The organism is Tabrizicola piscis (assembly GCF_003940805.1).
In the GTDB taxonomy this organism is placed as follows: domain Bacteria; phylum Pseudomonadota; class Alphaproteobacteria; order Rhodobacterales; family Rhodobacteraceae; genus Tabrizicola; species Tabrizicola piscis.
This window is the reverse complement of sequence record NZ_CP034328.1, coordinates 2,337,601-2,393,934: the sequence shown is the minus strand read 5'-3', so window position 1 is coordinate 2,393,934 and position 56,334 is coordinate 2,337,601. Positions and strand designations below refer to the sequence as shown.

The window sequence follows — 56,334 nt, the reverse complement described above, 5'->3', positions numbered from 1 at the left end:
CTGGACCGTCGTGACCACGCTGCGATCCGTGCGCGAATTGCGGGCCGAGGCTGCCCGCCTGCAAGCCACGGTCGAAGCGATGCGGTCCAGCTATGTGCAGGCGCAGGCGCAGGCCCCGCAAGGCGGCGGGATGACCCCTTCGGTCGAACGCAAGATCGACGAGATTGCCGCCGCAACCCGTCAGGCGGAATCGGTGCTGGCCACCTTCACCTCGCGCCGCGATTCCGCGCTTTCGGTGCCATCGGCTGATCGCAAGGTGGCCTTGGCGCAGCCCGTGGTTGATACCGCCGCCGAACAGCCCGCCCTTGCGCTTGGCACCCCGGCCGAGGATCTGCGGTCCCCGCTTACGGTGGCGGATTTCGTCCGCGCGCTGCAGTTTCCCGAAACACCCGACGACAAGGAGGGTTTTCGCGCCCTGCGGCTGGCGCTGGAGGACCGGACCGTCGCCAAGCTGATCCGCGCGGCGCAGGACGTGCTGACGCTGCTCAGTCAGGACGGCATCTACATGGATGATCTGAAACCCGACCTCTGCCAGCCCGATCTCTGGCGCCGCTTTTCGGCAGGCGAGCGTGGCCGATCGATTGCCGCCCTTGGGGGCATCCGCGACCGGACCTCGCTGGCGCTGACGGCGGCGCGGATGAAGGCAGACCCGGTCTTCCGCGATGCCGCACACCATTTCCTGCGGACCTTCGACAAAACCTTCGCCGCGTTCGAACCCAATGCGACAGACGCGGAACTGGCTGACTTGTCGGATACGCGCACCTCTCGGGCGTTCATGCTGTTCGGGCGGGTGACGGGGACTTTCGACTGAACCATCGCCCTCCCGGCATGGCGGTGTGGGGAAGAAACCCTTGCTATTTCCAACGCAGACAGGATTTCGTTCCTTTCTTCCGCCGGATTGATGCTTGGGGATGAAACATTGTCCCACATCCCATATGTTCACCCCAGAATAGTCCCGCCATAAGACAGAGGTCTTCCATGTCCGTTCGCATCAACGATGTCGCCCCCGATTTCACCGCTGACAGCACCGCCGGCACCATTCGGTTCCACGAATGGCTGGGTGACAGCTATGGCATCATCTTCAGCCACCCGCGTGACTTCACGCCGGTCTGCACGACCGAGTTCGCTGCCGTTGCTCAACTTGCGGCGGAATGGGCCAAGCGGAAAACCAAGGTGATCGGCGTGTCGGTCGACGGCACCGCCGACCACGAAAAGTGGAAGCGCGATATCGAAGCGTTTGGCGGCGCGGCTGCCGATTTCCCGATCATCGACGACAGCAGCCTGACTGTGGCCAAGGCCTATGACATGCTGCCCGCCGACTATTACCTGCCGACCGAAGGGCGCACCCCGGCCCATTCGGCCACGGTGCGGACGGTCTATATCATTGGGCCGGACAAGAAGGTCCGGCTGACCATGACCTACCCGATGAGCGTGGGCCGCAACTTCGCCGAAATCCTGCGCGCGCTGGACGCGGTGCAAAAGACCGACGGCGTGCCGCTGGCCACACCGGCCAACTGGGTTCCGGGTCAGGATGTGATCGTGGCGCTGGCCTTGAACAACGATCAGGCCAAGGAACGCTTTGGCGATCTGGACATTCGCCTGCCCTACCTGCGCTTCGCGAAGTCGCCCGCCTGACGCGCGGCACCATGGCCCCTGCGGCTTCGGCCGCAGGGTTTCCGTTCCGGCCAGATTGCCCGTCACCCTTGTCCGGCCCTGCAATCTTGACGCCACCGGAACCGTGCTGCAATACCCCCACGTGTGCGCAGACCAATCACACAGTGCAGGTCCGGGGATGATGCCAGAACTCAGTGTGATAATCCCAACGTATGAAGACTGGCACGTCTTGCCCAAATGCCTTGATTGCCTTGCCAATCAAAGCATAGCGCAAGACCGGTTTGAGGTTATCGTTGCCAACAACAACCCCTCGCCCGATCTTCCTGCCACGCTGAAGCTTGCTCCGAACGTCCGGGTCATCCACGTTCCGACACCGGGCAGCTACGCGGCCCGCAATGCCGCCCTGCGTGAGGCGCGGGGATATACGCTGTTCTTCACGGACAGCGATTGCCAGCCAGACCGCAGTTGGATCGAAAATGGCCTTGCCGCTTTGGCGCGTCTCCGCCCGATTGACCGCATCGCCGGCGAAATCGAGCTTTTCCCCAAGGGTGAGACCTGGACCACGGCCGAGCTTTGCGACCGTGTCCATGCCTTGAAGCAAGACACCTATGTCGAAGAAGGCTGGTGTGCCACCGCCAATCTTGTGACCACCCGCGCTGCGTTCGACCTTGTCGGTCCGTTCAGTGAATACGCCTTCTCTGGCGGCGACTCTGAATGGGGTCTCCGCGCGGCCGAGTTGGGCAGCCAGATTGTCCTGAGCGACGCGACCCTGATCCGCCACCCCGCCCGGGACAGCTTTGCCGCAATGGCCAAGAAGGCGCGGCGCCTTGTCGGCAACTTTCACCAGCATGAAGTGCTTGGCACTTTTGAAAAGCGGGCGCTCTTCAGCTACCTGATCCCGACCCGCAACGCCCTGCTGAGAACCGCAAATGATCCGAACTTGACGGAAGCGGAAAAGCTGAGGGTCTTTGTGTTCCAGTACCGGTTGGCTTTGGTCAAATTCGCTGAATGTGTGCGCCTGCGGTATCTGTCCAGAACGCCCAGCCGCAGCTGACGCAGCCGCCAATCCACCTCACCTGTGTTTTCCGCAGGCCTGGGATGGGTACCGGGCGCCCCAGACCTTGGCCGCCTCACGCGCAAGGGTTCTTGCTTCGGCAGCGGACAGCCGGTCCTGCGCCACCTTGGGGCAGCCCGTTTCACGCAGCGCGCGCCTCCATAGCCGGTGAACTGAGGCCGCGCTCCACGGTAGCGCGGCCCCGGCCAGCCACATCCGCAGATCGGGGGGAAGCCGATCATAGGCGGCCATGGGATCACCCCGCTGCCATCGGCTGCGGGGAGAGGTGAGGTTGCTCATGCCGCCTTGCGCCGCCAACCGGGAAACGGGTCAGGCAGATCGGCCCAGACCTCGGGGGTAAAGGCGCTGGCGGGGATCAGGGCCGCGTCCAGCTTGGCGCGCAGATCAGCCTCATCCATGCCGTGACCGATGAAGACCAGCTCCTGCCGCCGGTCGCCCCAGGGCTCCTGCCACTTGCGGGCTACTTCGGCCAGCGCGTCTGGGTGCGTGGGCCAGCGCTCCTTAGGCACGCTTGCCCACCAACCGCCCAAGGGCGCGACCGAGGACACGGCCCCAGCCAAGGAAAACTCGGCCACCCAGTTCGGGCGGCTGGCGATCCAGAAATGCCCCTTGGCGCGGATCACACCGGGCAGGTCCCCGTTCAGAACAGCGTGGATGCGGCCCGGGTGAAAGGGTTGGCGGGCGCGGTAGACGAATGAGGAGATGCCGTATTCTTCGGTTTCGGGCGTGTGGTGGGCAAAGCCGTAAAGCTCCTTGGCCCAAAGGGGGTGCTCTGCCGCGCGGTCAAAGTCGAACAGGCCGGTGTCAAAGATGGCATCCGGGGTGACCGCAGAATGGTCAGTCTCGATCAGCCGGGCGTCTGGGTTCAGCGCCTTGATGATCTTGCGGGCCGCATCGGCGCGTTCCGGCCCCGCGTCGCGGACCTTGTTCAGGATCACCACATTGGCAAATTCGATCTGGTCGGTCAGCAGGTTGACCAGCGTCCGTTCATCGTCTTCGCCCAAGGATTCCCCCCGGTCTGCCAGGAAATCATGGCTGGCAAAGTCGCGCAGCAGGTTGATCGCGTCCACGACCGTCACCATCGTATCCAGCCGCGCCACATCGGCCAGGCTTTCGCCCGCTTCATCCCGAAAGTCGAAGGTCGCGGCGACGGGCATCGGTTCGGCAATGCCGGTGCTTTCGATCATCAGATAGTCAAACCGCCCCTCAGCCGCCAACCGCCGCACCTCGACCAGCAGGTCATCGCGCAGGGTGCAGCAGATACAGCCGTTGGTCATCTCGACCAGCTTTTCCTCGGCCCGGGAAAGCTCTGTTCCTTCGCGGATCAGGTCGGCGTCGATGTTCACCTCGGACATGTCATTGACGATCACCGCGACACGGCGGCCATCGCGGTTGTTCAGGACATGGTTGAGGAGGGTGGTTTTCCCCGCGCCAAGAAAGCCGGAAAGAACTGTGACAGGCAGGCGGGTGTCTTGCAGGGTGGTCTCGGGCATGGATCGCTCGCTTGATATGTTATACTATAACATATCGGAGGCGTTTTCCTGCCGCAACCCCACAAAAGCAAAAGGCCCCGAGGTGTCCCCCGGGGCCTTGAACCTAGTGTTCGAAAAGACGTCAGCCTTCAGCCGATTCCTCTTTCTTTTCAACGATCTCAGCGCCGGTTTCCTGATCGACCATCTTCATGCCCAACCGAACCTTGCCGCGATCATCGAAGCCCAGCAGCTTGACCTTGACCTCTTGGCCTTCCTTCAGAAGTTCATTCGGATGGGTCAGGCGCTTGTTGGCGATCTGGGACACATGCACCAAGCCGTCACGCTTGCCGAAGAAGTTCACGAAGGCGCCGAAGTCGACCAGTTTCACGACCTTGCCGGTGTAGACCTTGCCCTCTTCGGGTTCGGCCACGATCGACCAGATCATGTCATAGGCGCGCTTGATGGCGGCGGCGTCGTTCGAGGCGATCTTGATCATGCCGTCGTCGTTGATGTCGACCTTAGCACCCGAAAGCTCCACGATCTCGCGGATGACCTTGCCGCCCGAACCGATGACTTCCCGGATCTTGTCGGTCGGGATGCTCATCGTTTCGATCTTCGGCGCATAGGCGCTGAACGCCTGGGCCGAAGTCAGCGACTTGGCCATTTCGCCCAGAATGTGCAGACGCCCATCCTTGGCCTGTGCCAGCGCCTGCTTCATGATCTCGGGCGTGATGCCGGCAATCTTGATGTCCATCTGCAGGCTGGTGATGCCTGCCGAGGTGCCCGCAACCTTGAAGTCCATGTCGCCAAGGTGATCTTCATCACCCAGGATGTCGGTCAGGACCGCCCATTTGCCGTCATCTTCCAGAATCAAACCCATCGCCACACCGGCAACCGGGGCTTTCAGCGGCACGCCCGCGTCCATCATGGACAAGGACCCACCGCAGACCGACGCCATCGAGGACGAACCGTTGCTCTCGGTGATCTCGGACACCACGCGGATGGTGTAGGGGAATTCGGTCGGCGCAGGCAGAACCGCCTGCAAAGCGCGCCATGCCAGTTTCCCGTGGCCGATCTCCCGACGCCCGGGCGAACCGACGCGGCCGACTTCACCCACCGAATAGGGGGGGAAGTTGTAGTGCAGCATGAAGTTCGACCGGTAGTTGCCATTCAGCGCGTCGATGATCTGCTCATCTTCGCCCGTCCCAAGCGTGGTGATCACCAGACCCTGGGTTTCCCCACGGGTGAACAGCGCCGAGCCATGCGTGCGCGGCAGGATGCCGGTTTCGCAGGTGATCGGACGGACGGTCTTGGTGTCGCGCCCGTCGATCCGGGTGCCGTTCTTCACGACGTCGCCGCGCAGAACCGCCGCTTCCAGCTTCTTGATCGCCGGGTAAAGGTTGGCGTCAGCCTGATCTTCCTCGCTCATCGCGGATTTGATCGCGTCAACCGCGGCTTCGATGGCGTTGGTCCGTTCCTGCTTGTCGCGGATCGCAAACGCAGCGCGCATCTGCTTTTCGCCGGCCTTCTTTACCTTGGCATAGAGGTCCGAATAATCCGGCGGGCTGAAATCGAACGGCTCATTCGCCGACTCTTCGGCAAAGTCCATGATCAGGTCGATCACCGGCTGCATCTGTTCGTGACCGAACACCACCGCGCCCAGCATTTCTTCTTCCGTCAGCTCATAGGCTTCCGATTCCACCATCATCACGGCGTCTTTGGTGCCAGCGATGACCAGATCAAGCCGCTGCTCGGGCTTCATGCGCAGTTGCGTCATGTCATCCATGGCCGGGTTCAGCACATACTGACCGTTGGAAAAGCCAACGCGGGCTGCGCCAATCGGGCCCATGAACGGCACGCCGGAAATCGTCAGCGCCGCCGAAACGGCGATCATGGCGACGATGTCGGGATCATTCTCAAGGTCGCAGGACAGAACGGTCGCCATGACCAGCACTTCGTTGCGGAAACCGTCAACGAACAGCGGGCGGATCGGCCGGTCGATCAGACGCGAGGTGAGCGTTTCCTTTTCGGAAGGCCGCGCCTCACGCTTGAAGAAGCCGCCGGGAACCTTGCCCGCGGCATAGTATTTTTCCTGATAGTGCACCGTCAGCGGGAAGAAGTCCTGGCCCGGCTTTGCGTTGCGCGCAAAGGTCACGTTGGCCATCACCTGGGTCTCACCCAGCGTCGCGATCACCGACCCATCGGCCTGACGCGCAACTTTCCCGGTTTCCAGCGAGAGCGTTTCCTTGCCCCACTGGATTGATTTTTTCGTCACATTGAACATGTATCATTTCCTCTGGAACACGCCGGCCCCTGCCGGTGTCCCTATATCCGGCGGCCCCATTGCCGCCCTTCCCCCAAATCCTTCGCACGGGCCCCGGGGGCGGGCCTCACGTCTCAGATGGCGGGCGCATACAGGAAAACGGCCACGATGGAAAGCAAAGATACGCCCGACCGCGGGGGCCGCGGCCGGGCGTTCTGGAAAACATCGCTGGCGCGCTCGTCGATGACTGCGTCACTCCTCGCTGGCCGTTCCGACGAGAAGACGCAGTCGTACGAGGAGGCTCCGGGTCAGATCGCCGACTTGATCCACGTCTCAAGCGCGGCCTTGGGGGCGGCGCCAACCTTGTTCGACACGACCTGACCGTCCTTGAACATGAACAGGGCCGGGATGCCGCGCACGCCCAGAACCGCCGGGCTTTCGGGGTTCTCGTCCACGTTGACCTTCACGATCTTGACCTTGCCCGCGTATTGCGTGGCAAGTTCTTCCAGTGCAGGGCCGATCTGGCGGCACGGGCCACACCATTCGGCCCAGAAATCCACCACAACCGGGATCGGCGAATTGCGGACCTCGGCGTCGAAAGTGGCGTCCGACACGGCGACGGTAGCAGCGCCCATGATCATCTCTCCTTGGGGAAATTGCAGGAGACAAAGCTATGGACGCGCGCTGGCAACGTCAAGGTATCGTGGCACGCGACAGCGCCAACCTCACGATCTCGGGATCAATCGGCATCAGGACCGGGCCACGGGTCCACAAGACCGCCACATCCACCCGCCGATCCGGGTAGATCTGGCCCAAAAGATGGGCATAGGCCCCCATCTGGCGCAGGATGCCTTCGGGCACTTCAGCCGGGGTCCGGGGGATGACTGCGTTCGACTTGTAGTCGATCACCAGCACCCGGTCGGGTGACACCACCAGCCGGTCGATCGTGCCCAGCAACTGCCGCCCGTTCCAGGGGCCGGCGACCGCAACTTCGGCAAGGGTATCAAGCGCGAAGATCGGGGCAAGGGACGCATCGGTAAGCACCGCCCGCGCCTCATCCAGAAGGGCCATGGCAAGGCCGGGTTCGGGGATCAGCGCGATTGCCTGACTCTCCCACCCGGTGGGGTCCGTCATCGGCAACCGCTCCAGCAGCAGGTGCAGCGCCGTGCCGCGCGCCTTGGCCTCGGCCTCGGGGAACAAGGGTTCGCCCGGCAGCGCCTTGGCCCCGCCAAGGTCGGATGGCGAAAGAACCTTAGCCGCACGCAAAGCCTCGGGGGCCGGGCGCATTGCCCAGTCCGGCAGCGCCACAGCCCGCGCGACCGGTTGGACCGCCGCAGCCGACAGCGGCCAATCCCCCCACCGATGCCGCAGCACACCCCCGTCCAGCCGTTCGGCCCCGGCGGCATCAACCCCGGCCCGGATCAGGTTGTACCAGCACTCCGCCTGCTTCACGTCGCCCTTGGCCACCACGATCAGCCAGCACCGCGCCCGCGTCATCGCGACGTACAACAGCCGCAACCGCTCCGCCGCCTCCCGCAGGGTGCGAGCCGTCCGTTCGGTCGAGATCAGCGCAGGGCTTTCCTCTTTCCTGACCTTCCAGACCGCCTCACCCCCCGGCAGGCGATAAAGCTCGTCCCGGTCCTGCTGGGGTCGGTCGCCGGTATCGGGCAGGATGACAATCTCCGCCTCCAGCCCCTTGGCACCGTGGACCGTCATCACTCGGATGCGCGACCCTTCGGCGTCAAGCTGGCGCTTCACCTCAACCTCATCCGTCCCCATCCAGACCAGAAACCCGGTCAGGCTGGGCACATCCGACGTCTCATAGGCCAGTGCCTGAGACAGAAGTTCGTCAATCCCGTCCTCCGCTTCGGCCCCCAGCCGCGCCAGCAGCTTGCGCCGCCCATCATGGCGGTGCAGGACGCGTTCGATCAGGTCATAGGGCCGCAGGAAATCGGCCTGCCCGCGCATGTCATCCAGAAACGCCCGCGTGTCGCTGTGGCCCGGATGATCGCGCAGCGCCTCCCACAAATAGCCTTTGCGCGGTTGGGCAAGCTGGAAAAGCTCACGCTCCGACCAGCCGCAGAGCGGCGACCGCAGCACCGCCGCAAGCGAAAGGTCATCCTCCGGCGTGTCCAGAAAGGCCAGTAGCGCCGTCAGATCCTTGACCGCCATCTCGCCGCCAAGGTTCAGCCGGTCAGCCCCGGCAATCGGCAGGCCCAGCGCCTTGCAGGCGCGGATGATCTCATGAAACAGCGGCGACCGGCGCTGCACGAGGATCAGGAAATCGCCATAATGCACCGGCCGCGCCGACGGGCCGCCGTTGCGCGGCACTTGCGGGATCTGTTCACCACCTTCGACCAGCGCCTTGATCTTCGCGGCAATGTCGTGGGCCAGCACCACCTCGGCATCCTCAGGGTGGGGCTGGTCCAGCGGGTCTTCCCATGGCCCCGGCTCAAGCTTGCTGGCCGAATCCACCACGGGCCAGACATCCACCCGCCCCGCCAGACCTTCGTTGAAGGCGATATGGCGTGCCTCACCGCCAATCGCCGCCTGCTGCGGGCCGGCGAAAGTGGCATCCACCACCGAAAGGATCGCGGGCGAGGATCGGAACGAATGGGTCAGCGACCGCAGCCGCAGCGCCTCACCCCCGGCGAGTTGATCCCGGAACAGGTCACGCTTGGCATCAAAGGCCACGACATCGGCGCCTTGGAACGAATAGATCGACTGTTTCTTGTCGCCCACGACAAACAGCGTCCGGGGGCGGTTGCTGGCCCCCAAACCCGCCGTCAGTTCCGCCGCAAGGCTTTCGATCAGCGCCCACTGGTCGGGGCTGGTGTCCTGCGCTTCATCCACCAGAATATGGTCGATCCCACCATCCAGCCGGAACAGAACCCATGCCGCCAGCGCCCGGTCGGTCAACAACGCCTGCGCCCGTGAGATCAGGTCGTCAAAGTCAAGCAGCCCCCGCGCGGCCTTGCGCGCCTGATACTCGGGCAGGAAAACCCCCGCGAACTGATGCAGGGCAAGGGTCTTCTCGGCGCTGGCAAGGGCAAGCCGCTGCAGGCGCGCAGCCTCAACCCGCCCCATCAGGTCATTCAGCGGATCGATCAGCGCACCCAGTTTGGCACGGGTGTCCTTGGTGGGAAAATCGCCGATCTTGGCGGCAAAGTGCTTTGCCGGGTCTTTCGAGCCATCCTTGTGCAACAGAACGCCTTCAAGGGCAGTCAGTGTCGCAAGGTCAGGCGCCACAAGATCAAGCGCGCCCAGCACCACCGCCGCCTTTGCATCCGTGGTGGTCCCAGCCGCAAGGATGCGAACCACGTCAGGCATCCATCCCGCCTCACCGCCCAGAAACACCCCGGCCAGCAGATCGCCCACACCGAACCCCACTGGCAGCCCGAACATCCGCCAGACCCGCTCTGCCCCCAAGGGCGGGGTGAACGACCCGCGGTGCCGGGCGATCTGTTCGATCAGCTTGCTGAAATCCTCGCCATTCTGGACTTCGGTCAACCGCTGCACAGTGGCGGGGGCCAAGGTGTCGGCCATCTCCTCCACGATCTCAGAGCGCATCAGGCGGGCGGCGCGGTCGTCCATCTCGGCAAAGCCGGGGGGCACGCCTGCCTCCAGCGGAAAGCGGCGCAGAAGGCTGCCGCAAAAGCTGTGGATCGTCTGGATGCGCAATCCGCCGGGGCTTTCGATGGCCCGGGCAAAAAGCTGCCGGGCGCGGGCAAGGCGGGGCGTGGCCATCTCCTCCTCGCCCAACTCCAGCAGGTCGCGCCGCAGGATGTCGTCGGGCTGCATCGCCCATGCCCCCAGCCGCTTGAACAGCCGGTTCTGCATCTCGGACGCGGCAGCCTTGGTATAGGTCAGGCACAGGATATGCTGCGGCTCCACCCCGTTCAGGAGCAGCCGCGCCACCCGGTCGGTCAGCACCCGGGTCTTGCCCGACCCGGCATTCGCCGAAAGCCAGGTGTTGCGGCCGGGATGGGCCGCCTCCATCTGCATCAGGCTGGCGGGGGTGATCGTCACGTCAGATCCTCGGCCACGGCATCCGCCGTCATGTCCCATTCGCCATAGCGCGACAGATGGTCATAGTCGGACACGTCCTTGACCGTCTTCATCGCCCGGCGCGCGGTATAGCCCTGCGTCGCCCTCGCATAGCGGGCCATCAGGGCCCCGAACTTTTCCCAGACCTCGTCCACCTCGCCCGGCTGCAGGGTGTTTTCCACCGTCTTGAACGCAGCCTTCACGCCGACAAAGGCGACCCGCGCCACCTCCGCCGGATCGAGCCCCGGGAACGCCCCCCGCTCTGCCATCGCGGCGGCCAGCAAAAGCTGCTTGTCAAAGTGCTTTTGTTCGTCGGTCGAGGGCGGGTCGCCCGTCTTGTAGTCGATCACCAGAAGCCGCCCATCCGCCAGCCGGTCAATCCGGTCGGGCTTGCCGGTCAGGGTGAAATCAAGCCCCTCCAGCGGTGCCGCGCCCCGTTCCTCCAGCAAGACAGGATCCCCGCCCGTGCCGGCTGAGAACGCCAGGAACGGTGCTGCGGCCTTTTCGATCCGCGCCCGCCAGATCGCCCGGGCCAGCGGCCAGGCAACCCGCTCTGCCAGCACCGCATCGGCGATCCGCAACAGGTCATCGCGCGACGTTGCCCCCGCCCGCACGAACCCCTCCAGCACCTCATGCAGGACCACCCCGCGCAGCCTTGGGTCAGGCTCGGGGCGCAAAGGGTCAAGCGGGCGCAGTTTCAGGACATGGCGCGCGTAGATCGCATAAGGGTCGCGGATCAGGGTCTTGATCTCGGTCACCGAAAGCCGCTTTGGCCGCACACCCACCGGTGGCCGGGGTGACGGGCGCAGCGCGGGCTTCGCCTCACCCTCCGGGGTATCGAACACCGCCGCCCGGTCCAGCCACAGCGCCCCGCGCGCCCGCATCGCGGCAAGCGCCTCTGGCCCCTGCCGCCCCGGCAATCCCGCCATCAGGTTCACCAACCGGTTCAGCCAGCGGGACGGCACAGTCTCCGCCTCAGCCCCGCGCACGGCGCGCGACAGCACCACCTCGGGCGCGGCGACCGCCTGTTGGTAGTCATGCGCCGAAAGCCCGATCTTGCGTTCAGGGAGCAGCAACCCCGCCTCCTTGCGCATCGCCCGGTTCAGCCATGGGTCAGGCGGCGGCTGCGCGGGCCATGTGCCATCGTTCAGGCCGCCAAGGATCACCAGATCCGCGCCCTGCACCCGTGCCTCCAGCGTGCCCCAGATCATGATGCCCGGATGCACGCTTTCCGTCTCACGCACTTCATGGCGGTTCAGGACACCGCGAAACAGGCTGGCATAATCGGCAGGCGTCAGGATGCCGGCGACCCCGGCCTCCTCCTGCAATTCGGTCACGGCTTTCAGCGCGGTCTCGCCCGCCTCCTTGTCCCACAGGCCGCCATCGCCCGCCTCGGCAAAGCCACGCGCCAACCGCCGGGTCAGGTCCAGATGCCGGGCCACGAACCCGGCCAGAGGCATCGGTCCAAGGGCTTCGTGCCCACACATCACCTCGCCCAGAACCGCGGCCCAAGCCTCCGCCCCCGCAAGACCCGAAGCGGCGGCCCACCCAGCCACGCTTTCCGCCGAAGGGAAGGCCGGGCCATGGCGGCGGGCGTGAAGCTCATACTCCCGCGTCAGGATCAGGTGCTGGCCACGCCCAAAGACCGCCCCCTGCCCGGAAAAACTCAGCGGATGCTTTAACAGCGCAAGCGCCATGTCCACCGTCAGCCGCTGGCCAAACAGCCCAGCGACCTGCCGCAGCAATCGCCCCGGTGCCGACAGCGCCAAGGGCCGCCCCGCGGAATCGTCGGGCCGGATGCCCCAACGGTCCAGCGCCGCCGTCACCCGCCGCGTCAGATTGCGGTCTGGCGTGACAAGCGCCGCCCGCTGCCCGGTTTCCGCCGCCTGCCGCAGGATGAGTGCGACGGCCAAAGCCTCGGCCCGCTCACCCGGCGCTTCGATCAGGGTCAGGCCTTCGGTTTCCGGCGGCAAGTCGGGCAAAAGCGGCCCCTCGGTCAGCCATTGATCCGTGATCGGCGCGGGCCGCAAGGAAAGTGAGATCAGCCGGTTCCGCCCCGGCGCGGGCGCCTTGGCATCGGTCCAGCGCTGCACGGCGGTGTGGTCGACCCCCAGCCCCTCCGTTACCCGGCGAAAGCGGTATTGCGGGTGATCCTCGGCGGTCAGGGCGTCATCCATGCTGGCCCAGACCGCGCCCGGCAGGTCAAAATCGAAACCCGGCAGCACAACCCCGCCCAGCGGCAGCCGCGCCACCGCCTGCATCAGCAGCGCTGTAGTCCCGCGCGACCCCGTGGACCCCGCGACAATGATCGGATCGGCAGGCTGGGCCATGGCCCAGCCATCGGCCAGCGCGATGACCGCCTGCCGCAGTCGTGCCTCCGACTCCGGGGCGTCATCCGCCATCGCTTGCGCCACGATCCCCAGAAAGGCCTGCGTCCGCGCCCAATGGGCCGAATGGTTGGCCACATCCAACCCGGCGATCCGGTCCGCTGGCACACCTTCGCCCTGCATCTCATCCATGAGTGTGGCAAGGCTGTCAGCCAGATCATAAAGCGCGGCACGCGGGAAATCCGTGGTTCCGGTCTGCAACAGACCATCCAGCAGCACCGAAAGCTCCAGCCGCCGCCGCAGGGCCGGGACCGGTGCCGCAAGTGGCACCGTGCCAAGCGCTGCCGCATCGGTGACCAGCAAAAGCCGCGGCAGAAAGCGCGCGCCATGGGCCTGAAAGCACTCGGTCACCCGCCGCCGCATCCGCTGGGTGTTCAGGATCAGCGTGACCCGCGCCATCGCCTCGGGCGGCTTGCCCGCCATGCGGTGCAGCAGCCCTGCCACCAGTTCAGCCGGGAAATCCACGCCGGGGGGCAGCGCGAACAGGTTCAAGGGTGTGTCAGTCATGCCGGGCAGAGTGCAGAAGCCGCTCAGCCTCGGCAATCCCTTCCGGGTGGCCGACATCGCACCAGCCGCCCTGATGACGGATGCCATAGGCCGTGCCTGCGGCAATCATCTGGTTCCAGACCGGGTTGAGCGAAAAGGCCGCCTCTGCCACCCCCGCCAGCCGCCCGGGCTGCAGGATCTGCGCACCGATATAGACGTGATCCTCGCCCCCCTCCCCGCGTGAGATGCGTCCATCCCGGTCCAGCCGGAAATCCCCCTTCGTGCCATGGCCACGGGTCTCGTCCACCGGCAGCAACAGCAGCAGCGCCTCCATCCGGTCTATGTCCCATGCACCGGCAAGTTCGGCCAGCGGGTTGGCCCCGGTCCAGATGCCATCGCTGTTCAAGACCGCAACCGGCCCCGGTCCCAAAAGCGGCAGCGCCGCGCGCAAGCCGCCGCCGGTTTCCAGAATCTGCGCCCGCTCATCGCTGATGGCGACACCAGATCCCGCCAGATGCGCCTCCATCTGATCGGCAAGGTAATGGACGTTCACCACGACACGGCCCGAGCCCGCGCCACGCGCCACATCCAGCGCATGGTCGATCAGCGCCCGCCCCGCCACCGGGATCAGCGGCTTTGGCCGATCCGCCGTCAGCGCGCCCATCCGGGTGCCGAACCCGGCAGCAAAGATCATCAGCGGGAAGGGGAACATTGGCTTGCGATCCGGCTTAGAAGGTCGGGGGTGGGTTCGGGAAGGACGTCATCGCAGACCAAGCGCAAATCGGCCAGCGCCGGATGCGAAAGATTGCGCTGCAACTGCGCCCAGACCCGGGGGATCAGCGGCAGATAGCCGGGCTTGCCCGCCACCAGACACAGCCGCGCGAAGATGCCAAGGATCCGCAGCGCACGCTGCGCGCCAAGGACGGCATATTGCGCGGCAAAGGCCTCGGCTACCGCCCCGGTTGCCGCGACAAAGCGGGCAATCATCGCGGCTTCGGTCGCCGGTGCCACATCCCGCCGCGCATCCTGCAAGAGCGAGACAAGATCATAGCCGGGCTGCCCCATCTGCCCCAGCTGAAAGTCCAGCAGACCGACCTGCGCCAGCCCGCCCCGCCCGGGCAACCACAGCAGGTTTTCCGCATGATAGTCGCGCAGGATCAGGACGCGCGGGCCATCGGCATGGGCGCGGATCGCAGCCTCCAGTGTGGTCAGGAATGCGTCGGCTGCGGGCTTTCGGCCAGTGGCAGCAAAGGCGTACCACTCCAGCGCAAAGCCCGCCGCCTGCGCCCATTCGGCCGCCGAAAGGTTGGGCAGACCATCCGGTGCAGGGGCCGACTGCAAGTGGCACAGCACATCGACAGCAGGGGCATATAGCGCAGCTTCCCTAAGGGGGTCGGCTTGCAGCAGGCGCGCATAAAGATCGTCGCCCAGATCCTCCAGCAGCAGGAACCCGGCTTCGGTATCGGCCACCCGCACCTCGGGGGCGGACAGGCCAAGGTGGCGCAAGTGCCGCGCCATGGCCACGAAGGCGGCAGGGTCATCCGCCCCACCGGGCGGGTTGTCCATCAGGACGGCGGTCGCAGCCCCCGCGCGCAGCCGCTCATACCGGCGGTCCGAGGCGTCGCCCGCCAGATGCTGTCGCGCAGCCGTGGCCCAGCCTGCCCGCGCAAGGAACAGCGCCGCTTCTGCCGCCCGGTCAGCCATCGCCCAGCGCCTTCCGCATACCGGCCCGCCCGCCCGACATCACCGCGCGCCGCCCGTCGCCCCAAGCCTCCAGCCGCAGGCGCAGCGCGCCCTCCGGCACATGCGCGCCCAGCCGGTCGGGCCATTCCACCAGACAGATCGCCGTCTGAAACGCATCCTCCAGACCCAGTTCCCACACCTCGTCCGGGTGGGTCAGGCGGTACAGATCGGCATGCCAGATCTCCACCCCGCCTGCATCATAGGTCTGCACCAAAGTGAACGTCGGCGACGGGACCTCCTCTTCCCGGCCCAGCCTTGCCCGGATGAAGGCCCGCGCGAGGCTGCTTTTCCCCGCACCGATCGGCCCCTCCAACAGGATGCAATCCCCGGGCCGGGCGATCCCCGCCAAGCGCACGCCCAGCGCGGCGGTGTCAGCCTCGGTCGGCAGGGTCAGGGTCAGGGGGGGCGGTTCGGCCGTGGCTTTGGTCATGCCGACGACCTTAGCCACGCCCGGCACAACCGCAAGGCCGCAGACCCTGCCCGATCAGGCCAGCCGCAAGGCACCAGCCACGGGTTCCAGCGCCGCACCATCCGCATCGGCCCCGCGCGCGCGAAAGGTGATCAGCGTTGCCCCCCCGGTCAGCGGGCGGAAACGGCACGTGACCAGCCGCCCGTCCAGCAGCCGCACATCACCGTCCCAAGGGGTGCGGTCGCCCAAGGTCGTCACGAAATCGGTCGCATCGTCCCACAGCAGGCTTGGCGCGGAATGGTCGCGCCACCAGCGGCACAACGTCCCGATCCCCGCATCCGACAAAAGCACGGCCGGATCGTGGTTCCACAGCTGCGCATAGGCGATGTTCGACATCACCAGCTGACCGCCTTGCGAAAACACCGCCACCCCCTCCTCCACCGCGTCGATCACCGATTGCCCCAGCTCCAGGTCCGCCCGATAGCGGCGGGTCTGGGTCATCTCGTGGCTGATGTCCTCGAACATGAAGGCCAGCGCCCCGTTCGGATGCGGCCGCCCGATCACCCGGTAGGTCTGGCCACCCGGCAAGCTCCACGTTTCCTCGAACAGACCCATCGAGGCCTCTTCCTCCACCTTGGTCAACTGCTTGCGCCAGCTGCGATAGTCCTTGGGTTCGGGGATCATCGCCTTGGCCCGCATCGCATCCAGGACCGCCGGCAGCGTGGGGCGCGCGATCAGGAAGGCGGGCGCAAGGGCCGTCAGGTCGGCCAGCGCCGGATTGAACAGCTGCAACACCCGCGACCGGTCAAAAATCGCCAGACCAATCGGCAGGTCGGCAAAGGTCTTGGTCAGCGTCTGCATGAAATCCCGCAGGGCCGTTTCCGCCTGCACCGCCAGGTTCGCAGCCAGCGCATAGCACAGCACCTCATCCCCTTGCGGGACGCGCACAAGGTCGAACCATTCGGCCCCGCCCTGCATCTGCAGCTTGACCCGCAGCGACCGGCGACCACCCGGCGCCGCCCCAGCATCGGCAAACAGCACCGGCAACGGCCAGGACAGGTCTTCGCCGGATGGCAGCAGTTCCGCCGCGCGGATCAGATAGGCGTGGTTGGCCCAGATGACCGTTCCCCCCATATCCTCCCGCCACATCAGGACGGGCGCGCCCGTCAGAACGGCCCTTTGCGCCGCCAGTTCGTGCTGCAGGGCGGCCATCGCGGCACTGTCGCCCGCGCCGTGGCGCTGTTCGGCGGCGCTGTCGATCATCGCAAGGCGGGTCAGCCCCGTCAGATATTCGCCCCGCAGCAGCACGGGCGGCACGACACCGGGGGCCGAAGCAAGGATGACCAGCCCCGTTTGCGGCAGGCTTGCCAAGGCCTGCGACAGCCCGGGAAACATCGGCCCAAGCCGCGACAGCATCCGGGGCCGGGCAACGGCATCCTCCCCCTCGGGCAGCAGGGACCGCGCGGCGGGGGTGGCATCCAGCAGCCGGTCCCCGTCGAACAGGAACGCCGTGGATGCCGGATCAGCGGCGAACAGACTGCCGTTGCGTGGCACAGCCCGCATCTGCCAGCCGGCCAGCAGGACCAGACAGGCCAGCGCCACGCATGTGGCACTCAGCACCAATCCCAAGGCCGCCATCGAGTCTGCAAGCATGACAGGGCACCACAAATTGCAATGCCTTGAACCTATCGAAAATGCATTAACGGCAGGTTAAGCAGGTTGAGCCTGCCGATAGAGGCATTTGGGCTGCCACCTCAGCCTTCGATCTTGCGATTCTCGCCCAGCGCCCCGCCGGGCGCGACGGCAAGGTCGGCCATGGCCCAGACGGCCTCGACCACCGCGCCAGAGCGTTCCGGGCGGTCTTCGGGCGGCAGAAAGGGATCGGTCGCGTTGGCAAAGGTCAGTTCGGCACCAGACCGTTCCAGCAGCGTCTTGGCGATGAACAGGCCCAGTCCCATGCCTTCATAGCCAGGGCGCTGTTCAGCCTGCGGGTCGGCCCGGCGAAAGCGCACGAAAGGGTCACCGATCCGGCCAATGACGTTCGGGGGGAATCCGTCGCCATCGTCGATGATCCGCACGGTGATGGTGCGATCCGTCCATTCGCCCTCGACCCAGACCGTGGTGCGGGCGAAATCCACCGCGTTCTGCACCAGATTGCGCAGCCCATGAATGATTTCCGGGCGCCGCAGGATGGTCGGCTGGCGGTCCGGGCTGCCATCCATCGGGCCAAAGCCGAATTCCACCCGCTTGCCACGATGCATATGTGGCTCCGCCGCCTCACGCAGGGCGGCGCTCAAGGGGGCCTGCCGCAAGTGCAGGTCATCCTTGCCCACCCGGCCCATGTCCCGCAGGATGTCGCGGCACCGGTCGGCCTGTTCGCGGATCAGCCGCGCGTCTTCCAGAAGGTCAGGCCGATCCGCCAGCTCCTCCATCAGCTCGGCGCTGACCAGCTTGATCGTGGCCAAAGGCGTGCCCAGCTCATGCGCCGCCGCCGCCACCACGCCGCCCAGATCGGTCAGCTTCTGTTCCCGCGCCAGCGCCATCTGCGTGGCCAGCAACGCCTGCGCCATTGACCGCATTTCGGTCGACACCCGGCGCGAATAAAGCCCAAGGAACATGATGCCGATGACAATCGACAGCCAGAAGCCGAACTCGAACAGCATCGGGATCACCAGCTCGCGCCCATCGGCAAAGCGCAACGGCATGTTCCAGAACGCCGAGATCGAGATCAGCACAATCGCGATCCCGCCCAAAAGCAGGGTCGACTGCAACCGAAGCGCGCTGGCCGATATGGTGACAGGTGCCAGCACCAGCAGCGCAAAAGGGTTGGTCAATCCACCCGTCAGGAACACCAGAAACGACAGTTGCGCCAGATCGAACAGCAGGGTGAAAAACGCCTCACCCTCGCTCAGCCGTTTGTTTTCCGGGAACAGGGTGATCGAAAACAGATTGGCCAGCACCGACGCCGCCACCGCCATGTAGCACAGCACCAGCGGCAGCTGCATGCCATAGACCTGATCCACCGCCACGATGGCCGCAAGCTGCCCGCCAATCGCCGTCCAGCGCAGATGAATCAGGGTGCGCAGGCGGATCCAGTTGCTGCTCGCCTCCTCGACCGGAAGCATGATGCCCGCCGTAACCATTCTGTGACCGGATCTTTCCTGCAAGGCGTTTGCCATTGTTAAGGCCGCCGGCTTCTGGGATCAATGCGGCGGGATCGACCAGCAGGGGGCTCTTATGACCAGACTTTACGCAAGCGTTGCCGCGGCTGCCGTTGCCGCCTTGTTGGGGGGCTCTGCCGTATATGTGCTCATGAGCCGCTCTGATGACGCCTTTGCCCAATGCCGTCAGGGCCAGATTGCCGGGGGCGATATTGGCGGGCCCTTCACCCTGGTCAACACCGCGGGCGAAACGGTGACCGACGCCGATGTCCTGACCAAGCCGTCTCTGGTCTATTTCGGCTACACCTTCTGCCCCGATGTCTGCCCCTTCGACATGGCCCGCAATGTCGAGACGGTGGACATCCTCGAAGACCGCGGCTTTGACGTGACTCCCGTCTTCATCTCCATCGACCCCGAGCGTGACACCCCCGAAGCCCTGGGCGACTACGCCGAAAACATGCACCCCAAGCTGATTGCCCTGACCGGGTCGCCGGAACAGGTCAAAACCGCCTCACAGGCCTACAAGACCTTTTACAAACGGCAAGAGTCGGATGACGAGTTTTACCTCGTCGACCATTCCACATTCACCTATTTGATGTTGCCCGGCGTCGGTTTTGTGGATTTCTTCCGCCGCGACGTTACTTCTGACCTCATGGCTGACGGGGTGGCCTGCTTTATCGAGGCCAGCGCCGCCGCCAGATAGGCAGGGCGGCATCCCCGGCGCCCGGAAGGAAGGAAAGACCGATGGCTGAAGAACTTGGCGCAGACCTTGGGGCGGACCGCTCGCTCTTGCTGGTCGATGATGACGAACCCTTTGTAAAACGCCTTGCCAAGGCAATGGAAAAGCGCGGCTTTCAGCCCGATACCGCCCAAAGCGTCGCCGAAGGCCGGGCCAAGGCCTTGGCCCATCCGCCAGCCTATGCCGTGGTCGACCTGCGGCTTGAAGACGGCAACGGCCTTGAGGTGATCGAAGCCCTGCGCGAAAAGCGCCCCGATTGCCGGATTGTTGTCCTGACCGGCTATGGCGCGATTGCAACCGCTGTGGCTGCGGTCAAGATCGGCGCGGTCGACTACCTGTCGAAACCGGCCGATGCGAATGACGTGACCAACGCCCTGCTGGCGCGGGGGGAATCCCTGCCTCTGCCGCCCGAAAACCCTATGTCGGCCGACCGCGTCCGTTGGGAACATATCCAGCGGGTTTACGAGATGTGCGACCGCAATGTTTCGGAAACGGCACGTCGGCTTTCCATGCATCGCCGAACGCTCCAGCGAATTCTTGCTAAGCGCAGTCCAAAGTGAATTGGGATTGTTGCAATACCCGTATTATGGGCCTAATAAACGGTCACAATAATACACAGGGGACAGCACTTTGAACATCGACCTGAATGCTCTTTCGTTGAAGGAGCTGAAAGACCTTCAATCGCAGGTGGCAAAAGCAATTGCGGGTTTTGAAGACCGCCGCAAACGTGAAGCCCTTGTAGAGCTTGAAGAAAAGGCCCGCGCCATGGGTTTTTCGCTGGCTGAACTGACCGGGGCTGCGCCCATGCGCAAGCGCACGCCGTCGACGGCGAAATACGCCAACCCGGCCAACAAGGCCGATACCTGGTCTGGCCGTGGTCGCAAGCCGCGCTGGTTCAGCGAGGCGCTTGCCAAGGGCAAAAAGCCGGACGACATGGCGATCTAAAGCCGGTCAGGCCTGCGACCGCAGCCATTTCAGAAAAGCCCGGGCGGCGGCACGCTGTGGCCCGGGCAAGGTCACCACAAAATAGGCAGGAAGCTTGTCCTCGCTTTCGTGCACCACGCGCAGACGGCCCTCGGTGACATCGGCCTCGATCAGCGCCATGCTTTCCACAACCAGACCCAATCCTTGCCGCGCACCGGCAATTGCCAATTCCTCACCCGGGAAATCGGTTGCGCTCAGATTGGCCGGATCAATCCCAAGATGTCGAAGATAATTGTCTTGCTCCGGCCAGTTGCGCGACAGGATCCAATCCATCTCGATCATCTCTTCCACGGAGAGCGTTTCCTTGCCGCCAATCAATGACGGCGCCCCCGCAATCACCAATCGGGCCGAGGCAAGGTAAGTCGCCTCCACTCCGGGCCAGTCGCCATCGCCATAGCGGATCGCCAGGTCCATCCGTTCACGATGCAGATCGACGACCCGGTTGTCAGGGTGCAGCGACAGACCGATGTCTGGGTACTTTTCCCAGAAGTCGCGCAGTCTGGGCATCAGCCATTGCGCGGCGAACCCGGCAGTCAGCGTCACCCGGACGGGTTGATCCACTTCCCCGGCGCGCAAGGCCTCCACCCCGCGCTGCAATGTCAGGAACCCCTCACCCAGCGCTTGCGCCAATTGTTCTCCATCCGCGGTCAGGCTGACCCCGCGCCCGTCGCGCTGCACCAGCGACTTGCCAAAGTGATCTTCCAGCCCCCGCACCTGTTGGGCCACCGCCGCATGGGTCACGCTCAGCGCGCGCGCCGCTTGGGAAAAGCTGCGCAGTTCCGCCGTCGCCGCAAAGGCGCGCAAGGCGGTAAGCGAAGGCAGGCTGCGCCAATCGATCGTCATATGATAGCTGGACTTACATGTTAGCAGGCTTTCTGAATCGCAGAATGCGCTTTTTCATGCGAAAAGACAGCATGTTCTTGGATGAATGGAGAAAGAAAATGTTGAACATCTTTGCAGACGCCCTCTTGCTTGCTACCCGCTTTGGCCAGATTTCGGGCGAAGAAAACCGCGCTCGGCCGCAGCGGCCCACCCAGAACGAGTTTCGGGAAAACGAAGGGCTCCGCCTGTCAGACCGGCTGCGGAACCTTGGGCGCTAAGGTGGGCTGTTCTACCGCTCAGCCGCAGTCAGCCAACAGCGCGTGCACACGCGCGACATAGTCCGCCCGCACCTCTGCGGGCGGACGAAGCCTGATTTCCAGCCCTTGCGCAACGCCGGGCGCAGGCTTGCCGAACAGCTTGTCGGCCTCCCCCTCCCGAAATCCTGCGATCCGCACCGCTTCCAGCCAGGCGCTGATCTTGTCCGCAGCCTTGATCGCCTTCTTGATCGGCGCTGGCAGCACCGCCGGCAGCCCGAACCGCAGGTGGATGGCCGCCGAAAGCCGTTCATCCAGCGCGCCGTAGCCGGGGCCGACCGCCGCCTTCACCGGGCTGATCATGTCACCGATCACATATTCCGGCGCGTCATGCAGCAGGGCCGCCAACCGCCAGCGCGCCGCGATGCCGGGGCTGGCGCGCGCAAAGATTTCTTCGACCAGCAGCGAATGTTCCGCCACCGAATAGGGCCAGTCGCCCCGGGTCTGCCCGTTCCACCGCGCGACAAAGGCAAGGCCATGGGCGATGTCCTCCACCTCGATGTCCATCGGGGTCGGGTCCAGCAGGTCCAGCCTGCGCCCCGAAAGCATCCTCTGCCACGCCCGTCCCGCCATTGCCCTGCCCTGTCCAGATGACCGCACTCTCCACACCCGCCGCCATTTGGCAAGCGCGCCGAACCAGCGCCCCTCTGTCGCGTTGTCAGGCCCGACTCTATTTGATATGGCCCCATCCAGACATGAAACCGGCTTGCGGCACTGCGCAGGCAGAACACTTAAAGCAGGACTGTATGGATTATATCGTCAAGGACATCGCTCTCGCCGAATTTGGCCGCAAGGAACTTACCATCGCCGAAACCGAAATGCCCGGCCTCATGGCCTGCCGCGAGGAATTCGGCGCGTCGCAGCCCCTGAAAGGCGCGCGCATCGTCGGCAGCCTCCACATGACGATCCAGACCGCCGTCCTGATCGAAACGCTGACCGCCCTTGGCGCTGATGTGCGCTGGGCGTCCTGCAACATCTTCTCGACCCAGGACCACGCCGCCGCCGCCATCGCCGCCGGTGGCACCCCGGTCTTCGCGATCAAGGGCCAGACCCTGACCGAACACTGGGATTACCTCGACCGGTCCTTCATGTTCCCCGAAGGCGCGAACATGATCCTCGACGACGGTGGTGACGCCACGCTCTACGTCCTCCTCGGCGCCCGCGCCGAAGCGGGTGAGGATATCATCCCCGTCCCGCAGTCCGAGGAAGAGGAAGTCATCAAACTGCAGATCGCCAAGCGGATGAAGGAAACCCCCGGCTTCTTCACCAAGACCCGCGCCGCGATCAAGGGCGTGTCCGAAGAAACCACCACCGGCGTCCACCGCCTCTATGACCTGCACAAGAAGGGCCAGCTGCCCTTCCCGGCGATCAACGTCAACGACTCGGTCACCAAATCGAAGTTCGACAACAAATACGGCTGCAAGGAATCGCTGGTTGACGGCATCCGCCGCGCGACCGATACGATGATGGCCGGCAAGGTCGCCGTCGTCTGCGGCTACGGCGACGTGGGCAAGGGCTCCGCCGCCTCGCTGCAAGGCGCGGGTGCACGGGTGAAGGTCACCGAAGTTGACCCGATCTGCGCCCTGCAGGCCGCGATGGACGGGTTTGAGGTCGTGCTGCTGGAAGACGTCGTGAACAGCGCCGACATCTTCATCACCACCACCGGCAACCGCGACGTCATCCGGATCGAGCATCTGCGCGAGATGAAGGATATGGCCATCGTCGGCAACATCGGCCACTTCGACAACGAAATTCAGGTCGCCGCGCTGAAGAACCACAAGTGGACCAACATCAAGGATCAGGTGGACATGATCGAAATGCCCTCGGGCAACCGGATCATCCTTCTGTCCGAAGGCCGCCTGCTGAACCTTGGCAACGCCACCGGCCATCCGTCCTTCGTGATGTCGGCCAGCTTTACCAACCAAGTCCTCGCGCAGATCGAGCTTTGGACCAAAGGCCAGGACTACGCCCCCGGCGTCTATATCCTGCCCAAGGCGCTGGATGAAAAGGTGGCCCGCCTGCACCTCAAGAAGATCGGCGTCAAGCTGACCGAGCTTCGCAAGGAACAGGCCGACTACATCGGCGTGAAGCCCGAAGGCCCGTTCAAGTCGGATCACTACCGCTATTGATCGCCTCTGCCCTGGCTCGGGTCAGCCGATAGCTGATCCAGCCGGGGCGTCGGCTGTCCGGCCCCTCCTCGACATAGCCCGCCTTCTGCAAGGCCCGCCGCGAGGCGGCATTGTCCGGGTGAACGACAGCGAAAATCGACGTCAGGTCAGGGTGCTGCACGAAGGTGCGCCCGCTGTGAATGGCAAGGATGGCCGAGCCAAGCCCCTTGCCCCAATGCGCCCGCCCGAACCAGTAGCTGAACTCGGCGCTGGAGCCTGCGTCAAACAGCATCCGCACCTGACCGACAATCTCGCCATCGCGCAGAACCGCCAGCACCTCGTGGTGGTCACTGTTCGACAGGTCGATCAGCTGCCGCGCCAGATCGTCATCAAGCGGGTCGGGATAGGGTTCGTACATCATCGCCCAGACCGCCGGATCGTCCAGCAAGGCGCGATACACCGGCAAGTCGGTCTGGGACCACGGGCGAAAGCGATAGGTCGGCGCAAGGCTGCGCGGCTTGAATGCCAGCTTCGCCTTTTCAGACACGTCTTCATCAATGTCATCATCACAACCGGCAACGACCCAACCGATCTGAACCGGATCATAGGCCAGCGCGATCAGATGCGAACGGCAGTATGCGATCTCGGCGCCTGACAGCACACCGTCTGACCGGCGCCGCTGCCTGATGGCATCGCCGATTGCGGGGGCTTCAATCACGGGGGCTTCGGGAAGGCTGGGTGTCGGTGCAGTACTCTTCGGCAGCGTAATTTGCATCGTGTCAATCTCCCGTCAGAAATGGCGTGAAGGTTGGCGTTTCCAGACTCCTAGATGGGACTGCCCCGCTCTGGTTCAAGGCCTTGGTGGGCCGCATCAAACTGTTTTGGCCATCGCAACAATGACGATCTACAAACGAATTTCTGCTTCCCCAAAGGGGTCGGGGCGACTACGGTTCGGGGCATTCAACTTTAATTTACCAGTCCAAGGGAGAGACGCAGAATGGGCAAGCGGGACGAACTTATCGCCAAATACGCCGAAGACCTGAAATCCAAATGCAAGGTTACGCCAGACATGGCGCTCCTGACCAAGGTAACCATCGGCTGCGGCCCGTCGATCTATGACAACGATGCCCAGACTGTCGCGGCTTCTGACCCCGAAGAACTGGCGCGGATCAAAACCAATTTCCTGATCAAGAAGCTTGGCCTCAAGGATGGGCCGACCCTGATGGAAGGCATCCACGCCGCCGTCGACACCTATGGCAAGTCCGAACGCAACAAGTTCCGCGCAGTGTTTTATTATTTGCTCGTCAAGCATTTCGGCCGCGAAGCCGCTTACAAGTAGGGCGCAGCCGCGGCGACAAGCGCCTCCCTCCTCCCTCTATGGAGGGGTGGGGGCGACCTTGGCCCGACCGTCGGCATTTGAACCAAAACCAAGACACTCGCGCCTTGCCGCAGCAGGGCAATCCGGGCATCACTGTCCGGTCGGGGCAGTACGCCCGGGACTCTTTGGAAGATCACGCGGTGCTTGGGGTGTGCGCGTGGGTTGGATGAGGGGTCCTGTAGGGGTACAGGGCCCCTCATGCCATTTTCTCGCGCACCGCCAGTTTCTGACCCTGCTGCTGCGCTTCAGGTCTCACATCCACAAATCAGATTTCAACTGATGGCTGTCAGCGCATGCAGGCCGGGCTTAAGCCCGGCTGAGCCCACATCAGCGGTCGATACGCCCAGCTTCAGAACGCGTTCAAGACCGCGCCCATGATCGTGCAGCCGACGACGGCGTTCACCCCGTCAATCACCGTCAAAGACGGTTTGCGCAGCGCGAAGGCATAGTTCATCGCGACCCACGGCATGACCAGAAACGCCCCGACCCCCAGCCCCGCGACTGCCCCGCCGCCGACCGTCGTCACCCCCGACGTGGCCAGCAGGTGCCGCATCATCCCGGCGACCAGCACCATTGCCGCCAGCCCGACGACAAAAGGCGTCGGCCCGCTTGCCTTCTGCTCGGCCTCCGTCACGCCCGAGGCCGCCATCCATGGCCTGGACATCGCAATGTACCAGACCGCGCCAAAGCCAAAGGCGGCCAGCGCCGCCACGATCACATTCAAGAACTCCATCTGCGTCCCCCTTGTCGTTTTGACAAAGGGTGCCGCAATCCAGGCCTTCAGGATAGGGGGTTTCCCGCGACGTCCGGCGCAAGTCTTGCCAAACGGTTAACGCCAACGTCCAAGCGATTGATCTTGTTGACCCGAGGGCCTGTCCCTGCCCGGGACAGTCAGGGCTCCACGCCCCCCATGCGGCAGACGATCTCCCATTCCTCGGGGGATACGGGCTGCACCGAAAGCCGGGTGTTGTTCACCAGAACCATGCCCTCCAGCCCCGGCTGAACCTTGCACTCCTCAAGGCTGACTGCCCGCTTGAACGGCCTGACCGCCTTGATCCAGACGCAGTCCCAACGGGGGTCGTCCGTGGTGGAATCGGGGCTGCTTTCGCGGCAGACCTCGACGATCCCGACGACTTCCTTGCCGATGTTGGAATGATAGAAGAAGCCCAGATCCCCCACCCTCATCGCCCGCATGTTGTTGCGGGCCTGATAGTTGCGGACCCCGTGCCACTCCTCACCCTCATCGCCCTTGGCGACCTGATGGTCCCAGCCCCAGACATCCGGTTCAGACTTGAACAGCCAGTAGCTCATCCGACCACCCGCTTCCATTCCTGGATCATGACCGAGGAGAACAGCCCCGCCTTCGCGTAAGGATCGGCCTCGGCCCAAGCCTCCGCCTCCGCGCGGGTGGCGACGCCCAGCACGATCAGGCTGCCACACATCTGGCCCGCCGCGTCGATGAAGGGGCCGGCCTGTTCGACGACGCCAGTGGTCTGGATATGCTCCAGATGGGCGGCGCGGTTTTCGACGCGGGTTTGCAGGGCGTTGGGTTTGTCGAGGCAGATCAGGGCAAAGCGCATGGTCATTCCTGTTTGAGAGGCCGCCGCATCAGCTGGCCGATGGCATCATTCAGCGCGATCCGGCCAGAGGCAAGGGCATCCACCATCGCCGTCACCGGCATGTCGACCCCCATCCCCTCGGCCAACCGCATCACCGCGCGGGCGGTGGCAACTCCTTCGACGGTGATGGTCGCGTCAAACGCCTCACCGCGACCAAGCGCATGGCCGAACCGGAAGTTGCGCGACTGCGACGAGGTGCAGGTCAGCACCAGATCGCCAAAGCCGGAGAGACCTGCCAGCGTCTCGGCCCTTGCGCCAAGGGCTTCGGCCAGCCGGACCATCTCGGCATAGCCGCGGGTCATGAGCGCGGCACGCGCGCTGTCGCCAAGCCCGGCGCCGATCACCGTTCCGGCGGCGATGGCGATGACATTCTTCAGCGCCCCGCCCAGTTCCGCGCCCCGGACGTCATTGGTCCGGTACAGGCGCAGGGTCTGGGTCGAGAGGAGGTCCTGCAACGCAGCCCCATCCCCCGTGGTCGCCAGCGTCAGCGCGGTTGGCAGACCCTTGGCGATGTCGGCGGCGAAACTTGGGCCGGTCAGGATCGCAGCCGTGGCCCCTGCCCGCCGTTCCTCGATCAGGGCCACCGGGCCGCGCAGGCTGGAAAGGTCAACGCCCTTGCAGCAGGCCACCAGTGGCTGGCGCGCGTCGATCTGTGGCCATTGGTCCAAAAGCGCACCAAGGCTTTGCATTGGCACTGCCAGAAGGAGGGCCTGCCCGCCGCAAACATCAGCGATTTCGGCGTGAATAGAGACGTTTTCTGGCAGGAGCACCCCGGGCAAAACCCCATCGTTGCGGCGGCTTTCCTGCATGGCCTGCACTTGTGCCGCGTCCCGGGCCCAGAGGCGGACTTGCCGACCGCCAGTGCCCAAGGCCACGGCCAAGGCCGTGCCGAAAGCGCCAGCCCCGATGATGCCGATCATGCCTTGGCCCCCTTCTTGCCAGACCCCAGAAGGGCGGGAGCGGTGTCATCCAGCGGCCAGCGGGGCCGGGCAGCGAAGTCTGACGACGGGAGGATGCCGACCCTTATCCGCTCGATCCCCGCCCAGGCGATCATGGCGGCGTTGTCCGTGCACAGACGCAGGGGCGGTGCGAGGAAGGGGGTGCCGTGACGGGTGGAAACAGTCTCTAACATGGCCCGAATGGGCTTGTTTGCTGCAACACCGCCCGCGACGGCAAGGGCTGTCACAGGACCCGACAAGGCCAGCGCGCGGTCGGTCTTGATGGCCAGAACCTCGGCCACGGCGGCCTGAAACCCGGCGCAGAGGTCGCGGCGGTCCTGCACGGTCAGCCCGCCATGCGCGACAATCAGGCTGTCCCTGGCCCGCAGCAACGCAGTTTTCAGTCCGGAAAAGGACATGTCACAACCTTCACGGTCGAGCAGAGGCCGTGGGAAGGCAAAGCGCTTGGGGTCGCCCAGCATCGCTTCGCCCTCGACCGCCGGGCCGCCGGGTTGGGGTAGGCCCAAGAGCTTGGCGGTTTTGTCAAACGCCTCACCGGGGGCGTCATCGATCGTGCCGCCAAGGCGGCGGAAACGGTCAACGCCTTCCACCAGCAGGAACTGGCAATGCCCGCCGGATACCAGCAGCATCAGATAGGGAAAGGCTATCTCATCGGTCAGTCGGGGCGTCAGGGCGTGCCCGGCAAGATGGTTGACCGCCATCAGCGGCAGGCCGCGCGCGGCAGCAAGGCCACGCGCCAGCATGACACCCGAAAGAACGCCGCCGATCAGGCCCGGGCCTGCCGTCACCGCGATGCCGTCAAGCGCGTCCAGCCCAACGCCAGCCACGGTCAGCGCCTCTTCGACCACCGAGTCCAGCCGTTCGGCATGGGCTCGGGCGGCAATCTCCGGCACGACCCCGCCAAAGGCTGCGTGCAGGTTGGTCTGGGCCAGCACCTGCGACGACAGGATCTCAGGCGGCAGACCCGGTGTCAGGCGTACGACCGCCGCTGCGGTATCGTCGCAACTGCTTTCAATGCCGAGAAGGGTAAGGGTCCGGTCCATGGCCGCCGTTGCGTGAAGGATGCCCGGCAGGTAACACCATGGGCATGGCGAGACAATCCACCCGAACCGCGATCCCGGTGCTGCTGACGCGGCCTGCGGCACAGTCACGGTCTTTCGCGGCGGCGCTGGAGGCGCGGTTGGGTGCCTTGGTGCGCCCGGTCATTGCGCCGTTGATGGCACCGGTTTTCCTGACGCCCGATCTGCCGGATGGGCCCTTTGCGGCGGTGATCTTCACCTCGGCCACTGCAGTCAAGGCGGTGGCCGGGCTGGACCTGCCAAAGCGCGCCTGGTGCGTGGGCGGCCAGACGGCAGCGCGGGCCAGTGCGGCAGGGTTTCAGGCGGTGTCTGCCGAAGGCGATGCGGCGGCGCTGGTGGCGGCGGTTCTGGCCGACCCCCCGGATGGCCGGCTTTTGCATCTGCGTGGCGAAGAGGTGCGGGGCGAGGTGGCGGAGCAGTTGAATTCCGCAGGCATAGAGACGTTTTCGGCGGTCGTTTACCGTCAGGAACCGCAGGCGTTGTCGCCTGAGGCGGCGGAGTTGCTGTCGACGGATGGCGGGGTGATCGTCCCCCTTTTCTCACCCAGAAGTGCTGTCTTGTTGCGTCAGGCGCTGCCTGCCGGGATGCGGGCGACCCTGCGGCTGGTGGCGATGAGCGACGCCGTCGCCGAGGCGGCAGAAGGCATGCCGCATGAGGCACTTGTCGTGGCCCGGCGGCCAGACGCCGAAGCGATGCTGGAGGCGGTCCGACGGTTTGCGGAAATGCGCCGCGCGCCTTGAACCCACCGGCTGCGAGTGCTTAGGTGGAAGGAGGCCGAAAGCGAAAGGGCCGAACCCATGACCAGACGCAAGGACGCAACACCTGACGCCTCAGCCGAGGCGGTGACCGGGTCTGACCTGCCCCCAGCCGACGCGGTTGTCGAGGGTGTGCCAGAGACTCAGGTGCCGGAGATTCCGGCGCCCGAGACGCCAGTGCACGAGCCGCCGATCCCGCAGGCGTCGTTCTTGCCGCCGCCTGAGGTGGTTGACAGGCCTGCGCGCCGCTCTGGCGTGCTGGGGCCTTTGCTGGGTGGGGCGCTGGCGGCTGCGGCGGGGTTCGGGCTGGCGCATTTCAACGTGTTTGGGCTGGCGGCACCCGACCAGTCGACCGAGATCGCAGCCTTGGGTGAGCGGCTGGATGCGGCGGTTGCGGCGTTGGAGGCGGGCCAAGCCGGGCTGCAGCAGGGAATTGACGGGTTGGCCGGGCGTGTTGCCACGCTGGAGGCGGCGCCGGTCGCGAATGTGGGGGATCTGGACCAGCGGTTGGCGGCGCTTGAGGCGCGGCCGGTGGGCGAAGGTGCCTTGACCGCCGAAGTAGAGGCGAAGCTGGCCGAGCTGGAGCAGCGGTTGGCGGCCCTTCCCGAAGGTGGGGCTGCGACGGCTGAGGTGGATGCAGCGCTCGCCCGGTTGGCCGAGGTGGAGGCCGAGGCGGAGGCGCGGGCAGCCGAAGCGGCGGCCTTGGCCGAAGCGGCGGCACAGGCCCGGGCGCTGGAGGTCTTGGCGGCGGCGGTGGCAACCGGTGGGGCGTTCGAGGCCGAGCTTGCAGCGGTGGCCGATACTGACCTGCAGGCGGCTTTGGCGCCGCATGTGGCGGGCGTGGTGTCGCTGGCGCAGCTGCAAGCGGACTTCCCGGAGGCGGCGCGGGCGGCGCTGCAGGTGGCGCGGGCCAATGACTCCGAGGCGAGCTGGGGCGCACGGCTGGTGGATTTCCTTGGCGCGCAGACCGGGGCGCGGTCGCTGACCCCGCGCGAGGGGGATGACCCCGATGCCATCCTGTCGCGTGCGGAGTTCGCCTTGAGTGAGGATCGGCTGGCCGACGCCCTGACCGAGCTTGAGGCGCTGGACCCGGCCGTGCGCGTGCCGCTGGACGGGTGGGTGGCCAATGCCCGGGTCCGGGTGGCGGTGGATGCGGCGCTGGCGGAGGCATCTTGATGCTGTGGTCGCTGACAAAGATTGTCCTGTTTGTTGTGATCATCGCCGCGCTGGCGTTGGGCGCGGGCATGCTGACCGAAACCGGTGGTGCGATGCGCATCCTTGTCGCCGGGTGGGAGTTCACGATCGGCCCGATGCAGGCGGTGGTGCTGGGCGTCGTGCTGTTCGTCGCGGTGTGGCTGTTGCTGAAGGTGCTGGGTCTTCTTGGCGCGACCGTGCGCTTTCTGAATGGCGATGAGACGGCGATCTCGCGCTATTTTGACCGGAACCGGGAGCGCAAGGGCTATCGCGCGCTGTCCGAGGGGATGATGGCGCTGGCTTCGGGTGAGGCGCGGCTGGCGCTGACCAGGGCACAGACGGCGGAGCGGCTGCTGGGCAAGCCGGAACTGACGACGCTGCTGGTGGCGCAAGCGGCCGAGGCGGCGGGCGACCGCAAGCGCGCGACCGATGCCTACAAGCTGCTCTTGTCGGATGAGAAGACCCGCTTTGTCGGCGTGCGCGGACTGTTGCAGCAAAAGCTGGCCGAGGGGGACCGCGAGACCGCCCTGAAACTGGCGGAGAAGGCGTTCCAACTGCGGCCCAAGCATGCAGAAACGCAGGATCTTCTGCTCAAGCTGCAATCGGATGCGGGTGACTGGTCCGGTGCGCGGGCCACGCTGGGCGCGAAGCTGAAGACGGGAAGCCTGCCGAAGGATGTCTATCGCCGCCGTGATGCGGTGCTGGCCCTGCAGCAGGCCCAGACGGTGTTCGACGACAACGCCAGCATCGAAGCCCGCGAAGCAGCCATCGAGGCGAACCGGATGTCGCCGGACCTGATCCCGGCGGCGGCAATGGCAGCGCGGGGCTATGTGGCCAAGGGCGACAAGAAGCACGCGACGCGCGTGCTGAAAAAGGCGTGGGATGTGATGCCCCACCCCGACCTTGCCGCCGCCTTTGCCGAGATTGAGCCCGAGGAAACCCCGGCAGAGCGGTTGAAACGGTTCAAGACCCTGACCTCGCTGCGCACCGACAGCGAAGAAACCAAGATGCTGCAGGCCGAACTGCTGGTCGCGGCCGAAGAGTTTCCCGCCGCCCGGCGCGCCTTGGGCGATGTGGCGACACAGCACCCGACCCAGCGGTCGCTGGCCATTCTGGCAGCGATTGCGCGGGGCGAAGGGGCCGATGATACCGTCGTGCGCGGGCTGGTCGCGCAGGCCATCGCCGCGCCGCGCGGGCCGCAATGGTGCTGCGACAAGTGTCAGGCGATCCATGCGGCATGGCACCCGATCTGTGACAACTGCGGCAGCTTTGATACGCTGACATGGCGCGAACCCCCCGTCTCTTCGGACGCGCCGCCCGGTCTGGCAGAGCTTTTGCCGCTGATGGAAGCCCGCCCCGAACCGCCGCAGCCCGAGCCCGAGCCTGAAGACGCGACCGACGCTGACGCCACGGGTGAGCAGCTTCGCCTGGACGACATCGCGCGTCGCGCAAATTAGGGCTACACACCGCGTTTTGGCGGTGCTAAGAGCCGCCAGATAAGGACGCCGCTGTAGCTCAGCTGGTAGAGCACGTCATTCGTAATGATGGGGTCGGGGGTTCGAGTCCCTTCAGCGGCACCACTACCATCACAGAAAACCTTGCGACCGGAATGGGTTGCAAGGTTTCTTGATTTTCAGGCCCCCCTCTGACCGGGCTGGAGGGTGAGCGTCCGGACATTCTTGGCAGGCCGCCGCGCTGTGCCGGGCAAGTTAGCCATCCCTGAAGAGCCGATCGAATTCACTGTAGCCAGGGACCTGAAATCTGCAAATTTCTGCGAATGCAGGTTTGAGGCTTTCCGGACCGATTCCGATGACTGTCAGACCTGCGGCATGGGCAGATATGGCACCGGGAAGCGCGTCTTCCACGGCAAAAGCTGCGTCGGGACCAAGGTTCAGTTGCCGCAAGGTTTCAATATAGGGCAACGGGTCGGGCTTGCCGCGCGGCAGGTCGGCGCCCGAGACCATGACCGGTATGCTTGCGGACAGGCCCAGCTGATCCAGCGCCGCGATGATGTGCCGTCGGGGAGAGGACGAACAGACCGCAACCGTCAAACCCGCAGCGACAAGCCGCTGCACGGCCTTGGCGGCACCCGGTACAGGCTGCCGCATCAGCGGCAGAAGGATGTCAGCCTCGGCACCGATCTGCTGTGCAAGGTTGGAACGGTGGCTGTCCGTCAGGTCGGGGCCCATGACCGCGGTCAGAAAGCCACGCAGACCGCGTCCGACAAAGGCGTCATAGACGGATTGCGGGATGTCGATGCCCAGCCGGGCCAGAACACGGCGCTTGGCCTCTTCCCAGGCGGGTTCGGACAGGACGAGGGTTCCATCCAGATCGAAGATCGCTGCGCGGTAGTCGGATAGCTGCATCCGGTCAATTCCCCTTGCTGGACTGGGGTGCTAGGGTCTGGCCGAACCGCATGAAGGACGCCAGATGACCGACCTTGCCGCCCGCTACGCCGCCGCCCGCCGCATCGCTGCCGACGTTGGCGGGATGGCGCTGGACTATTTCCGGAAATGGGACGAGCTGACCATCGACGTGAAGGGGCATCAGGATTTCGTATCCGAGGCCGACAAGAATGTCGAACTGGCTGTCCGTGCCGCCCTGGCGCAGGCCTTCCCCGAGGACGGGATCGTCGGCGAAGAGGGTGCGCCAACCCCAGGGACAAGCGGCTTTACCTGGGTGATCGACCCGATTGACGGCACGACGAACTTTATCAACGGCATCCCGCAGTGGTGCGTGATCATTGCCTGCGTCCATCAGGGGCAAACGGTGATTGGCGTGGTCCATGACCCGGTGCATGACGAATTGCACCATGCAATGGCGGGGGGCGGGGCGTTCTGCAATGACCGGCCGATCCGCTGTTCGGCCAAGACCAGCTTGCGCGAGGGGTCGCTGGGTGTGGGCTTTTCGGGGCGCACGCGGATCGAGGGGATCAAGCGGCTGATCAACCTGTCCTGCGATGCGGGCACGGTGTTCTGGCGCAACGGGTCGGGCGGGCTGTCGCTGGCCTATGTGGCGACGGGGCGCATCCTTGGCTATGTCGAGGAACACATGAACGCCTGGGATTTTCTGGCCGGTCATCTGATCGTCGCCGAGGCCGGGGGTCGGGTCGAGCCGGTGGACGCCGATGACGCCATTGCCAACGGCGGGCGCGTTGTCGTCTCGGGGGCGGGCGTGTTCGACGCGGTGATGGGCCTTGCCAAGGCGGCCTACGACGCCTGAGCGGGGATCAGCACCGGGCCGGAGGCGGCAAAGGAAATTGTGACCGCATCGCCGACCGTGAAGGGGGTGGCCACGTCATCAAGGACGGCAAAGACGGTGCCGAAAGCGGCGGTCACGGTGTATTCCATCCGACTGCCGACATAGGTGGCCTTGTCGATCACCGCCGCCACCCCGTCACCCTGCCCTGCGACCAGCCGCATCCGGGACGGCCGGACGGCCAGTTTCGCCGGACCTTGGGGCAGCCCGCGCGATGGCAGGCGGTGGGTGTAGTCGGCGATCCGTACGGTCGCCATATCGCCGTCCAGCGCTGTAATCTCCACCGGGATCAGGTTCGCCTCGCCGATGAAGTCGGCAACGAAGGCGTCGGCCGGGGCTTCGTAGAGTTCACGCGGGGTGCCCTTCTGTGCAATGGCGGCGTTGCGCATCACCACAATCTCATCCGACACGGCCAGGGCTTCTTCCTGATCGTGGGTCACATAGACGACGGTGAGGCCAAGGGTCTGCTGGATTTCGCGAATCTCCTCGCGCACCTGGCGGCGCAGTTTGGCGTCTAGGTTCGACAGGGGTTCGTCGAACAGCAGGACCTGCGGTTCCAGCACCAGCGCCCGCGCGACGGCCACACGCTGCTGCTGGCCGCCAGACAGCTCTGACGGGAGGCGGGCGCCATAGCCCGTCAACCCGACCAGCCCCAAACCGGCCAGCGCCTTTTCCTTTGTCTCCGCCTTGTCGAAGCCGGAAAACTTCAGGCCATAGCTGACATTCTCCATCACCGTCATATGCGGGAAAAGGGCGTAGCTTTGAAACACCATCGACACATCTCGGTCGGTGGCGGGCAGCTTCGTCACGTCCTTGTCGCCGATGAAGATGCGCCCCCGCGTGGCCATCTCCAGCCCCGCGATCATCCGCAGCGTCGTGGTTTTGCCGCAGCCTGAAGGGCCAAGCAGGGTGACCAGCGTGCCCGCCTTGACCTCAAGGTTGATGTTGTCCACCGCCGTGACCTTGGTGCCATAGACCTTGGACACGTTTTCAAACCGGACCGAGGCGGCCTTGGCGTTGATCCCCGTCATGTGCAGACCCCGTTCATTCAGTGTCCCTCGGCATGGCTTGTGCGCCTGCCGATCTGCGTGCGCCCGACCAGCAGTTGCAGGAGGCCCACGGCGGCCAGCATCACGAAGATGAGTGCCGTGGAATAGGCGATGGCCAGCCCGTAGTCGTTATTCTCCACCCGCCCGATGATATAGCTGGTGGACATGTCGTAGCGCGCCGAGACGAGGAAGATCACCGCCGAAATCGCCGTCATCGCCCGGACGAAGCTGTAGACCAGCGCCGCAAGGATCGCCGGGCGCAGCAAGGGCAGGATCACCGCGCGGAACGTCTGCCACGAATTCGCCCCGAGCGTCAGGCTGCTTTCGTCAAGCGACTTGTCCAGCTGGCTCATCGAGGCGATGCCCGCCCGCACCCCGACGGGCATGTTGCGGAAGATGAAGCTGATCACAAGGATCAGGCCAGTGCCGGTGATTTCGATCGGGGGGACGTTGAAGGCGAGGATATAGGCGACCCCGATCACCGTGCCGGGGATGGCAAAGGACAGCATCGTCCCGAACTCGAACGCGCGTTTGCCGGCGAAGGTCTGCCGGGTCAACAGATAGGCGGTGATCAGGCCAATCGCGGCGGTGAGGGGTGCGGCCAGCGTGGCGATGATCATGGTGGTCCAGAAACTGTCCCACGCCGAGCCGGTCCAACGCAGGCCCCCGTCACCCCAGTCGATGCGGAAGGCGGTGATGTAATGCTTGAAGGTCAGCGTGTCATCGACGCCCCAAAGCTGCACGACAGACCCGTAAAGGATCATCCCGTAAACGACGATGGTGAAGGCCGACCACAGCGCCACTACGGCATAGACCGGGATCGCAAGGCCGCCGGGCATTGGCGGATGCACCCCCGCGTCACCCTTGCCGGTGACCGTGGTATAGCTTTTGCGCCCCAGCCAGAAGCGTTGCAGATAGAACGCCCCCAGCGTAAACCCCAGAAGGACCACCGCAAGAATGGCCGCGCGGCTTTGGTCATATTGCGCGCCGACGATGGCAAAGAAGATTTCGGTCGACAGCACGTCGAAGTTGCCACCCAGCACCAAGGGGTTGCCGAAATCGGCCATGCTTTCGATGAAGCCCAGAAGGAAGGCATTCGCCAAGCCCGGGCGCATCAGGGGCCAGCTGACGGTGCGGAACGTCTGCCAGCGGTTCGCGCGCAGGGTTTGCGCCGCCTCTTCCATGCTGGGGCTGACGCCTTCGACCACGCCGATCAGCACCAGAAAGGCGATGGGGGTAAAGGCCAGCAGTTGCGCAATCAGGATGCCGGGAAGGCCATAGATCCAGCGCGTCGCCTCAACCCCGAAAAGCGAGGCGAGGCTGGTCGTGACGGTTCCAGAAAGCCCAAAGAGCAGGATGATCGCCAGCCCGATCACGAAGGGCGGCGTGATGATCGGCAGCACGGTCAACGCCCGCAAGAGGCGCTTGTAGCGGAAGCCGGAGCGCGTCAGGACCAGCGCGAAGGCAAGGCCCAGAAGCGTGGTCAGCACGCCCACCAACACCGCAAGCACGAGCGAATTCCACGCCACCCCGCAGCGCCCGCCTGACAGGCAGCCAAGGCCCCAGATCCGGCTGTCGAAGAACTTGGGGAAGAAACCGACGACCGAATAGCCGCCATCCTCGGTGGCGAAGGCGGCCAGCAGCATCTTGGCGATGGGGAAGAAGACAAAGATCGTGACAACCGCAATGACACCGCCGATGGCCGAGGTGACGAACACATCGCCGTTGATCGCCCCGCGTGCGGCAATGCCTTGCGTGAACAGGAACAGGAAGGCCGAGGCGGTGACCATCGCGCCGTAGCCCATGCCGAACTGGCGGTCGTCCAGCGGACCGAACAGCGCGGTCAGCCAGTCTGCGGTAAACCCGCGCAGGCCGATGCCAAGGCCCTGCGCCACCAGCCAGCCAAAGCCGAACGCCCCCGACAGCACGAGAACCCGGGCATAAAGCGGGTCAGTCTTGCGCCGCCCCAGCACCAGCAGCGGCGCGGCCAGCGCCAGCAGCATCGGCGCCAGCCACAGCTTTTGCCCCATGCCGATCAGCACTGCGGCCGGGGCGTAGTCATCATCCAGCGGCCAGCCGTCGACCAGCCATTCGAACGACCAGAATCCTTCCACCCCATACCAGGGCAGAACGGCAAAGCCGATCCACCCGGCAATGATCCAGAAGATCAGAACCGGATGGGTCGTCTGTTCAAGGCTGACTGTGCGCAAAAGGGCTTACTGCGGCAGGGTCGAGACTTCGGTATCCCACTTGGACAGCAGGCGCTTGCGTTCGTCGCTGGAGCCATACTTCTTGAAGTCGTAGTCAATCAGCTTCAGCGTTGCGAGGTCGGGAGCCTTGTCCGATTTCGCGGCGTTGACGTTCGACATCACCTGGAACGCATTGACCTGCAGGGCGAGATCCTGGGCCTCCTTGGTCAGCGCCCAGTCGTAGAAGGCCTTCGCCTCGTCCATGTTGCGCGCGCCCTTGATGATCGACATCGATCCGATCTCATAGCCCGTTCCCTCACACGGGGCGACGGTCACGACGGGGAAGCCCGCCACGGTGGTGGCCACGGCGTCATGCATGAAGACGATGCCGATCAGCGTTTCCCCTTGCCCTGCGGCCTTGATCGGGGCCGAGCCGGATTTGGTGTACTGGTTGATATTGGCATGCAGCCGCTTCATGTAGTCAAAGCCGCCATCTTCGCCGAACATCTGCACCATCGACGCCAGCGTGGTATAGGCGGTGCCCGAGGAGTTCGGGTTCGCCATCTGCACCATGCCCTTGTATTCCGGCTTGGTCAGGTCTTCCCAGCAGGCAGGGGCGGGCAGGCCCGCCTTTTCCAGCATCTCCGAGTTGTAGCCAAAGCCAAGCGCGCCGGAATAGATGCCGATGGTCTTGTCGCCGGCACTTTCCGCCTGCGCGATGGCCCAAGGATGCAGCTGATCGCGCATCGGGCTGACGTAAGGTTCGGTCAGGTCTTCTTCGGCCGCCTGCAGGTGCGGGTCACCGGTGCCACCCCACCAGACATCGCCCTTGGGGTTGCTGGCTTCGGCCTGCACTTGGGCATAGGTTTCGCCCGAGGACTTCCGCGTCATCGCCACGTCGATGCCGGTGGCTTCCTCAAAGCTTTTCTCCATGATCTGGCACCACTCTTCCTGCGCGGAGCAGTACAGGTTCAGGTCCGCAAGGGCAGCCGTGGCTGACAGAGACGTAGTCCCGCACAAGATGGCGGCGGACAAGGCGTGTCTTTTCATGGTGTTCCTCCCAGAACGTAAAGGTCATCGGGCTCTTGCTGGCGCCGTTCATCGGGAAAGCCTACGCCATGACGGGATGCCCGGACAATTCAATTGTGAACTTTTTGTAACAGAACGGTTGCAGTGCGATAACGGCGGTGGCCCGTTTGCCGACAAAGGTTGTCTATTCCGGCCCCTGTTGCACCCGGCACGGAGCAGAGGTCCCACTTGACCTTGCGCCAAATCCGGCAAGGCTTGGGCAACCATGGGCGGAGGACAGGATGACCGTTTGCTTCACGACCGACAGGATGCTGCATTTCGGCGATTGCGACATTTCCGGCACGGCCTATTACCCGGCCTATCTGAACATCCTGAACGGGGTGGTCGAAGAGTTCTGGTCCCACATCGGCTGGCCTTGGCATGAGATCATCTGGAAGGAACGCTGGGGCACGCCCACCGTGCATCTGTCCTGCGATTTTTCGAAACCGTCGTTCTTTGGCGACAAGCTGACGTTCCGGCTGACGGTGACCAAGGTCGGGAAATCCTCGGTCGGGTTGCAGCACACCATTCATTGCGGCGATGAACACCGCTGGTCGGTGACACAGGTGCTGGCGGCAAGCTGGCTGGACAAACACACCTCGATGCCTTGGCCGCCCGAGGTGAAGGCCAAGCTGGAAAGCCTGATGGCCCCTGACGTGCCGGAGCGACGGCCGGTTGGCGGCCCTCAGACCCAGATCTGATCGGGGTCAGGCAGCGGGATCGCCTCCAACAGCTCGCGCGTGTAGGCGGCTTGCGGATCGGCGAAAAGCTGGGCGGTGGGGCGGTCTTCGACGATCCGGCCCTGATGCAGAACGATGGTCCGCTGGCACAGTCGGCGGATCACCGACAGGTCATGGCTGATGAAGGCCAGCGTCAGGCCAAGGTCGGCGACCAGCCGCTCCAGCAGGTTCAGCACCTGCGCTTGCGATGACACATCCAGCCCCGACACGATCTCATCCGCGAGAATGAAGTCCGGCTCCAGCGCGATGGCGCGGGCGATGCCGACCCGCTGGCGCTGGCCGCCTGACAGTTCGTGCGGATAGCGGCTGGCAAAGCCCTGCGGCAGGCCGACGTGATCCAGTGCCCGGGCGATGCGGCTTTGGATGGCGTCCATCCCGTGCAGGCGCAGGGGCTCTGCGATGATGGTGCCAACCCGGTGGCGCGGGTTGAGCGAGGACATCGGGTCCTGAAAGATCATCTGGAACCGCCGCCGGAGCGGGCGAAGGGCCGGTTCGGACAGGCCGGTGATGTCATGGCCGTCAAAACGGATCGACCCGCCCGAGGGTTCAAGCAGCCGCACCAAAGCGCGCCCCAAAGTGGATTTGCCAGACCCTGATCCGCCCACAATGCCCACCACAGCCCCTTTGGGAATCGTGAATGTCAGGCCCTTCAGGATTTCGATCCGCGGGGCAGCGCCGAACAGCGGCTTTGCCGTCATGTCGGCCAGCGTCAGGTGCAGATCGGTGACTGTGTAAAGGTCAGCCATGCGCCACCCCCCGGTCAAAGTCATCCACCTCGGCCCGGACGGCATCAATGACGGCATCCGGCACCGGGTGCAGCCCGGCATCGGGATCGGTATACTTCGGCGTCGCGGCCAGAAGCGCGGCGGAATAGGGGTGGCGGGGGGCAGCGAAGAAACTGGCCACTGTGCTGTCTTCCACCACCAGCCCGGAATACAGGACCGACAGGCGCTGGCAGACCTTGGACACTACGCCAAGGTCATGGGTAACGAACAAGAGCGCCGTACCATGGCGGGCCTGCATCCCGGCTATCAGCCGCAGGATTTGCTTTTGCACGGTCACATCCAGCGCCGTGGTCGGTTCATCCGCGACGATCAGCTTCGGCTCAGCAGCAAAGGCCGATGCGATCAGGATGCGCTGGCGCATGCCGCCCGACAGTTCATGCGGATAAGACCGCAGCACGCGCGCGGGGTCGCTGATCTGAACCTCGGCCAGCAATTCCAGCGCCCGGGCCTCGGCGGCAGGACGGGTCCAGCCAAGGATATCGACGAGCCGGTCGGTGATCTGCGGCCCGATCCGGTGGCTGGGGTTCAGCGCGGTCAGTGGGTCCTGCGGGATCAGCGCGCAACTGGCCCCGATGCGGCGACGGCTTTCCTTTGGCGGCAGGCGCAAAAGATCCGTCCCATCAAGGAAAATCTCGCCTTCGGTGATCTGGACGGACGGCGGCAGGATGCCCAGCACCGCCTTGCCGATCATCGACTTGCCAGCACCGCTTTCGCCGACCAGCCCGCGCACTTCGCCCGCTGACACCTCCAGCGACACGCGGCGGAGCAAGGGCGGGCCGTTCTTCAGCCGGACCGACAGGTTGCGGATCGACAGATAGCTCATCGCAGCACCGGATCGAAGCGGTCCTTCAACCCCTCGCCCAGCTGGCTGAAGGCAAGGACGGTCAGGAACAGCACGATCAGCGGAAAGACCAGAACCCACCAAGCCTGATGGATCGAAGTGCGGCCTTCGCTGATCATCCCGCCCCAGGTGGGATCATCGGTGGAGATGGAGAGGTTCACGAAACTCAGGATCGCCTCGACGATGACGGCAATCCCCATCTCCAACGTCAGCAGGACTACGATTGTGGGCAGCACGTTCGGCAGGATTTCCCGAACCATCGTCCCCAGCCGCCCACGCCCCGCCACCCGGGCCGAGGCGACATAGTCCATCGCGCCCTGTGCCATCGCCTCGGCCCGCACCACGCGGGCAAAGCGGGTCCAGTCAATCACGACGATGGCGATGATGATCGAGGTCAGGCTGGGGCCAAGCACGGCGATCAGAAGGATGGCAAACAGAACCGGCGGAAAGGCCATCCAGATGTCGATCAGGCGCGAGATGACCATATCCACCCAGCCGCGCAGAAAGCCCGCCAGCAGCCCCAGCGTCGCCCCGATCAGGCAGGTGATGGACCCGGCCACCAGCGCCACAAGCAGGGCCACCCGCGCGCCATGCAGAATGCGGCTTAGAACATCGCGGCCAAGGCTGTCGGTGCCAAGCCAGTAGCCCGGCTCTGCCCCCGCCACCCAGAACGGTGGCAGGCGGCCCAGGAACAGGTCTTGCGTCAGGGGGTCGTGCGGCGCGATCCAGGGTGCGAGCAGAGCTCCTAGCGCCAGCAGGCCCAGCCACAGCGCCGACAGCCACAACCGCACCCCGGCCCGGCGTTTGACCAGAAAGCGCCCATCCAACCCCTTGACGTCAGCCATGCCGCAGCCTCGGGTTCAGGACGGCATACAGCAGATCGACGATCAGGTTGACGGCAGTGAAGATCACCGCGAACAGGATCACGATCCCTTGGATCAGCGGCAGATCGCGGTTGATCACCGCATCAATCGCCATGTTCCCAAGGCCCTCATAGGAAAACAGCCGTTCAATGATCACCGTGCCACCGATCAGAAAGGTGAATTGCACCCCGACCAGCGTCAGGGTCGGCAGAACCGCATTGCGCAGCGCCTGATGCAGGATCACCTGCGTCTCGCCATAGCCCTTGGTGCGGGCAAGGGTGACGTAATCGAGGTTCATCGTCTCCTTCAGGCTTTGCTTCAAAAGCTGACCGATGATCGCCGCCAGCGGGATCGCCAGCGCCAGCGCAGGCATGAACATATGCGCCACCAGATCGGCCCAAAGGTCGAACCGCAAGCGGATCAGGCTTTCGAAAAGGTAGAAGTTGGTGTTGAAGGGCAGTTCCAGCGACGGCGTCACTCGGCCCGAGATGTGGAAGATCGGCAGCAGCACCCCGAAGACCAGCATCAGGACCAGCCCCCACAGAAAATCCGGCACAGACAGCGCCATGCCATTGGCCACGTCGATCGCGCCTTCCGTTCTTGTGCCGCGCCCGCGTGTGCCGATCAGCGCTGCCACCCCGCCCATCAGAACCGCCATCACGAGGGCCATGATCGCCAGCTCCAGCGTCGCCGGAAGCCGCCCCAGCACCAGATCCAGCACGGGCTGGCGCGTGGTGATCGAGGTGCCGAAATCCCCCTGCAGCACCCCGCCCAGCCAGATGCCGAACTGGGTGACGATGGGCTTGTCCAGCCCGTAAAGTGCCGACAGCCGCGCGATATCCGCCTCGGTTGCGCCGGGCGGCAGCATCATGGCGATGGGATTGCCCGGTACGACCCGGATCACGAAGAACACGATCACCGCCACCCCCGCCAGTGTGACGAGGGTGGTCAGTAGCCGCAGAAGAAGAATTCGGATGATCTGCACGCTGGACGGCCCCTGACGGGCCTCCTTTCATACTTGGAAAAATATCCCACGGGGGGTCCGGGGGGTGTGAAACCCCCGGCCTTTCCGCAGAACCGACCTCAGGCGCGCTTCATCAGATGCGGCAGCAGCGAACCCGAGGCGTGCGGCGTCACCACCACTCCCGGCGCATGCAGGATCGGCTGGACGTATTGCAAGAGCGGGATCACCAGCGCGTTTTCGGCGATGTACTTGTCCACCGCCTTCCAGCCGTCGATCCGCTTGGCTTCATCCGCCTCGCCCCACAGGGGGCCGATCTGTCCGATCAGATCCTCGCCGTCCCAGACGCTGTGCGGCGACGGTCCGAACATCGCAAAGCCGGTCGACGTGGTTGGATCGCCGACCGAGTTGCCCCAGTTGTAGAAGGCGGCCGGGGCCAGTTGATCCGCCGCGCGCAGTTCGTAGTGCTTGGCGATTTCGTAGACCTCGATCTCGGCCTCGATCCCCACCTTGCGCCACAGGCCGACGATGGCCTGCACCATCTCGTAATCCTTGGGCTTGAAGCCCTTGGTGGTCTGGATCTTGAACTTGACCGGGTTGTCCGGCCCGTAGCCGCTGGCCGCCAGAAGCTCCATCGCCTTGGCCTCGTCATAGGCCACAGTGATGCTGGCGTCATAGGCGTCGTATTCCGGGGTCTGCAGTGTATCGATCTTGACGCCATAGCCTGACAGCAGCCGGTCGATGATCGCCTGCTTGTCGATGGCATGGGCGGCGGCCATCCGCACGTTCGGGTCGGTCATCACCTCGATATCGTTGAGGAAGATCATCCCGATGTCCGAGATCGGTGCCGCGACACCCGCCAGCGGTCCACCCTTCAGGCGGTCGTATTCCTCATACGGCATCTCCAGCGTGACGTGGGAGTTGCCGCTCTCCACCTCGGCCACCCGGGCGGCGGCGTCGGGGACGAACTTGATCGTCACGGTGTCGAAATCGGGCTTGCCGCCCCAGTAGTTGGCATTGGCCTTAAGCCGGACGAAAGCGTTGCGTTCGAACTTCTCGACCATATAGGGGCCGGTCCCGATGGGGGCTGCCTCGAACCCTTCTGCGCCCACCTTTTCGTAGTAAGCCTTCGGCAGGACGTAACCGGTCAGGAAATACATCCACTTGAAGATCGTCGGGTCAAACTGCGCCACATCGGCGATGACCTTGTTACCCTCGACCCGGTGATTGGTCAGCGTGCCCCAGACGAACTGGATCGGGCTGCCAGTTTCCGGGTTCGCCACGCGGGCAAGGTTCCAGGCCACATCCTCGGCAGTGAAGGGGCTGCCGTCGTGCCATGTCACGCCCTCACGCACGGTCATCCAGACCTGGGTGCGGTCGTCGTTCCAGCCCCATTCGGTCAGAAGGCCGGGGGCGGGGGTCAAGTCGGGCTGTTGCAGGATGTATTGGTCGAACACCGACTGATAGAGGCCTTGAATCGTCGGGTTCACCGCGCTGGGGCCTACGGTCGGGTCCCATGAGGGCAGGTTGACGTTATAGGCGATCACCAGTTCGTCGATGGCCTGCGCGAAAGTCGGCAGACCGAGGGTGCCCGCCGCCATGGTAGCGGCGGACAGCTTCAAAAGGCTTCGGCGGTTGAGGTTCATGGTCATTTTCCCTGTTGGTTTCTTTGTTTTGGTTCAGTTTCCGGCAAGTTTCCGGGCCAGAAGATAGCCCGGTCCTGCCCCAGTGCCCGCGCCGGGCCAGACGGCGGCCCCGGTCAGGTGGAGCCCGGCAATCGGCGTGCTGCCGTCGGCATGGCCCCGCACAGGGCGGAACAGGAAGTGCTGCGACAGATGGTGGCTGCCGCAGACCTGATCGCCGCCGACGAGGTTGGGGTTGTCCGCCTCCAGCTCTGGAGGGGTCACGATCCGGCGGGCGAGGATTTTCGCCCGGGTTCCCGGGGCATGGGCCTCAAGGATGCTCAGCGCGCGGTCGGCAAAGGGTTCAGCCGCCGCGGCCCAATCAGTCGCGGTGATTTCGCCTTTGGCATCGCCCGTGATCGTGCCGGGGGCCATGCGGACCTGCACCCAGAGCACATGCTTGCCGTCGGGAGCGCGGGAGGGGTCATAGACGGTGGGTTGACCGAGTACAAGGATCGGCTCGTCCGGCAAAAGCCCCGCATTGGCCTGTTGGTAGGTCCGCGCCATCTGGTCAAGACTGGGGGAGGTGTGGACATAGGCGTAGCTTTGCAAGGCTGCGCCCGCGCGCCAGTCGGGCAGACCGTCCAGCGCCAGGTGGATCATCATCGTCCCGGGCGCGTGACGGAACTGGTTCATGGACGTGTCGAAGGCCGGGGTCGTGCCGCCTGTCAGTCGCGGCAGCGCGCGGGGTGCCACCCCGGCAATCACGGCACGCCGCGCGGTGATGCTGCGTCCATCCGCAAGGTCGACCCCTGTGGCGCGACCGCCCTGATGCAGGATGCGCGCCACGGATGCCCCGGTTTCCACCACACCGCCCCGCGCCGTGATCGATGCGACCAGCGCCCGTGTCACCGTATCGGCCCCGCCTTGGCCGATCACCATGCCGAAGGCTTGGCCCGCCATCCCTTCCAGATAGGGAAACATGGCCCCACCGGCGACATCGGGGGCGAAATCCAGATGCATGCCCCATGCCCCCAGCATCGCGCGGACGTGCGGGTGGGCAAAGGTTTCCTCCAGCCATGCACGGGGGGAGGACAACAGGAACCGCCCCATATCGAGCGTGCCGCCTACCCCCTTGGCCCGAAGTGTTTTGAGCATGAAATATGCAAGCGCACGAAACCCCATGGCTGAGCCAAGAAGCCCGAACAGATGCGGAGCCTCGGCCCCAAAGCGGCTGCACAGGGATTCCCACGTTGCGGCATCAGGTGGCGACAGCGCGCGGATCGCGGCCAAAGTCTCGGCCATATCGGTCGAGACGCCTGCCCAGGTTCCATCCGGGAAGGACGAGGCGAAGGGGCGGTTCACCGGCACGAAGGCGCAGCCGTGCCGGGTCAGTTCTGCACCATAAGTCTTGAAAAACGGGCTTCCGGCGAACAGCGACAGGTTCATCGCCGCCCAGTCATGCCGATAGCCGGGCAGGGTGTAGTCGCCGGTCTTGACCGCGCCACCCGCCACGGCCGCCTGTTCGAACACCCCGACCCGCCAGCCCTTTGCCGCAAGATGCAGGGCAGCGGCCAGCGTGTTGTGGCCCGCCCCGATCAGGACTGCATCGAAATCCAAGCCCATCATGTCTCCGACAATCTGTCGCCGTGATATTTGCAAATGCATTTAAATCTGTCTAGCTTGATTCCATGATGACCGGATGAACCGGCGCGTGGATCAATGCCGGGTGGGACCGGCCAAAAGGGAGATGGGAATGACCTCTGCAAATGTGTTGAGCTCACTGGCGGGCATGCTCGCTTCGGGCGGGATCGAGGTGGTGGATTGCTCGGGCGTGCTTGGCCCGGAAACGCCGCTTCTGAAGCTGCCCCCGGATTTCGCCAAGGACACCCCGCCGATCAAGATCCACCGGATCAGCGAATACGACAAGGACGGTCCGTTCTGGGCCTGGAACTGGCTGGAGCTTGGTGAACATTCGGGCACCCATTTCGACGCGCCGCATCACTGGATCACCGGCAAGGATTACGCCGACGGCTACACCGACACGCTGGATGTGCAGCGGCTGGTGGCCCCGGTCAACGTGCTGGACTTCAGCGCCGAATGTTCGGCGAACCCGGATTTCCTTTTGACCATCGACCATGTGAAGGCTTGGGAGGCCAAGCACGGCGCGATCAATTCGGGGGAATGGGTCGTCCTGCGGTCTGATTGGGACAGCCGCGCGCATGACGAGGCCGCCTTCCTGAACGCAGACGAGACCGGGCCGCACACCCCGGGCCCGACCGCCGAAGTGATCCAGTACCTGCTGGACAAGGGGATTGTCGGCTGGGGCAGCCAGTGCATCGGCACCGATGCAGGGCAGGCAGGCGGGATGACGCCACCCTTCCCGGCACATAACCTTTTGCACAAGAACAATTGCTTTGGCCTCGCCTCGCTGGCCAACCTGTCGAAGCTGCCGGCCAAGGGGGCGATCCTGATCGCGGCGCCCCTGAAGATCAGCCGCGGCACGGGTTCGCCCATCCGGGCGCTGGCGCTGGTGCCGAAGGGCTAAGCGGTGCGGCCCGATCACGTCATCATCGGCAGCGGGATCAACGCGCTGGTTGCGGGGGCGATGCTTGCCCTCAAGGGCCGGCGCGTCCTTTTGCTGGAGCGTGAGTCAATTCCGGGCGGCTGCCTGCGGACCGGAGAGATCACGGTTCCGGGCTTTCAGCATGACGTGATGGCCGCAACCTGGGTCTTGTTCATGACCTCTCCGGCGGGGGCCGCGCTTGGCCCCCACCTTGCCCGCCACGGGTTTGACTACTGCCACACGCCCCATCCGACCGCCGTCATCCGTCCGAACGGCGAGGCGCTGGTGCTGACGACCGACCGGGCCACAAACATCGCCGCCTTCAACGCGCTGGCCACCGGCGACGGTGACCGTCATGCAGCCGATGTCGGCGGTATCGAGGCGGATGCGCCGTTTCTGTTCGCGCTTCTTGGTGGGTCGCTGTGGTCATGGGCGACGGCGAAGCTCATGTGGGGGCAGGTGCGCAAGCGTGGCTTGCGCGGGCTTGCCGCATGGTTCGGCACGGGGCTGGTTCCGGCACGGGGGTGGCTGGAGACGGGGTATCAAAGCCCATTGGTGCAGGCCCTTTACGCGCCTTGGGTGCTGCATTGCGGGCTGACCCCGGAAAGCACCTATTCCGGGCAGATGGGTAAGGTCATCGCCTTCGCGCTGGAGGCTGCGGGGGCGCCGGTCGTCAAGGGCGGATCGGGCCGGGCAGTGGCGGCGTTCCGTGCGCTGATCGAGGAAAAGGGCGGCGAAATCCGCTGCGGCGCGGATGTGGACCGGATTCTGGTGACCGATGGCCGGGTGCGGGGCGTGGCGCTGACTTCGGGCGAGGAGATCCTTGCGCCCTCCGTCCTCGCATCCGTCGCGCCGGGGCAGTTGCAGGGTCGGCTTCTGCGCGACGTGAACCTGCCGCAGGATCAGGCGGCGGCCAAGGCCTTCCGCCACGGGCGCGGCAACTTCCAGCTGCATTATGCGCTGGACCGCCCCCCGGAATGGCTGTCGCCCGGGCTGGATGACGTGGCGTTGATCCATCTGGCGGACGGGATCGACAGTGTCTCGAAATCCGCGAATGAGGCAGAGCGGGGGATGCTTCCCGCGACCCCGACGATCTGTGTGGGTCAGCCGCACCGGCTTGACCCCAGCCGTTGCCCGGATGGCAAGGCGATCCTGTGGCTGCAGATCCCCGATGCCCCGCGGATGGTCAAGGGCGATGCTGCGGGGCAGATCGCCACCGACGGCACCTGGTCCGACACCATGCGTGAGGCTTTTGCCGACCGTGTCGAAGGCATCCTGAGGCGGCATATCAAGGATTTCGACGCCATCAAGCTGGCCCGCCGAGCCTATTCGCCCGCCGATCTGGAACGGATGAACATCAACCTAGTTGGCGGCGATCCCTATGGCGGGCTTTGCAGCATCGACCAGTTTTTCATCTTCCGCCCCTATGCCCATTCCACCAATGGCGTGGGGCTGGTGCGTGGGCTGATCCATATCGGCGCGTCAACCCACCCCGGTCCCGGCCTTGGCGGCGGGTCAGGTTTTCTGGCGGCGAAAAGGCTGGGCGCATGACCGACCAGTCGCCCCCCGAACAGCCACCCGAGACCCGGCCCCGGCTGGGCGAAATCGGGCTGACGAATTTTGCCCCCTACCTCATGAACCGGATCATGGGGCGCTATAACGCGTCCCTGCGTGAGGAAATGGCGGGCTTGGGCCTGACCACCCCGAAGATGCGTGCTCTGGCAGTGCTTTCGGTGATCGAAGGGCCGCTGATCCGCGAGCTTGCCGTCTATTCGGTCGTCGAACAATCCACCTTGTCGCGGTCGCTGGACCAGCTGGCCACCGAAGGCCTGATCCGGCGCGAGGCCGATGCCGCCGACAGCCGCGCCACCCGCATCTTCATCACCGACGCCGGGCGTGCGGCGTTTGAAACCCTTTGGCCGCATATGTCCGAAGCCCATTCCCGCATGTTCCGCGGCATCCCTCTGGAAGAACGCCGCGCCTTTGTCGGTACGCTTCAGAAGATGCTGGCCAACATCCGCAAGCACGAGATCTGACATGGCAGAACGGTCCTTCAAGGCGGAAGTGGAACACTTGCGGCTGGGCGCGGGGGAAACCTTCACGGGTGAAGGGATTCTGGCCATCACCAAGGCGCTTCTGGAAAACGGTGTCGGCTATGTCGGCGGCTATCAGGGTGCGCCAATCAGCCATCTGATGGACGTGCTGGCCGATGCCGAAGACCTGATGGCCGAGCTTGGCATCAGGTTTGAGGCCAACGCCAATGAGGCGGCGGCAGCGGCGATGCTGGCGGCATCGGTGCATTACCCGATCCGGGGGGCGGTGACCTTCAAGGGTTCGGTCGGGGTGAACGTGGCGTCGGACGCTTTGGCCAACCTTGCCTCGTCAGGGGTGAACGGCGGGGCGCTGGTCATCGTGGGCGAGGATTATGGCGAAGGGTCCAGCATCATGCAGGAACGCAGCCATGCCTTTGCGATGAAATCACAGTTCTGGCTACTGGACCCGCGCCCGAACCTGCCGTGCATCACCAAGGCGGTGAAGGACGGGTTCGAATTGTCCGAGGCGTCGAACACCCCGGTCATGCTGATGGTGCGGATCCGGTCCTGTCATGTGACGGGGTCATTCGAAACCCGCGACAACCAGCGCCCGAAACTGAGCGTGAAGGACGCCCTGTCCAACCCGCAATCCGATTTCGCCCGCGTCGTGCTGCCGCCGATGTCCTATCTGCACGAACAGGACAAGATAAAGAACCGCTGGCCCAATGCGGAGAAGTTCATCCGTGAGCGTGCGCTGAACGAGGTGTTCGGGCCGAAACAGGCTCCGGTCGGCCTTGTCCTGCAAGGCGGCATGTACAATGGCGTCATCCGGGCACTGCAGCGGCTGGGGCTGGCCGATCTGCACGGCAAGACCGAGGTGCCGCTTTACGTGCTGAACGTGACCTATCCGCTGCTGTCCTCCGAATTCCTGGAGTTCTGCGACGGCAAGGATCAGGTGCTGGTGATCGAGGAAGGCCAGCCCGAGTTCATTGAACAGCAGCTGACCACCTTCCTTTACCGCGCGGGGTCCACGGTCAGGCTGCGGGGCAAGGACATCTTTCCGATGGCCGGGGAATACACGGGCCAGGTGATGCTGGACGCGATCGGTGCGTTTCTGAAGGCAGCCGCGCCCCAGATGCTGCCCGCCACCGTCCGTGCGCCGAATGAGGACCGCCCGCAGATCCCAGATCTGACCAAGACCGTGCCGATCCGTCCGCCAGGGTTCTGTACCGGCTGTCCGGAACGCCCGATCTTTGCCGCGATGAAGCTGGTCCAGCAGGAAACCGGCAAGCTGCAGATCAGTGCTGATATCGGCTGCCACCTGTTCGCCGCGCTGCCTCCGTTTGAAATCGGCGGGGCGACGATGGGCTATGGCCTTGGCCCGGCAGCCAACGCGGCCTTTGACGGTGGGGGCGAACGCCGTCCAGTTTCCATCATCGGGGACGGGGGGTTCTGGCACAACGGGCTGTCGTCCAGCTTTACCAACATGGCCTTCAACAAATCCGACGGCGTGGCGGTGATCGTCGACAACTACTATTCCGCCGCGACCGGGGGGCAGGACATCATGTCCAGCCGCGCCGACAACCCGACCAAGGCGACCAAGCACCCGATCACCAAGGCGCTGAAGGGGATCGGGATCGACTGGGTCCGTCAGGTGGACAACACCTATGATGTGGGACGGATGCGCGATGTGTTGCGAGAGGCGCTGACCACCGACACGCCAGGGCCGAAGGTGATTGTCGCCTCAAGCGAATGCATGCTGAACAAGCAGCGCCGCGAAAAGCCGTTGCAGCAAAAGGCGATCAAGGACGGTCGGCGGGTCGAGGCCCCCCGCTTTGGTGTCGATGAAGACGTCTGCACTGGCGATCATGCCTGTATCCGGTTGTCCGGGTGCCCTTCCCTGTCGGTCAAGAAGCTGGATGATCCCCTGCGCGATGATCCGGTGGCCTCGATTGACCAAAGCTGCGTCGGTTGTGGCAACTGTGGCGAGGTGGCGGATGCCGCCGTCCTTTGCCCGTCGTTCTACCGTGCCGATGTGGTGCACAATCCCACACCGTGGGAGGTTCGGCTGGCCCGCGTCCGGTCTCGCGTGATCGGCTGGCTGCAATCGCGCCGCGCTGCCCATCGGCTAAGCTTTGGGGATGCGCCATGACGCTGCACGAAACCCTCTCGGACCAGCTTGGCAAGGGCATGGCCGACCCGCGACTGTCGGGGATCATCAAGCTGGCGATCCTTGCGGTGGGCGGGCAAGGCGGCGGGGTCCTGACCGGCTGGATCGAGGATCTGGCCCGGTCCTGCGGCTATGCCGCGCAGGCCACATCCGTGGCAGGGGTGTCGCAGCGGACTGGCGCGACGGTCTATTATGTGGAGATGGCCCCGCACCGTACAGGTGACCCGACCCCGGTATTCTCCCTGATGCCCGCCCCCGGCGATGTCGACATCATGATCGCCGCCGAGATGATGGAGGCAGGCCGTTCCATCATCCGGGGCTTTGTGACCCCGGACCGGACCACCCTGATCGCCTCGACCCACCGGGCGCTGGCGGTGTCGGAAAAGATGGTACCCGGCGATGGCATCGCCTCCAGCGATGAGGTGATGGCGGCGGCCGAAATCGCCGCCCGCCGCGTCATCGCGGCGGATTTTGATGCGCTGGCGATTGCGAATGGGTCAGTCATCTCGGCTTCGCTGTTCGGGGCGCTGGCGGGGTCAGGCGCGCTCCCTTTCCCGCGTGAGGCGTTCGAGGCCGCCATTCGCGCCGGGGGCAAAGGGGTGGATGGGTCGCTTCGGGCCTTCGGCGCGGCCTTTGATGCAGCGGCGAACCCGACGCCCGAGGTCCCAACCGCTCCGGCTGCCGCTAAGATCACCCCGGTCTCTGGTCCCGCGCGGCTTATGGCGGAATGGGACCGGCTTGCCACACGGGTTGCGGCACTGCCTGCCCCTGTGGCCGAACTCGCCCAGCCCGGGTTGCGCAAGGTGGTGGATTTTCAGGACCTGCGCTATGGCGCGGACTATCTGGACCATCTGGCGCGGGTACTGGCCGTGGATGACGCCGCGCGAGGGTGGGTGCTGTCGCATGAGGCGGCGAAGTATATTGCCAATGCGATGGCCTATGACGACATCATCCGGGTCGCCGATCTGAAAACGCGCGGCCGTCGCTTTGACCGCATCCGCAAGGAAATGCGGGTGAAGGACGCGAACCTGCTGCAACTGACGGAATTCTTCCACCCAAGGGCCGAAGAGATCGTCGGTCTGTTCCCCGCCAAACTGGGCGCGCGGATCGAGGCTGATCCGAAGTGGATGGCCCGTCTGGACCGCTGGTTCAACAAGGGCCGCCGCTTGCGCACTGACAGCCTGCGCGCCTTTCTGATGCTGCATCTGATTGGCGGCCTGCGCGGCTGGCGTCTGCGGACCCTGCGCCACGCGCAGGAACGGGCGCATCTGGCGCGCTGGCTGGAGCATGCCCTTGGCCATGTCGCCACGAATTACGATCTGGCGGTTGAGATCATCCGCTGCCGGCGACTGATCAAGGGCTATTCCGACACGCATGCCCGCGGGCAGTCCAAGTTCGACCGGGTGCTGGAGGCCACTGCCGTCGTCGCCAGCCGTGCGGATGCCGCCGACTGGTGCCGTCGCCTGCGCGAAGCTGCCCTCAAGGATGAGGACGGCAAGGCGCTGGACGGGGCAATCGCGACGATCCGCAGCTTTGCCTGAGCCGGGCCGCGCCCGGCCCGGCAGCAACGTCTGTCGGGGGCAGCCCCCCTATGGACCTACCTGATCCCCGCCGCTGCCAGCTTTGGCAGCACGGTGTCGCGGAAATAGGGGAACTCTTCGACGTAATCGACGAAGGACAGGGTGGTGCCGGCAAAGCCCGTGGCATGCAGCTTGAGGATCCCATCAGCCACCTGATCGGGCGTGCCGATCAAGGGGAATCCGCCGTGACCCAGCGCGAACAGGTGCTTGATCTGCGCCAGCAGGTCATGCGGAAAGCTGTGGGCATGGGCGAATTGCAGGCGGACCAGATTGTCCACCGCCTCGGTATCGGCGTGCTGGACGGCGGTGTAGTCGGCATAGGCCTTGGCTTCGGCCTCGGTCGGGCGGCAGATGACATGGGAAAAGGTCAGCACGTTGACCGCGCGTCCCTTGGCGGCGGCCTGCGCCTTCAGATCGGCAATCTCGCCCTTGGACCGGTCAAGGTCGATGGCCGGGGTGAACAGGAAGTTCGCGTTGTCGGTGGCAAACTCACGCCCCTGCGGGCTGCCGGCGGCGTTGATGATCGGGACCGTCCCGCGCATTGGCTTCGGGTCACCCTTGACCTTGGCGGCCTTGAAGTACTTGCCGTTCCAGTCGAAATGTTCGTCCGAGGTCCAGAGCTTGCGGACCAGATCGAACCATTCCTGAGCATAACCATAGCGGGTTTCGTGGTCGTCGGGCAGCGTCAGCCCCAGCGCCTCGTATTCCGGCTTGTTCCAGCCCGCGACGATGTTCAGGCCCGCGCGACCATGGCCGATCTGGTCGATGGTGGCGATCTGCTTGGCCACCACGACCGGATGATTGGCCGCCGTGTGGATCGTGGCAAAGACGGCGATGTTCTTCGTTGCCGCCAAAAGCCCCGCCGCCCAGGTCATCGTCTCCAGCACGCCACCGTGAAAGTCCGTCTCGCCGCCATAGCCGATCCAGCGCGCGATCGGCAGCATGAAGTCGATCCCCGCCTCATCCAGCATCTGCGCCAGTTTGAGGTTGTTGTCCCAACTGTTGACCCAGCGTTCAGGCGCTTTGGTGGGCGTCATCCCCGAGGAGCAGTTGCTGGAAAAGGTGCCCAAGCGAAAGCGATCGCCCGAGAGCATCGGGTGGTGTGGCATGTGGATTGATCCCTGTTGGAGTTTTTAAAGTATTTTATGTTTGAAAGTCTATCGTAAATTCTGTTTGCGTCAACGGGTCTGTGGGCCCAAGGTCAGGGCAGCAAGGGGCGCTTCGCATGGGTAAGAAAGATCATTCAGCTCAGCCTGTTGGCGGTTCCGGACAAAGTGTTCCGGGGCTGGACTGGCACTGGCATCTGGCCGAAAGCCCGGTCGAGGTGGACACGACCGAGCTTGAATTCGCCCTGATGCGCACGTTTGAAGGATTCGGGCGCTGGCAATCGGAATGTCTGGCGTCGGTCTGTGCCTTGTCGGCGACGGGGCCCGAGAACGCGCTTTTGCACATCATCCGGATGAACGACCGGCCGAAGACGATCAAGGATCTGGCGCGGCTGACCAACCGTGACGATGTGCCGAACATCCAGTATTCACTGCGCAAGCTGATCGGAGCCGGGCTGGTGCTGCGCAAGGGGGCGGGGCGGTCAGGGGTGACCTATGAGGTGACCGACGAAGGCCGCCGGGTGACCGATGACTACGGCACATTGCGGCGGCGGCTGTTGTTGCAGGCGGTGGCCAATGTGCCGGGCTTTTCCGACCGTCTGGCCGACGCGACGCGGACGCTGAACCTGCTGTCGGGAATTTACGAGGAAATCTCACGCGTGGCGGCAACGCATCGGCGTGCGTGACGCCTTTTGCGCTGTGGACCGTTCTGGCCCGTTACCGGCCAAGGGCCGTTGCCTGATCGGGATCAGACCGCCAGCAGTTCCAGCGCAACCCCTTGCCCGACGCCCACACACAGCGTCACCAGCGCCGACGTACCGCCGCCTTCCGCAAGCCTGCGCGCCGCCGTTCCGGCAATGCGCGCACCGGACATGCCAAGCGGGTGCCCCATGCTGATTCCGCCGCCAAAGGCATTCACCCGTGCGTCATCATCGGCGATGTCCCAGGCGCGCAGACAGGCCAGGACCTGCGCGGCGAAGGCCTCGTTCACCTCGATCACTGCGTGATCCCCAGCCTTGCGCCCAGTGCGGGCGGTCAGCCGTTCGACCGCCGCTACCGGACCGATCCCCATGACACGCGGTGCCACCCCTGCGGCTGCCGCCGCGCCGATCCTTGCCAGTGGCATCAGCCCATGCCGCCGTACCCCCTCTGCCGAAGCAAGGATCACCCCCGACGCGCCATCGTTGATGCCGGCCGCATTGCCTGCCGTCACGGTGCCGCCCGCCCGGAACGGCGCGGGCAGGGCGGCCAGTTTTTCAAGCGTGGTCGCGCGGGGGTGCTCATCTGCCGTGACCAGCGTGTCACCCTTCCGGTCCCTGATCGTCACCGGCAGGATATCGGCCTCATGCCAACCCGCGTCATAGCGCGACTGCGACCGCAGGGCGAAAGCGTCCTGATCGGCGCGGGAAATCCCATGCTCGGTTGCCACGTTCTCTGCCGTCTCGGGCATGGACTCGCACCCATAGGCCTGCGCGATCCGGTCATTCACGAAGCGCCAGCCAATCGTGGTGTCATGCATCGCGACTTGCCGGGAGAATGCCGCTTCGGCCTTGGCCAGCACGAAGGGCGCGCGCGTCATGCTTTCCACACCCCCCGCGATGACCACATCTGCCCCATCTCGCACAGCGCGTGCCCCAGCGATCACGGCGTCAAGCCCGCTGGCGCACAACCGGTTCACCGTCAGCCCCGGCACACTTTCCGGCAGCCGGGACAGCAGGACCGCCATCCGCGCGACATTGCGGTTATCCTCACCCGCCTGATTGGCGCAGCCGAAGATCACCTCGTCCACCGCCAGCCCCGGGTGCAGGTCCAACAGCCCGTCAATCACCAGTGCTGCCATGTCGTCGGGCCGCGCCAGCGCCAGACTGCCGCCGTGGCGACCGATCGGCGTGCGACGATGGGCGCAAAGGAAGACATCGGTCATGGGCTAAGGTCCGGTGCAGGCAGGTAGCGCCCTTTCAACCCGGGCGGCGCTGCGGTTTCAAGGGCGGCAAGGGTGGCAAGCACCGTGTCACGGCCATGGGCCTTGAGCATCGCAAAAGGCCCGCGCGGGAAGTTGAGGCCAAGGCGCAGAGCAGTGTCGATGTCCTCGGCCGTCGCGCCGCCTTCGGCCAGAAGCCAGGCAGCCTCGTTCACCAGCGCCGCCTCGATCCTTTGGACAATCGCCACTGCATCAGTAGGCATCGCCGCAGGAGGAGCGGGAAAGACAAAACCCCGGCCCGATTTGCGCCCCAGATCGCCCCGCGCGACCTGCGCTCGCAGGGCGGGGAAGACATGATAGCGCGGATGGTTGGCCATCGCGGTGGCAAGGCTTTCAGTGGCGGCAAGGTTGATGTCGGCGCCGATCAGATCGATCAGGCCGAAGGGGCCAATCGGGTAGCCTGCCGCCGCCATGGCAGCGTCAATCTCGCCCGCTGCGCGGCCCTCTTCCAGCAGGGCCAGCGCCTCACCGTAGTAGGGTCGGGCACAGCGATTGACGATGAAGCCGGGCCGGTCTGCGCATTGGATCACCGTCTTGCCTGCGGCTTCGGTCAGGCTGCGGGCGCGCGCCAAGGCATCGGGTGCCGTGCCGGGATGGGGGATCAGCTCCACCAGCCGCATCGCCGGGGCGGGGTTGAAGAAATGCAGGCCGACCAGACGCTCTGGCCGCGCCAGGCCCGCCGCGATAGCCGCGACCGACAGGGATGAGGTGTTGGTGGCGAGGATGGCATCCGGCTTCAGCAATGGCTCCAACGCCGCAAAGACCGCCTGCTTGACGGCCAGCCGTTCCACCACCGCCTCGATCACCAGATCGGCGGGGGCAAGGTCTTCGACTTGCGCCACCACCCGTAGCCGGCCAAGGATCGCTTCCCGTTCGGCCTCGGTCATCGCACCCTTGGCCACCCGCCCAGCAAG

General features: G+C 64.9%; 52 protein-coding genes and 1 tRNA gene (2 of these 53 cut by a window edge). 21 read left to right on the top strand and 32 right to left on the bottom strand.

Going from position 1 to position 56,334, the window contains the following annotated elements; translation table 11 throughout:
* The 3 genes from EI545_RS11640 to EI545_RS11630 form a co-directional block, all read left to right on the top strand.
* On the top strand, positions 1–811 hold the 3' portion of the coding sequence (locus EI545_RS11640) for a hypothetical protein (RefSeq protein ID WP_245989969.1). It extends 173 nt beyond the left edge of the window; 811 of the gene's 984 nt are visible here — the last part of the coding sequence; the start codon falls outside the window, past its left edge; it ends in the stop codon at positions 809–811.
* 167 nt (positions 812–978) lie between these two features.
* Positions 979–1,635 (top strand): peroxiredoxin, encoded by a 657-nt coding sequence (locus tag EI545_RS11635; protein WP_125325632.1) that lies wholly within the window; start codon positions 979–981, stop codon positions 1,633–1,635.
* A 175-nt stretch (positions 1,636–1,810) separates the two neighbouring features.
* Positions 1,811–2,668, top strand: coding sequence for a glycosyltransferase family 2 protein (locus EI545_RS11630; RefSeq protein WP_164517276.1), 858 nt, complete (start codon positions 1,811–1,813; stop codon positions 2,666–2,668).
* An 18-nt stretch (positions 2,669–2,686) separates the two neighbouring features.
* On the opposite strand, the gene EI545_RS11625 is transcribed toward EI545_RS11630, so the two are convergent.
* From EI545_RS11625 to regB, 11 genes are all read right to left on the bottom strand, one after another.
* A complete protein-coding gene (locus EI545_RS11625) occupies positions 2,687–2,968 on the bottom strand; it encodes a DUF6525 family protein (RefSeq protein WP_125325630.1) in 282 nt (93 codons plus the stop codon).
* A complete protein-coding gene (locus tag EI545_RS11620; RefSeq protein WP_125325629.1) occupies positions 2,965–4,182 on the bottom strand; it encodes a GTP-binding protein in 1,218 nt (405 codons plus the stop codon). Before EI545_RS11620 ends, EI545_RS11625 begins: the two co-directional genes overlap by 4 nt.
* A 121-nt stretch (positions 4,183–4,303) precedes the next feature.
* Positions 4,304–6,445 carry a polyribonucleotide nucleotidyltransferase gene (gene pnp, locus EI545_RS11615; RefSeq protein ID WP_125325628.1) on the bottom strand — a complete coding sequence of 714 codons (2,142 nt, stop codon included), beginning with the start codon at positions 6,443–6,445 and terminating at the stop codon, positions 4,304–4,306.
* 287 nt (positions 6,446–6,732) lie between these two features.
* Positions 6,733–7,059 carry a thioredoxin gene (trxA, locus tag EI545_RS11610; RefSeq protein ID WP_125325627.1) on the bottom strand — a complete coding sequence of 109 codons (327 nt, stop codon included), beginning with the start codon at positions 7,057–7,059 and terminating at the stop codon, positions 6,733–6,735.
* A 58-nt stretch (positions 7,060–7,117) separates the two neighbouring features.
* Complete coding sequence (gene addA, locus EI545_RS11605; protein ID WP_425471554.1) at positions 7,118–10,492, bottom strand: double-strand break repair helicase AddA; 3,375 nt, start codon at positions 10,490–10,492, stop codon at positions 7,118–7,120.
* Positions 10,450–13,365 carry a double-strand break repair protein AddB gene (gene addB, locus EI545_RS11600; protein WP_125325626.1) on the bottom strand — a complete coding sequence of 972 codons (2,916 nt, stop codon included), beginning with the start codon at positions 13,363–13,365 and terminating at the stop codon, positions 10,450–10,452. The genes addA and addB overlap by 43 nt, the downstream gene beginning before the upstream one ends.
* A complete protein-coding gene (locus EI545_RS11595) occupies positions 13,358–14,056 on the bottom strand; it encodes a nucleotidyltransferase family protein (protein ID WP_125325625.1) in 699 nt (232 codons plus the stop codon). The genes addB and EI545_RS11595 overlap by 8 nt, the downstream gene beginning before the upstream one ends.
* Entirely contained in the window at positions 14,038–15,048 is a 1,011-nt protein-coding gene (locus tag EI545_RS11590; protein WP_125325624.1) for an aminoglycoside phosphotransferase family protein, read from the bottom strand. The genes EI545_RS11595 and EI545_RS11590 overlap by 19 nt, the downstream gene beginning before the upstream one ends.
* Positions 15,041–15,517: a tRNA (adenosine(37)-N6)-threonylcarbamoyltransferase complex ATPase subunit type 1 TsaE gene (gene tsaE, locus EI545_RS11585; RefSeq protein ID WP_125325623.1), complete on the bottom strand. Its 477-nt coding sequence runs from the start codon at positions 15,515–15,517 to the stop codon at positions 15,041–15,043. The genes EI545_RS11590 and tsaE overlap by 8 nt, the downstream gene beginning before the upstream one ends.
* 54 nt (positions 15,518–15,571) lie before the next feature.
* On the bottom strand, positions 15,572–17,149 hold the full coding sequence (locus tag EI545_RS11580; protein ID WP_125325622.1) for a PAS-domain containing protein: 1,578 nt from the start codon (positions 17,147–17,149) through the stop codon (positions 15,572–15,574).
* Positions 17,150–17,250: 101 nt separating this feature from the next.
* A complete protein-coding gene (regB, locus tag EI545_RS11575) occupies positions 17,251–18,639 on the bottom strand; it encodes a sensor histidine kinase RegB (RefSeq protein ID WP_125325621.1) in 1,389 nt (462 codons plus the stop codon).
* A gap of 94 nt (positions 18,640–18,733) precedes the next feature.
* Here regB and EI545_RS11570 point away from each other — a divergent pair, with 94 nt between their 5' ends.
* The 3 genes from EI545_RS11570 to EI545_RS11560 all read left to right on the top strand — a co-directional run bounded on the left by EI545_RS11570 (position 18,734) and on the right by EI545_RS11560 (position 20,341).
* Positions 18,734–19,360 (top strand): SCO family protein, encoded by a 627-nt coding sequence (locus tag EI545_RS11570; protein ID WP_125325620.1) that lies wholly within the window; start codon positions 18,734–18,736, stop codon positions 19,358–19,360.
* Between the two features lie 41 nt (positions 19,361–19,401).
* On the top strand, positions 19,402–19,956 hold the full coding sequence (locus EI545_RS11565) for an ActR/PrrA/RegA family redox response regulator transcription factor (protein WP_125325619.1): 555 nt from the start codon (positions 19,402–19,404) through the stop codon (positions 19,954–19,956).
* 70 nt (positions 19,957–20,026) lie between these two features.
* The gene (locus EI545_RS11560) at positions 20,027–20,341 is read left to right on the top strand and encodes an H-NS histone family protein (RefSeq protein WP_125325618.1); all 315 of its coding nucleotides are present in this window, start codon (positions 20,027–20,029) and stop codon (positions 20,339–20,341) included.
* A 6-nt stretch (positions 20,342–20,347) separates the two neighbouring features.
* Here EI545_RS11560 and EI545_RS11555 read toward each other — a convergent pair whose 3' ends face one another.
* Complete coding sequence (locus tag EI545_RS11555) at positions 20,348–21,223, bottom strand: LysR family transcriptional regulator (protein ID WP_125325617.1); 876 nt, start codon at positions 21,221–21,223, stop codon at positions 20,348–20,350.
* Between the two features lie 98 nt (positions 21,224–21,321).
* Here EI545_RS11555 and EI545_RS21355 point away from each other — a divergent pair, with 98 nt between their 5' ends.
* Positions 21,322–21,480, top strand: a complete 159-nt coding sequence (locus EI545_RS21355) for a hypothetical protein (protein ID WP_164517275.1) — start codon at positions 21,322–21,324, stop codon at positions 21,478–21,480.
* 18 nt (positions 21,481–21,498) lie between these two features.
* Here the strand turns inward: EI545_RS21355 and EI545_RS11550 are convergent, their stop codons facing one another.
* Positions 21,499–22,089: an HD domain-containing protein gene (locus EI545_RS11550; RefSeq protein WP_125325616.1), complete on the bottom strand. Its 591-nt coding sequence runs from the start codon at positions 22,087–22,089 to the stop codon at positions 21,499–21,501.
* A gap of 173 nt (positions 22,090–22,262) precedes the next feature.
* Here EI545_RS11550 and ahcY point away from each other — a divergent pair, with 173 nt between their 5' ends.
* On the top strand, positions 22,263–23,645 hold the full coding sequence (gene ahcY / locus EI545_RS11545; RefSeq protein WP_125325615.1) for an adenosylhomocysteinase: 1,383 nt from the start codon (positions 22,263–22,265) through the stop codon (positions 23,643–23,645).
* On the opposite strand, the gene EI545_RS11540 is transcribed toward ahcY, so the two are convergent.
* On the bottom strand, positions 23,620–24,399 hold the full coding sequence (locus tag EI545_RS11540) for a GNAT family N-acetyltransferase (RefSeq protein ID WP_125325614.1): 780 nt from the start codon (positions 24,397–24,399) through the stop codon (positions 23,620–23,622). The two genes, ahcY and EI545_RS11540, sit on opposite strands and share 26 nt — an antisense overlap.
* A 222-nt stretch (positions 24,400–24,621) precedes the next feature.
* Between EI545_RS11540 and EI545_RS11535 the strand changes: the two genes are divergently transcribed.
* Positions 24,622–24,963 carry a DUF2853 family protein gene (locus EI545_RS11535; RefSeq protein ID WP_125325613.1) on the top strand — a complete coding sequence of 114 codons (342 nt, stop codon included), beginning with the start codon at positions 24,622–24,624 and terminating at the stop codon, positions 24,961–24,963.
* 388 nt (positions 24,964–25,351) lie between these two features.
* On the opposite strand, the gene EI545_RS11530 is transcribed toward EI545_RS11535, so the two are convergent.
* From EI545_RS11530 to tsaD, 5 genes are all read right to left on the bottom strand, one after another.
* Positions 25,352–25,735 carry a DUF1761 domain-containing protein gene (locus EI545_RS11530; RefSeq protein ID WP_125325612.1) on the bottom strand — a complete coding sequence of 128 codons (384 nt, stop codon included), beginning with the start codon at positions 25,733–25,735 and terminating at the stop codon, positions 25,352–25,354.
* Positions 25,736–25,893: 158 nt separating this feature from the next.
* Positions 25,894–26,313: an EVE domain-containing protein gene (locus EI545_RS11525; protein ID WP_125325611.1), complete on the bottom strand. Its 420-nt coding sequence runs from the start codon at positions 26,311–26,313 to the stop codon at positions 25,894–25,896.
* A complete protein-coding gene (locus EI545_RS11520) occupies positions 26,310–26,582 on the bottom strand; it encodes a YciI family protein (protein ID WP_125325610.1) in 273 nt (90 codons plus the stop codon). Before EI545_RS11520 ends, EI545_RS11525 begins: the two co-directional genes overlap by 4 nt.
* 2 nt (positions 26,583–26,584) lie before the next feature.
* Positions 26,585–27,541, bottom strand: a complete 957-nt coding sequence (locus tag EI545_RS11515) for an NAD(P)H-dependent glycerol-3-phosphate dehydrogenase (protein WP_125325609.1) — start codon at positions 27,539–27,541, stop codon at positions 26,585–26,587.
* Positions 27,538–28,623, bottom strand: a complete 1,086-nt coding sequence (gene tsaD / locus EI545_RS11510) for a tRNA (adenosine(37)-N6)-threonylcarbamoyltransferase complex transferase subunit TsaD (protein WP_125325608.1) — start codon at positions 28,621–28,623, stop codon at positions 27,538–27,540. Before tsaD ends, EI545_RS11515 begins: the two co-directional genes overlap by 4 nt.
* Before the next feature lie 44 nt (positions 28,624–28,667).
* Between tsaD and EI545_RS11505 the strand changes: the two genes are divergently transcribed.
* The 4 genes from EI545_RS11505 (at position 28,668) to EI545_RS11490 (ending at position 32,188) form a co-directional block, all read left to right on the top strand.
* Complete coding sequence (locus EI545_RS11505; protein WP_125325607.1) at positions 28,668–29,399, top strand: uroporphyrinogen-III synthase; 732 nt, start codon at positions 28,668–28,670, stop codon at positions 29,397–29,399.
* Positions 29,400–29,456: 57 nt separating this feature from the next.
* On the top strand, positions 29,457–30,590 hold the full coding sequence (locus EI545_RS11500; RefSeq protein WP_125325606.1) for a COG4223 family protein: 1,134 nt from the start codon (positions 29,457–29,459) through the stop codon (positions 30,588–30,590).
* Positions 30,590–32,065, top strand: coding sequence for a heme biosynthesis protein HemY (locus tag EI545_RS11495; RefSeq protein WP_125325605.1), 1,476 nt, complete (start codon positions 30,590–30,592; stop codon positions 32,063–32,065). The genes EI545_RS11500 and EI545_RS11495 overlap by 1 nt, the downstream gene beginning before the upstream one ends.
* Positions 32,066–32,112: 47 nt before the next feature.
* Positions 32,113–32,188, top strand: a tRNA-Thr gene (locus EI545_RS11490).
* 129 nt (positions 32,189–32,317) lie between these two features.
* On the opposite strand, the gene EI545_RS11485 is transcribed toward EI545_RS11490, so the two are convergent.
* A complete protein-coding gene (locus EI545_RS11485) occupies positions 32,318–32,974 on the bottom strand; it encodes an HAD family hydrolase (protein ID WP_125325604.1) in 657 nt (218 codons plus the stop codon).
* A gap of 64 nt (positions 32,975–33,038) precedes the next feature.
* Between EI545_RS11485 and EI545_RS11480 the strand changes: the two genes are divergently transcribed.
* Complete coding sequence (locus EI545_RS11480) at positions 33,039–33,830, top strand: inositol monophosphatase family protein (RefSeq protein WP_125325603.1); 792 nt, start codon at positions 33,039–33,041, stop codon at positions 33,828–33,830.
* Here EI545_RS11480 and EI545_RS11475 read toward each other — a convergent pair.
* Genes EI545_RS11475 through EI545_RS11465 form a run of 3 tightly spaced genes read right to left on the bottom strand, consistent with a single transcriptional unit; the run spans position 33,818 to position 38,154 of the window.
* Complete coding sequence (locus EI545_RS11475; protein WP_125325602.1) at positions 33,818–34,897, bottom strand: ABC transporter ATP-binding protein; 1,080 nt, start codon at positions 34,895–34,897, stop codon at positions 33,818–33,820. The genes EI545_RS11480 and EI545_RS11475 overlap by 13 nt on opposite strands.
* A gap of 17 nt (positions 34,898–34,914) precedes the next feature.
* On the bottom strand, positions 34,915–37,125 hold the full coding sequence (locus EI545_RS11470) for an ABC transporter permease (protein WP_125325601.1): 2,211 nt from the start codon (positions 37,123–37,125) through the stop codon (positions 34,915–34,917).
* 6 nt (positions 37,126–37,131) lie between these two features.
* On the bottom strand, positions 37,132–38,154 hold the full coding sequence (locus EI545_RS11465; protein ID WP_125325600.1) for an ABC transporter substrate-binding protein: 1,023 nt from the start codon (positions 38,152–38,154) through the stop codon (positions 37,132–37,134).
* A gap of 260 nt (positions 38,155–38,414) precedes the next feature.
* Between EI545_RS11465 and EI545_RS11460 the strand changes: the two genes are divergently transcribed.
* Positions 38,415–38,873, top strand: a complete 459-nt coding sequence (locus tag EI545_RS11460; RefSeq protein WP_125325599.1) for an acyl-CoA thioesterase — start codon at positions 38,415–38,417, stop codon at positions 38,871–38,873.
* Here EI545_RS11460 and EI545_RS11455 read toward each other — a convergent pair.
* The 6 genes from EI545_RS11455 to EI545_RS11430 all read right to left on the bottom strand — a co-directional run bounded on the left by EI545_RS11455 (position 38,858) and on the right by EI545_RS11430 (position 45,613).
* The gene (locus tag EI545_RS11455; protein ID WP_125325598.1) at positions 38,858–39,658 is read right to left on the bottom strand and encodes an ATP-binding cassette domain-containing protein; all 801 of its coding nucleotides are present in this window, start codon (positions 39,656–39,658) and stop codon (positions 38,858–38,860) included. The genes EI545_RS11460 and EI545_RS11455 overlap by 16 nt on opposite strands.
* Positions 39,651–40,520: an ABC transporter ATP-binding protein gene (locus EI545_RS11450; protein ID WP_125325597.1), complete on the bottom strand. Its 870-nt coding sequence runs from the start codon at positions 40,518–40,520 to the stop codon at positions 39,651–39,653. The genes EI545_RS11455 and EI545_RS11450 overlap by 8 nt, the downstream gene beginning before the upstream one ends.
* Positions 40,517–41,383, bottom strand: coding sequence for an ABC transporter permease (locus tag EI545_RS11445; protein WP_125325596.1), 867 nt, complete (start codon positions 41,381–41,383; stop codon positions 40,517–40,519). Before EI545_RS11445 ends, EI545_RS11450 begins: the two co-directional genes overlap by 4 nt.
* The gene (locus tag EI545_RS11440) at positions 41,376–42,386 is read right to left on the bottom strand and encodes an ABC transporter permease (RefSeq protein WP_125325595.1); all 1,011 of its coding nucleotides are present in this window, start codon (positions 42,384–42,386) and stop codon (positions 41,376–41,378) included. Before EI545_RS11440 ends, EI545_RS11445 begins: the two co-directional genes overlap by 8 nt.
* A gap of 98 nt (positions 42,387–42,484) precedes the next feature.
* Positions 42,485–44,008 carry an ABC transporter substrate-binding protein gene (locus tag EI545_RS11435; protein ID WP_125325594.1) on the bottom strand — a complete coding sequence of 508 codons (1,524 nt, stop codon included), beginning with the start codon at positions 44,006–44,008 and terminating at the stop codon, positions 42,485–42,487.
* 33 nt (positions 44,009–44,041) lie between these two features.
* Positions 44,042–45,613 carry a phytoene desaturase family protein gene (locus EI545_RS11430; protein ID WP_245989966.1) on the bottom strand — a complete coding sequence of 524 codons (1,572 nt, stop codon included), beginning with the start codon at positions 45,611–45,613 and terminating at the stop codon, positions 44,042–44,044.
* Between the two features lie 127 nt (positions 45,614–45,740).
* Between EI545_RS11430 and EI545_RS11425 the strand changes: the two genes are divergently transcribed.
* From EI545_RS11425 to EI545_RS11405, 5 genes are read left to right on the top strand one after another with little or no spacing between them, the layout of a single operon-like run.
* Positions 45,741–46,532, top strand: a complete 792-nt coding sequence (locus EI545_RS11425; protein WP_125325593.1) for a cyclase family protein — start codon at positions 45,741–45,743, stop codon at positions 46,530–46,532.
* A 3-nt stretch (positions 46,533–46,535) separates the two neighbouring features.
* Positions 46,536–48,101, top strand: a complete 1,566-nt coding sequence (locus tag EI545_RS11420; protein WP_125325592.1) for a phytoene desaturase family protein — start codon at positions 46,536–46,538, stop codon at positions 48,099–48,101.
* On the top strand, positions 48,098–48,586 hold the full coding sequence (locus tag EI545_RS11415) for a MarR family winged helix-turn-helix transcriptional regulator (RefSeq protein WP_125325591.1): 489 nt from the start codon (positions 48,098–48,100) through the stop codon (positions 48,584–48,586). The genes EI545_RS11420 and EI545_RS11415 overlap by 4 nt, the downstream gene beginning before the upstream one ends.
* A 1-nt stretch (position 48,587) precedes the next feature.
* Positions 48,588–50,735, top strand: coding sequence for a thiamine pyrophosphate-dependent enzyme (locus EI545_RS11410; RefSeq protein ID WP_125325590.1), 2,148 nt, complete (start codon positions 48,588–48,590; stop codon positions 50,733–50,735).
* Positions 50,732–52,294, top strand: coding sequence for an indolepyruvate oxidoreductase subunit beta family protein (locus tag EI545_RS11405; RefSeq protein WP_245989963.1), 1,563 nt, complete (start codon positions 50,732–50,734; stop codon positions 52,292–52,294). Before EI545_RS11410 ends, EI545_RS11405 begins: the two co-directional genes overlap by 4 nt.
* Before the next feature lie 56 nt (positions 52,295–52,350).
* Here the strand turns inward: EI545_RS11405 and EI545_RS11400 are convergent, their stop codons facing one another.
* Complete coding sequence (locus EI545_RS11400; protein WP_125325589.1) at positions 52,351–53,442, bottom strand: LLM class flavin-dependent oxidoreductase; 1,092 nt, start codon at positions 53,440–53,442, stop codon at positions 52,351–52,353.
* A 116-nt stretch (positions 53,443–53,558) separates the two neighbouring features.
* Between EI545_RS11400 and EI545_RS11395 the strand changes: the two genes are divergently transcribed.
* Positions 53,559–54,125: a winged helix DNA-binding protein gene (locus EI545_RS11395; protein WP_125325588.1), complete on the top strand. Its 567-nt coding sequence runs from the start codon at positions 53,559–53,561 to the stop codon at positions 54,123–54,125.
* A 62-nt stretch (positions 54,126–54,187) separates the two neighbouring features.
* Here EI545_RS11395 and EI545_RS11390 read toward each other — a convergent pair whose 3' ends face one another.
* Both EI545_RS11390 and EI545_RS11385 read right to left on the bottom strand, forming a co-directional pair.
* Positions 54,188–55,363, bottom strand: a complete 1,176-nt coding sequence (locus EI545_RS11390; RefSeq protein WP_125325587.1) for an acetyl-CoA C-acyltransferase — start codon at positions 55,361–55,363, stop codon at positions 54,188–54,190.
* Positions 55,360–56,334, bottom strand: partial view of a 3-hydroxyacyl-CoA dehydrogenase gene (locus EI545_RS11385; RefSeq protein WP_125325586.1) — the 3' portion only. Its footprint extends 138 nt past the window's final position; only the last 975 of its 1,113 coding nucleotides appear in the window; its start codon lies off the right edge, out of view; it ends in the stop codon at positions 55,360–55,362. Before EI545_RS11385 ends, EI545_RS11390 begins: the two co-directional genes overlap by 4 nt.

Coding starts and splice junctions, on each gene's coding strand:
- EI545_RS11635 (WP_125325632.1), top strand. CDS start 979: ATGTCCGTTCGCATCAACGATGTCGCCCCCGATTTCACCGCTGACAGC.
- EI545_RS11625 (WP_125325630.1), bottom strand. CDS start 2,968: ATGAGCAACCTCACCTCTCCCCGCAGCCGATGGCAGCGGGGTGATCCC.
- EI545_RS11620 (WP_125325629.1), bottom strand. CDS start 4,182: ATGCCCGAGACCACCCTGCAAGACACCCGCCTGCCTGTCACAGTTCTT.
- pnp (WP_125325628.1), bottom strand. CDS start 6,445: ATGTTCAATGTGACGAAAAAATCAATCCAGTGGGGCAAGGAAACGCTC.
- trxA (WP_125325627.1), bottom strand. CDS start 7,059: ATGGGCGCTGCTACCGTCGCCGTGTCGGACGCCACTTTCGACGCCGAG.
- addA (WP_425471554.1), bottom strand. CDS start 10,492: ATGGGACATGACGGCGGATGCCGTGGCCGAGGATCTGACGTGACGATC.
- addB (WP_125325626.1), bottom strand. CDS start 13,365: ATGACTGACACACCCTTGAACCTGTTCGCGCTGCCCCCCGGCGTGGAT.
- EI545_RS11595 (WP_125325625.1), bottom strand. CDS start 14,056: ATGTTCCCCTTCCCGCTGATGATCTTTGCTGCCGGGTTCGGCACCCGG.
- EI545_RS11590 (WP_125325624.1), bottom strand. CDS start 15,048: ATGGCTGACCGGGCGGCAGAAGCGGCGCTGTTCCTTGCGCGGGCAGGC.
- tsaE (WP_125325623.1), bottom strand. CDS start 15,517: ATGACCAAAGCCACGGCCGAACCGCCCCCCCTGACCCTGACCCTGCCG.
- EI545_RS11580 (WP_125325622.1), bottom strand. CDS start 17,149: ATGCTTGCAGACTCGATGGCGGCCTTGGGATTGGTGCTGAGTGCCACA.
- regB (WP_125325621.1), bottom strand. CDS start 18,639: ATGGTTACGGCGGGCATCATGCTTCCGGTCGAGGAGGCGAGCAGCAAC.
- EI545_RS11570 (WP_125325620.1), top strand. CDS start 18,734: ATGACCAGACTTTACGCAAGCGTTGCCGCGGCTGCCGTTGCCGCCTTG.
- EI545_RS11565 (WP_125325619.1), top strand. CDS start 19,402: ATGGCTGAAGAACTTGGCGCAGACCTTGGGGCGGACCGCTCGCTCTTG.
- EI545_RS11555 (WP_125325617.1), bottom strand. CDS start 21,223: ATGACGATCGATTGGCGCAGCCTGCCTTCGCTTACCGCCTTGCGCGCC.
- EI545_RS21355 (WP_164517275.1), top strand. CDS start 21,322: ATGTTGAACATCTTTGCAGACGCCCTCTTGCTTGCTACCCGCTTTGGC.
- EI545_RS11550 (WP_125325616.1), bottom strand. CDS start 22,089: ATGGCGGGACGGGCGTGGCAGAGGATGCTTTCGGGGCGCAGGCTGGAC.
- ahcY (WP_125325615.1), top strand. CDS start 22,263: ATGGATTATATCGTCAAGGACATCGCTCTCGCCGAATTTGGCCGCAAG.
- EI545_RS11540 (WP_125325614.1), bottom strand. CDS start 24,399: ATGCAAATTACGCTGCCGAAGAGTACTGCACCGACACCCAGCCTTCCC.
- EI545_RS11535 (WP_125325613.1), top strand. CDS start 24,622: ATGGGCAAGCGGGACGAACTTATCGCCAAATACGCCGAAGACCTGAAA.
- EI545_RS11530 (WP_125325612.1), bottom strand. CDS start 25,735: ATGGAGTTCTTGAATGTGATCGTGGCGGCGCTGGCCGCCTTTGGCTTT.
- EI545_RS11525 (WP_125325611.1), bottom strand. CDS start 26,313: ATGAGCTACTGGCTGTTCAAGTCTGAACCGGATGTCTGGGGCTGGGAC.
- EI545_RS11520 (WP_125325610.1), bottom strand. CDS start 26,582: ATGCGCTTTGCCCTGATCTGCCTCGACAAACCCAACGCCCTGCAAACC.
- EI545_RS11515 (WP_125325609.1), bottom strand. CDS start 27,541: ATGATCGGCATCATCGGGGCTGGCGCTTTCGGCACGGCCTTGGCCGTG.
- tsaD (WP_125325608.1), bottom strand. CDS start 28,623: ATGGACCGGACCCTTACCCTTCTCGGCATTGAAAGCAGTTGCGACGAT.
- EI545_RS11505 (WP_125325607.1), top strand. CDS start 28,668: ATGGCGAGACAATCCACCCGAACCGCGATCCCGGTGCTGCTGACGCGG.
- EI545_RS11500 (WP_125325606.1), top strand. CDS start 29,457: ATGACCAGACGCAAGGACGCAACACCTGACGCCTCAGCCGAGGCGGTG.
- EI545_RS11495 (WP_125325605.1), top strand. CDS start 30,590: ATGCTGTGGTCGCTGACAAAGATTGTCCTGTTTGTTGTGATCATCGCC.
- EI545_RS11485 (WP_125325604.1), bottom strand. CDS start 32,974: ATGCAGCTATCCGACTACCGCGCAGCGATCTTCGATCTGGATGGAACC.
- EI545_RS11480 (WP_125325603.1), top strand. CDS start 33,039: ATGACCGACCTTGCCGCCCGCTACGCCGCCGCCCGCCGCATCGCTGCC.
- EI545_RS11475 (WP_125325602.1), bottom strand. CDS start 34,897: ATGACGGGGATCAACGCCAAGGCCGCCTCGGTCCGGTTTGAAAACGTG.
- EI545_RS11465 (WP_125325600.1), bottom strand. CDS start 38,154: ATGAAAAGACACGCCTTGTCCGCCGCCATCTTGTGCGGGACTACGTCT.
- EI545_RS11460 (WP_125325599.1), top strand. CDS start 38,415: ATGACCGTTTGCTTCACGACCGACAGGATGCTGCATTTCGGCGATTGC.
- EI545_RS11455 (WP_125325598.1), bottom strand. CDS start 39,658: ATGGCTGACCTTTACACAGTCACCGATCTGCACCTGACGCTGGCCGAC.
- EI545_RS11450 (WP_125325597.1), bottom strand. CDS start 40,520: ATGAGCTATCTGTCGATCCGCAACCTGTCGGTCCGGCTGAAGAACGGC.
- EI545_RS11445 (WP_125325596.1), bottom strand. CDS start 41,383: ATGGCTGACGTCAAGGGGTTGGATGGGCGCTTTCTGGTCAAACGCCGG.
- EI545_RS11435 (WP_125325594.1), bottom strand. CDS start 44,008: ATGAACCTCAACCGCCGAAGCCTTTTGAAGCTGTCCGCCGCTACCATG.
- EI545_RS11430 (WP_245989966.1), bottom strand. CDS start 45,613: ATGATGGGCTTGGATTTCGATGCAGTCCTGATCGGGGCGGGCCACAAC.
- EI545_RS11425 (WP_125325593.1), top strand. CDS start 45,741: ATGACCTCTGCAAATGTGTTGAGCTCACTGGCGGGCATGCTCGCTTCG.
- EI545_RS11415 (WP_125325591.1), top strand. CDS start 48,098: ATGACCGACCAGTCGCCCCCCGAACAGCCACCCGAGACCCGGCCCCGG.
- EI545_RS11410 (WP_125325590.1), top strand. CDS start 48,588: ATGGCAGAACGGTCCTTCAAGGCGGAAGTGGAACACTTGCGGCTGGGC.
- EI545_RS11405 (WP_245989963.1), top strand. CDS start 50,732: ATGACGCTGCACGAAACCCTCTCGGACCAGCTTGGCAAGGGCATGGCC.
- EI545_RS11400 (WP_125325589.1), bottom strand. CDS start 53,442: ATGCCACACCACCCGATGCTCTCGGGCGATCGCTTTCGCTTGGGCACC.
- EI545_RS11395 (WP_125325588.1), top strand. CDS start 53,559: ATGGGTAAGAAAGATCATTCAGCTCAGCCTGTTGGCGGTTCCGGACAA.
- EI545_RS11390 (WP_125325587.1), bottom strand. CDS start 55,363: ATGACCGATGTCTTCCTTTGCGCCCATCGTCGCACGCCGATCGGTCGC.